We start from the raw sequence: 41,201 nt of genomic DNA, 5'->3' as shown, positions 1-41,201 counted from the left end.
GCACCAGGCCCTGCGTGATCAACAATAGCGGGATGCCGATGGGCAGCATCGTGGTCCGACTGGCGACGCCGACACCAGGCCCGACCCTTGCCAGCTACTGTCAGCGGCAAGCCGCTGATGCATAAAGATCACGATCTACAGCCGGAGTACTAGGCCTTACGTGATCACAAACCGGGGTCGTGTCCCGCCGCGTGTGTATCCCGTGGGCATCTTGCGGGGGTCCGGTACAGCACACGCTGGCGAAGCGGCCTTCGGGCACGCTCGGATCCTCGAAGTCGTCGGCCGGGTCACGGGTCATTCCGATCCGGCGCATCACTGCCTGGGAACGAAGGTTGTTGACGGTCGTCGACGCAACGACCTCCGGCAGCCCGAGGGCTCCGAGGCCGAGGGCCAGGCAGGCCAGGCAGGCCAGGGCCGCCTCGGTGGCGTAACCGTGGCCCCACGCCGAACGCATCAACCGCCACCCGATATCCACCCCCGTGAACGGCGTGCCCTCGTCCACCTCGTCCAAGCCGGCGCGGCCGATGAACTCACCACTCTCCCGTACTTCCAGCGCCCACCACCCAAAACCTCGCTCGTCGAACCCGGCCTGCATGAGTGCCACCGCGCCATCGCTCTGCTCCCGCGTCAGCAGTTCCCCCAAATATTCTCGGACTTCGGGATCGGTGTTCACCGCCGCCCACGGTTCGAGGTCGGACTCTCGCCACCGGCGCAGCGGGAGACGATCGGTACGCAGTTCTGGCATACCAGCCAGCTAAGAGCTCGTAACACGATCATGAGTCGGGCTTGTTGAGACGTCGCCAGCAGATGAGGCTGCAGGCGAGGGAGACGAAGGCGTCGTGGAGTTCGGTGCGGCGTTCCCATCGGACGGCGAGTCGTTTGAACTGGTGGAGCAGGGCGAAAGTCTGCTCGACGACGTAGCGGAGCTTGCCCATGCCCTTGATGTTCGGGGCTCCTTTGCGGGAGATGACGGGCAGGATCCGGCGCTTACGCAGCTCATCGCGGTTGGGGTTGGAGTCGTAGCCCTTGTCTCCGAGCAGGGCCTCGGGCCTCCGGCGGGGCCGGCCGGGACGACCTGCCACTGGTGGGATGCCGTCGACCAGGGTGAGGGTCTGGGTGACGTCGTTGACGTTCGCCGCGGTCTTGATGACGTTCAGCGGGGTGCCGCGTCCGTCGCAGATCAGATGGTGTTTGCTGCCCGTCTTCCTCCGGTCGACCGGCGACGGACCGGTGTCGGCTCCCTCTTTTTCGCCCGGATGTGGGAGCCGTCCACGCAGGCCCTGGACCAGTCGAGGCGGCCGGCCGTGTTCAGTTCGGCGAGCAGGATCCGGTGCAGCTGGTCGAAGACCCCGGCCTGCTGCCACCGCTCCAGTCTTCGCCAGCAGGTCTGCCCCGAGCCGAAGCCCAGCTCAGGAGGCAGGAGTTGCCAGGCGATGTCGTTGCAGAGCACGTACAGGATGCCCTGCAGACACAACCGGTCTGCCACCGGCCGCGGCCCTGGCGACCTCGTCGGCCAGGGCGGCAGCAGCGGCTCGATCAGTACCCACAAGTCGTCGTCCACGATCCACGGCCGAGTGCTCACGCACTCACGAACGGCCGAATCATCACACTGGTTACGCCCGACCAGGGCCCATCTCAACAAGATCCTGTTACGAGCTCCTAGCGATGGCCACCTGGCGCAACCTCGCCATCGGAGCCCTCCGCACGGCCGGAGTAAGGAACATCGCGGCCTGCCTCCGCCGCAACGCCCGCGACCCTCGCCGCCCCCTCGCACTCCTCGGCCTCGGATGATCACGAATCGGACGTCATTGCGACTACGCCGAAGCCCTGACCTGCATACCTACGAGATCACTGCGACTTTGCAATCGCCCTGCCCCCGCACCACCCCAAGGACTTACCGCTCTTCCAGAACGCGAAACTCCTCGCGATCACCGTCCCTCAAACAGAGCCGCACCCAACTGAGAACCCATCAGCCCTGGGCTCTTGCAGGCCTGTTGTTGCTGTGCAAAGATCTCGCTGCGGGTCGACGGTAAGCATTAACCGCAGTTTTCGCACATGCGCGTAGACCTAGTTCGCAGAATGCCCAGGGAAGGGAAACGTGAAGATAACGAAAAGGAAGACGTGCAGGGGCCTGATTGGCGTGGCAGCTGCGGCGGTTAGCACAGTAGTGCTGGCTGCCTCGCCCGCCTTCGCGTACTACGCCTATTCGTACCTCCCTTACGGTGCTGGGTATGGCCACATCGACGGAGGTTACCTTTCGGCTTGTGACACCAAGGCGGACAATCGGGGTGTCGTCACCCTGTACGAGTATGTCGGCGGCGGTACAGGCAGTGTCTCAGACACCAACGGAAGTTCGAGCGGGTGTGGGACAATGTCGACAAGCTTGACCATTGCCTGGTTTCAGGTCTGCCTGCGATACCCCGGCTCGTCAACTATCGAGTTCTGCGAACCCCGAGTGATAACGGCATAGCCAGACGCTCTCAATCTTTCAGCAATGAGTCTTTTCCCAACCTATTTCTGAGGTACGGAAGTTGGGCTGACAACGCGGTGAAGCCCCTGGTAGATGAGTTTTCGACCAAGAGAACCGTCTCAACCAGAGGCTTCACGTGCTTGTTTACCGTCGGGCGTCGACGTGTCCAGCTCTGCCCTCCGCTTCCCCACGCAGCAGTTGCGGCGGCACCACCATACGATCGGCTCCCGCTGGCGGCGCCTGAGCGCCGGCCGCCAGGCCCTGCTCACACTCGCCCATCTGCGGATGGGACACACGTACGCCCAGCTCGCGGCCGGGTTCGGCGTCGGAACCACGACGGCCTACCGCTACGTCACCGAGGCTGTCGAACTCCTGGACACTCTCGCAGGCTCAGGGTCAGGGCTTCGGCGTAGTCGCAATGACGTCCGATTCGTGATCATCCGAGGCCGAGGAGTGCGAGGGGGCGGCGAGGGTCGCGGGCGTTGCGGCGGAGGCAGGCCGCGATGTTCTTTACTCCGGCCGTGCGGAGGGCTCCGATGGCGAGGTTGCGCCAGGTGACCATCGCGCGGGGCGCGTTGCCGGTCCGCATCTGGGAGGCGTCCTCGGCGAAGGTGGTGTCGCGGACATGGTGCAGGGCCTCGATTTTCCAGTGGTCGCGGACGAGTTCGGCGAGCTGGGCTGCGGTGGCCTGTTCGGCGGTCAGGCTGGTGACGGCGTAGACCGTCTTGACGGTGGTCTTGCCGGACTTTCGGTCGGTGTGCCGGCGCTTGATCTGGACAGCCTGGCGGGCTCCGGGGAAGAGGAGGCTGTTCACGGTGGCGACCTTGATCCGGCGGATCTCCGAGCGGCCGTGGCCGATGCCCCGGGTGCGTCCCTGAAGCGGGATGTCCTTCCAGGGGAGGGACTTGAGCTGCCGGCGCAGCTTCTTCTGGTTACCCTTGACGATCACGATGTAGTGGGCGCCCCGGCCGAGGAGGTAGTCGGCGTGCTCGCGCTGGGTGTGCATCGCGTCGCTGGTGACGACGACGCCTGCCAGGTCGGCGACGGTGTCCAGCAGCGGCTGGAAGCAGGTAATCTCGTTTGTCTTCTCGCCGACGTCCAGCTGGGCCAGGACCAGGCCGGTGGTGTGATCCAGTGCGGCAAGCAGGTGGATCTTGCGGCCCTTCGCTCTGGCCGCGCCGCGCAGGCTTTTGCCGTCCACTGCGAGGTCGCGCAGCCCGATCGCCTCCGGGCGTCGGTCGGCGAGCCAGCGTCCGACCGCCCGGTCCAGCGCGTCGCCGTCGATGCGGGCCAGCAGCCGCCGGACCGTCGTTTCCGCAGGCACGAACCGCTTCGGGAACAATGGGTCGAGGCGTATGCCGAGGCGTTCCAGGATGTGCGGCGGGGCGTCGGCGATCCACTCGCTGACTGCCAGCACAGAGGTCGCCCCCGCAAGAACCGCGCACGCGGTCAGCGCGAGCACGGCAACCAGAGCGTGCCGTAAGCCGCGCGGGTCTCGCGGGTCGGGCACCTCGGCCAGCCGCTCCAGCAGGCGCGGGACCTCGGCGGATTCGACTTCGGGATGCTCGCGGAGCTGGTCAAGGGCAGGCGGGATCAGCAATGATGCGTCGGCAGGCACGGTCTTCCACTCGGATCACGGGGCGTCGAGAACTCCATGATCTTGGAAGCCGTGCCTGTCGCGCTCCGGGGCACCGCCGAACTGGCAGATCGCCACGAACCGGGCGTCACGCGACTACGCCGAAGCCCTGCCCAGCGGAGGTGGTGGGCCGAATCCTCTGGGCGGCGCGCCCCGCTCCGGTGGTGGTAGTGGTGGTGGAACTGCCGTTCCCACAAGTGCCGCAGCACTGGAAATCGCCGTTGATCTCGTCCGCCTCTATCCGCCAGAGAGCCCTAATGCAACGCTAGTGGTGAGGAGCTTTGATGAGTGGGTGGAGCGGCGCCCACTCTATCGCGGCCTGGCCGATGCCATCCGGCCGGCGATTCAAGGAGTTATCGACGGCGTCAATCACACGGAAGACTCCAGGGAGGATTCTGTCGAATTTCATGCTGCGCTTGACCTGTGGAAGTCGCTAGACGATCCCGGAAAGCGCCTTTTGGCAGCGTCATTTACCCTGGCTCAGATGTTGCATCTACCGGCTTCTTTTCTGCCTTTCCCGCTGCGCCGCCTGGCCGTTGCTCTGAAGATCGAACTCTCCGAATCACTGCCGGATCGTTCCTGGGTCATCGGGGAATGGCAGGCCCAGGCGCAGGCCAAAGCGCCACTAGAAATGGAAGCAGGGGTAGAAGCGGATGAATGGAAATGATCAGGCGCCGCATGCGCAGTCTGCTGCACCAATGATCGTCATGCCGGGCGGCTGGCCGGTGGAATTTGACAGCAACTGGGACCGATGGCAAATCGGCATCCCTGAGGCCACTCTGCGCAGACGACAGGCCCAGGATTACATGGATACCGTGGGAGAGTACCCGCCGGCCGGGTGGGATGGAGAGAACTCTCGTACCTACGCAAAAATAGGATTTAAAAGCGGACGCAGAGTGAAGCGCGTGGTACTGCAGGTGAAAACTGTCAAAGGAGGAGAATTTGACGGGGTTAGAGTCTCCCTGATCATTAGCAATGGGAGGGTGCTCTCCAGCGTTGAACTGGAACACGGAACTACGAGAGGATTTTAATTCTCGAGATTTCGTGCGCATGCGACGATGATTCGCCTGGTCGCTGTGGTGATGACTGTAATGGCCGCCTTCATCGCTGCCGCTTTCGGTGTGGGGAAGTTTCTCGTGCTCTACCATGTTTCAGGCGCTGAGGCGGCAGCTTGGCTCCTCGTTGCCTTCGCCCTTGGGGCCATAGGCTCTATTCTCAACCTGATCGCTGGCAACTTCTTCAAGGACGCCCCCCTTGAGCGGGTCGGACTGGACTCCTGATGGCCATGCGGAGGACCGTAGTTACTGACCGCAGTCAGTGCCCACGGAACCGCTAAATTGCCCACCTGGCGCCCATCTCGCAGGTAATTTGCCCAGCAAAACGCGGAACCTACAACGGGGCGGGCACCGGACGTCAGCCACGTGGTCACCGCCTGCATTCGCGCCTGCATCCCCGCCGTGGTGATGATCTGACGAATGGACTTCTCCGCGTTCCGCATGTCTCATGAGACAGCCAGCCCCTCACAGATCGCTTGTCATTGCGGTCTTGAGGATGCCTGGACGACCCGCTCCGATGGACGTTGAGACAGGACGCACCCGAAAGTGGTGGGGCGCGAGGATCACTCGGACGGGGCGGGGGCTGAAGGCAAAGCTCGGCCACGAGATGGAGGACTACCTGATCCTGGGCGCCTGCAACCCGTCGCTGGCCCACCAAGCCCTGGAGGCGGACCGGAACATCGGTCCGTCCCCTCGGCGCAACCAGCATCACCCCGTGCCCTCTCGCGCCGCCGCCGGCCGACGGCGCGGTGATCGAAGTCCCGCAGGTCTGTCGCGCGAATGCTCACCGCCCTGTCGCCGTGAAGTTTTGCCCGACTGCAGGGGCCGGACCTCCCCCAGGCGGCCCGGCCGCGGTCAGCCGGTTAACGCGGCGAGTGCGGCGGCGAGCCGGGGCGAGACCACACCGGTGCCGCACACGAACGGACCACCGGACCGAACGAGGCCGCCGCGGGGAAGACCGGTGAAGATGGCGGCGGATCGGCCACCAGCTGCGGGCTTATCCAGCGCCGGAGCCCACCAGTCCGGCTCGATGGGCGGTGGTGGTCGACAGGGAGCGGTCAGCTGTCGCTGGCGGGGAGGCGGACGAGGAGGCGGACGCCAGGGGTGTTGTCCTCGATGTGGGTGGTGCCGTGGTGGGCGGCCACGATGTCGCGGACGATGGCGAGGCCCAGGCCGCTTCCGCCAGCGTCCCGGGCGCGTGCGTCGTCCAGGCGGGTGAAACGGTCGAAGACACGTTGCCGGTCGGGGGCGGGGATGCCGGGGCCGTCGTCGGCGATGACCAGGTGGGCGGCGCCGTCGATGACGGCCAGCTGTATGTCGATGCGGCTGGTGGCGTACCGGGCGGCGTTGTCGAGCAGGTTGCGTACAACGCGGGAGAGGGCGTCGGCGTCGCCGTCGATGCGGGCGGCGCTGACCGCCCGTTCGTCGATGGCGAGAGGCGACTGCTGCCGGACGCGGCGGACTTCTGCGAAGACGATCTCGTCCAGGTCCACGGGTCGGCGCCGGAGTTGAGGGCGGGCGTCGAGGCGTGCGAGTTGGACGAGGTCGTCGACGAGCCGGGAGAGGCGTTCGCCTTCTTCGAAGAGGTCGGGGGCCAGGGTGTGCCATTGCGCGGTGTCGGGGCGGCGCACGGCTACCTCGAGCTGGGTGAGCAGGCTGCTCAGGGGGCTGCGCAGTTCGTGGGCGGCGTCCGCGATGAACTGGCGTTGCTGGCGGGTGGCGGCGTCGAGGCGGCCGAGCAGGTCGTTGAGGGTGCGTGCGAGACGGCCCAGTTCGTCGTGCGTGGCCGGGACGTCGAGGCGCCGGCTGAGGTCGGAGGCGGTGATGGCGGCGGCTTGGGCGCGCAGGGTGTCCACAGGCCGGAGCGCGCGCCCGGTGAGGAGCCAGGCCACCGCGGTGAGCAGGGCGACGATCACGGGCACGGCGGTGGCCAAGGCGGCGGTTAGCTGTCCCAGGCTGCGGTCCACGGTGGCGGTGGGCACGGCGACGTACACGGAGAGGGGGTCGGGTGGTTGGCCGGCGGGGATGGCGACGGTGCGCCAGGCTCCATTGTCGCCGAGGGGCAGGCCGTTCACGGTGCGGGCCCGGGGGTCGCCGGTGGCGCTGGCGCTGAAGGTGAACAGGCGCTGCTCGCGTTCCAGGTTGGTGGAGCTGGCCCGTACTGCGCCTTTGCTGTCGATGACTTGTACGGCGGCGTCGCCTTCGGCGGACGCGGGGAGGGAGGTGGTGAGTTTGCCGGTGTCGATGGCGGCGGCGATGACCTGGGCGCGTTGCAGGGCGGTCTGGTCGAGGCCGCCGATGAGGCTGCCGTGGAGCCAGGTGACCAGCAGTACGGCCGCTGCGGTCAGTCCGGCCGCGGTCACCGCGGCCGCGGCGGCGGTCAGGCGCAGCCGCAGCGACCGCCGGGCCCACCACCTGGTGATGCGGGTACTCACGGGTCACCCTGGGTGCCGCGCAGCCGGTAGCCGGCGCCGCGGACGGTCTCGATCGTCCGGCATCCGAACGGCGTGTCGATCTTGCGCCGCAGGTAGCCGATGTACACCTCGACGATATTGGTGTCGCCGTCGAAGTTCTCGTCCCACACGTGGGTGAGGATGTCGGTCTTGCTGACCACCGCATCGGGGCGGCGCAGCAGGAATTCCAGAAGGGCGAACTCCCGTGCAGTCAGGGGGATCTCCCGCCCGGCGCGGTGGCACTGTCTGCGGGAGGGGTCGAGGGTGAGGTCTGCCGCGGCGAGTACGGCGGGGCGCTCCGGCGCCCCGCGCCGTAGCAGGGCCCGCAGGTGCGCGACGAGCACGACGTAGGAGAAGGGTTTGCTGAGGTAGTCGTCGGCTCCGAGGTCCAGCGCGTCCGCTTCGTCGTACTCGCCGTCCTTCGCCGTCAGCATGAGCACAGGCGTCCAGACCTTTGCCGCCCGGAGCCGTTTGAGGACCTCGTATCCGGACAGTCCGGGCAGCATGATGTCGAGGATGATGACGTCGTGCGGCTCGTGGGTGGCGCTCCACAGTCCGTCCACGCCGTTGTGGGCCGCGTCGACCGTAAAGCCCTCCTCGGCGAGCCCGCGGGCGATCGCCGCCGCGAGGCCGCGTTCGTCCTCGATCACCAGCACGCGCATGGCCGCCTCTTCTCCTACGGTACGCCGCACCGTAGGAGCCGTCTGCTGAGAGGAGGCTGAGAGCCCGCTCTCTCAGTGTCCTCTCAGCGGCCCGGTCGCAGGTTGGGGTTTGTCCACCCGGACCTACCAATCCGAGCCAAGGGGAAAGCACCATGACCATCATCCGACGCAGGATCGCCCTGATCGCGGGAGCGGCACTGCTGGCGGGCGGAGCGGCGAGCGGAATCGCGATGGCGAGTTCCACCACCGCCGCGCCTGTCGCCACGCCGTCCGTCTCCGCAAACGCCCATACCCCCGACCCGGACGAGAACGCCACCGGGCCGGACCGGGACAACATCCAGCAGGGCGACCAGACCACGCCCGACACCAACAAGTCCGGCGATGCCGTCGACCGTGAGGGCGCCGGCGACGCCAAGGAGCAGGAGCGGGCCGGCGAGGCGCCTGAGAACGCGGTCTCCGACGGCCCCGGCGGGCACGCCGACGCCAACAGCTCCGTCGACCACCAGTTCACCGGGAAGGAGTGACCGGCCGGGCGGTGGTGCCGTTCCGTGCGGCTGGGCCAGAGCGGGAACGGCACCACCGTCCGTCGCCTCGGTTTCTCACGCCGGCCTCTGCGTTCAGGGCTGGCCCGTAATCCGTCCCGCCGGCTCGGCGCCGGGCGGATGCGAGCGGGCCGAGCGGTGAAAGGGGCAACCGTAGAAGGACACAGCCACCCACACCTCATCGAGACTAAGGCAGTACGACAGACAACCCGACGGCCACCAGCCGGGTGGGGACCTGAAACAGCAGCTACGTCCCGCGAACCCTCCCGGACAGCCGGAGCCACTGCGAAACACCACCCTCATCGCGAAAGCGATCCCGTGACCGGCGGGGGCCGCATCGCCCATCCCGGCCCTGTCGCAACAGTCGTGAAAGCCATGGCCGTCATGGCCGCCATCCGACTCACCAACGCCCCTGCCACCACTGCCGCCGCCGAGCCGGTCAGCTGGTGTGCCGCCGGGCAGCACTTCTGGCGCTGAAGAAGCCATCGCATCCACCGAGGTACGGGGAGAACCGCTGCCACGGTCGACGCCGATCGGATTGCCGCAGACGCAGTGGCTGCCGGCCGTGGCCCCGCGGCGCCGCGGCTGAGGACACCGGGGGCCCTCGGCCGCCGCGGGCCGTCCAGCGGCGCCGGGTGAGCCACAGGGCCGCGAAGATGCCCGCGATGATGCACAGCGCGTAAGCGCGCAAGGGGACCGGCCCCAGGTACCAGACCCCTTGGGAGGGGCTGGGCAGCCAGGGGCATCGAGGTGGCCTTTCAGCGTGGGCGGGATCCGGCACCCGCCGGAGGACTTCGGGTCGAGGCTATCCAGCGGGGCGAGGGGGCCTGCGGCCGCGGTCGCCCAGAGGGGCCGGGAGTGCGGGGCGGGTGTGGAGGAGGCGGTGGTCCAGGTGGCCGGCCGGGGCCGGCCTGGTCAAGCCCGGCCGCGGCGACAACACCAGCAGGCTCGGGGCAGGTCGGGGACGGTCAGTGGTCCGTGACAGGTGGGGCCCGTACCCGCGGGCGGGGGCTCGGTCGAGACGACGGAAGAGCGGGGAATCGACTGGGCTGAGGCCGGGGTGAGCATGAGCGGCAAGGCCCACGATGCGACCCGGCCACCCTTGCCCCGGCATCACCCATCCGGCAATTCTGCGCCTGCAAGATGGGTGTCGCCACTGCCCCTGTCGCGGTAGTCGAGGTAGCGGAGAGGAATCTTCTTCCATCCGCGGGGATCTCGGCGTGCTTTTGCGCCGGAGTGCGCGTGCGGGAGTGTTCGCGTAGTAGTGGTGCTGTCGCCTGTCGCCTGTCGCTTCCGCCGCCGTTCCGTCGCGCGTAGCGCCGCTCCTGGCCCCGGCCCGTCGGCAGCCGGGGCAAAGCCGCCCGTGTTCCTTGGCTGGGCGGCCAGTAAGTGCACGGAGGAGGAGGGACCGGTGGAGAACATGATCAGGCGAGGCAGGACGGGCCTGGCGCTGGCGGCCGCCTCGCTCCTGACCATCTGTGTGGCTCTGGGCTCGTGGAACCCTCCCCCTGCCGCCCCTGGCGATGCCGGGCAGGCGTCGCGGCCGAAGAGCGGAACAGCGGGCCAGCAGACGGCCTGTAGGCGCACCCTCGTGGGCGTGGCACACCCCGACGATGATCTGCTTTTCATCAATCCGGAAATCATGAACACTATCCGGGCCGGATGCTCCGTCACCGCGGTGTACCTCACCGCCGGGGACGGCGATGAAGAGATCCCGCAAGAAGTGAAGAATTATGTGGTGAACAGGGAGAACGGGGTCCGCAAGGCGTATGCGGAAATGGCAGGCGTCGAGAACAAGTGGATGCTGGAGCAAGTGACTGCAGACGGCCGCAGACTCCGCTCGTTCCGGCTTGCCGGCCGGGGGGCGGGCTCGGATGTGCGGCTGACTTTCGTGGGGCTGTATGACGGCAGGCCTCACGGGCTGGAGCCGGAGAGTCTGCTCCGGCTGTTCGACGGAAATAGGAAAGCGATCACCCCGGCTCAGGGCGGCAGGAGTTACAGCGAGGAGCAGCTGCTGTCGGTGCTGTCTTCCCTGGCCCGACTGGCCCAAGCGGAGAGGATCCTCACCCTGGACCATGACAATGCTTCGTTCGCGGCGGGAATGGGCGGGCGGGTGGACCACAGCGACCACGGCATCACGGCACGCTATTTCAGGCAGGTCGCCTATCGTACCGGAATTCCCTTGACGTCCTACCTCGGGTACACCATGGCGCGACTGAAGAGAAATCTGACGCCGGCGCAGGAATCCGGGAAGGAGAACATCGTCCGATGGTACATCGCATACAGCGAGTGCCCTCGCGAGAACGTGTGCGGACCCAAGGGGATCTATAAAGGGGCGTTCCCGGGCACGTACCGGCACTGGGTGCAAAGGCAGTACACGCAAACGCACAGAGCCCCGCGGCCGGGTGAGATCATGGGAGATATCGGCCGGACGACGATGTTCGGGACCAGGGCGCCGGAACAGTGTCTCGATGTGAAGGGTGCTTCATGGACGGCGGGCCTGGTGCAGATCGCCGACTGCAATGGCTCGGACACGCAGAAATGGGATGCGGGAAATGACGGGACCATCAGGACCCGGCTGAACGGGAACTACTGCCTCACCGCATCGGGCCGCGATGTCAAGGTGGAGGCCTGCCAGGTTGCGCGGGCGGAGCAGAAATGGCAGCGCGTGCCGTGGGAGAGCGCGACATGGAAGCGTACCGCCTGGAAGATCGTCGGGGCCAGGAACAGGTGCCTCTACCAGAATGACCGGTCCCTGCCCCGGTGGAACAGGAATGAGTGGAAGAATCCTCGGCTGGGCCTGGCCGGTTGCGACAGACCGGTTCAGCCCGAGTTGTACTGGCAATGGGGTCTCTGACGTTGATCTCGCGCGGTGCCCGGGCCGAATGCCGCGGGATGGGCTCATGTCCGGCAGCGCGGCCGGGCAGCCGGGCCGGGTGGGTGCCTGCGCCTGCGAGGCGTCGATTTGCATCGCGCAAACGCCGTCGCCGGCGCGGTGATGGTTGCCACCTGCTCCTCTGGACTGTGCTTGGCCCTCGCCGTGCGGTCGGGCGGCGCTGCGGCTGGAAGGCCTTGGTGCACTCGCCTGCATACGGCCCCGGGGATGTCACGTGTCGCTGCCGGCTCCTGGCGACGGTTGGGGTGGGCTGGTCTCCAGGCGGTAGCCATGGCCGCGCAGGGTGGTGATCTGGGGCAGGTTCAGGGGGTTGGGTGAGGTGGCGGCGGCTTGGTGCAGGCGGCGGCGCAGTGAGGCCAGGGTGACGTCGAGTGTTTTGGTGGGGCCGAACCAGTTCTCGTCCCAGACCTGGGCCATGAGGGTTTCGCGGGACACGGAGGCGCCGGCGTGTTCGGCGAGGGCGGCGAGCAGGTCGAATTCCTTGGGCCGCAGCGTGATCTCGGTTTCGGCCAGATGGCAGCGTCGTGCGGTGGTGTCCAACACGGTGAGGTCGCCGATGCGGAGGGGGCCTTCTTGCTGTGTGGGGGCTTGCGTCCGGCGGCGCAGGTGGGCGCGGAGGCGGGCCAGGAGCACGGTGAGGGTGAAGGGTTTGATGAGGTAGTCGTCGGCTCCGGCGTCGAGGCCGGCGATGACGTCGATCTCATTGCCGCGGGCGGTGAGGATGACGATGAGCAGGCCGGGGAATTGCCCGCGCAGGGTTCGTGCGATGTCGATGCCGTCGGCGTCGGGCAGGCCGAGGTCCAGGACGACGACGTCGTAGCCGCCGGTGCGGGCTTCGGCAGTGCGCTGAGGCCGGTGCGGCACCAGGTGGTGCGGTAGCCGTTGCCGCGCAGTCCGGCATCGAGGTGGCGGCCGATTGTGTCGTCGTCCTCGACGACCAGGTCGTGGGTCCCCTCCCGGGGTGCGGGCGTGCGCATGGCTCGTAGCGTAGGGGCCGTCCGGTGCGAGGGCGGCTGACGCCACTGGTGGCGGCGCGGAGGGACCGGGGCGGGCGCCGCTGGGGGGGATAGCGGAGCCCGCCCCGGCCGTTTGGGGGCCGGTCGTCACAGTTCGCGGAGTTCTTCGACGGCCGGACGGGAGGAGCTGCGGGCGGAGTTCAGGGCCGCGGCGGCGATCGCGACGACGGCTGCCAGGACGGTGAGGGCCAGGTAGGTCCAGGGTACGGCGATGGCCGCCGGGGGTGGGTCGAAAACGCCGGTGAGGACCTTGACGAGCATCTGGGACAGGGCCCAGCCGATGAGCGCGCCGCCCGCCAGGCCGCCGGCGGTCATGACGGCCGCTTCGCTGAGGACCAGTCCGCGCAGCTGGCGGCGGGTGGCGCCCAGGACGGTGGTGATGGCGAAGGTCCGCCGGCGCTCCGCCAGGCCCAGGGCCAGGACGATGCCGCCGGAGGCGGCGGCCAGCACGACGGCGAAGCCCAATTCGATGCGAGTGAGCCCGGCGAGGTCGACCGAGGTGAGGCTGGAGCCGACCTTGGAGCGGCTCTGGGTGACGTCGGTGACCGTTGCCGCGGTGCCCACCTGTCCGCGCAGTGTCGTGGCCACGCTCTTCTGGTGGGTACCGCCGGTGTCGATCAGGAACGCGCCGACCGCGTTGCTTCCGGTGCTCTTGGCGATGTAGTCGGCGTTGGCGACGAAGAAGCTGTCCTTGGGGGCGGTGGGGAACTCCTTGACGATGCCCGCGTAGTGGAACGGAACGCTGGTCAAAGCCTTGGTGCGGCTGTCCTGCAGGCGCAGGTTCACGGTGTCGCCGAGGGCGAGCTGGAAGTCCTTGACGGTTTCCTGGCTGACCAGGAGGGAGTCGGGGCGGGCGGCCAGCTTGTTCATGAGGCTCTTGGCCGTGCCGCCGGCGAAGTAGGCGTCCTGCAGGGAGGTGGCGGAGGTGATGGTGGCGGGCTGGACTCCGTACAGGTCCTGGAGGTCGGCGCCGACGTAGGCGAAGCGGTGCTGGAGGGGCTCCACGTGCCGTACGCCGGCCACCTTGAGGGCGCTTCCGGCGTCGGGGCCGACGCTGACTCCCGGGGACTGGGTGACCGTGACGTCGGCGCCGTTGGTGAGCTGGGCGTCGACTTCGGCCTGCTGCTTGTAGGTGGCGTTGAAGGTGGCGGTGGAGGCGGCGAAGGACACGGCGAGTGCGAGGAGCACGATGGCGCGGGCCAGCGGGCGGCGCTGGCGAGACATGCTCGCCGCCGTGGTGGCGGCGAGTGTCCCGGTCAGGGGGCGGGCCAGGCGCGCCAGGGGCCTGCGTCCGTGGGCCAGGACCAGGGTGGCGAGGCGCCATAGCAGCAGGGCTGCGCCGATCCAGAGCAGCGCCGGTCCGAGGAAAGCCCAGTACGACACGGAGATGCTCGCCACCCCTTCCGGGGCCAGGACCAGCGCGTACTGATTGCCGCTGGAGGCGCGGAAGACCAGGAGGGAGGCGGCGAGGAGGATGAAGTCCACGCCGAAGCGCATCCACCACGGGGAGCGGGCTCGGCCGACGACCTTGCGGGCGGCGGCGACCGTGCCGGTGCGCAAGTCGCGCAGCGCGGGCACCAGGACCGCGGCGGCGGCGACGACCAGGCCCAGGATGAGGGCGAGGGCGAACCAGAGCGCGGCCGAAGTGGTGCTCGCGCCGAACGAGGCGGTTCCGAACGCGGCTTGGCCGGCCAGGGCGGCGATGCCCACCCCGAGGAGACCGCCTGCGACGCCGACCACGGCCGCTTCCGCGCCGGCCATCGCGGTGACCTGGCCGGGCCGCAGCCCCCGGGTACGGAGCAGGGCCTGCTCGCGGCGCCTGCGGTCGGCGCCCGCTCCGGCCACGGCAGCGGTCAGGAGGGCTGCGAGCACAGCGCCGGGGACGCCGAGGAACAGGAACAGGATCTGGGCGTACAGGGCGTCCTTGCGGGCGGCGTCGAGGGCGGCGCCGAGGTTGTCGCCGACGACCGCTCCGCCGGAGGTGCGGGCCTCCAGGTTGCGGGCTGCGGCGGTGACGGAGGTGTAGGCGGCCGCGGGGTCGGCGGGAAGGGGTGCGTTTCGGGCGGTGTGGATCTGGGTGGTGACGGCGGCCGGGTCGACGGCCGCCACCGGTGCGGCCAGCGTGTTGAACAGGTCCGAGGGGAGCAGGATGACGTTGTCGGGCGGGGCGGCGGGCTGGGACTGGGGCGGCGCGCCGACCTTCTGGAACAGGGAGTCGGCCTGCGGAAGGTCGACCACCCCGGCCACCGTCACCTTCGCCGACCCGGTGCCGGTGCCGGTGCCGGTGCCGGGCAGGGTGATGGTGACCGTGTCCCCGGCCGCGACGTGCAGGTTCGCGGCGGTCTGCTGGGCGATCAGGACACCGGAGGAGGCGCCGGTCAGCTGCCGGATCTCGCGGGGAAACGTCGCCCGGTAGGTGTCGGGCAGGCCGAGGACGACGCCGGGGCCGGTGCTCTGGGTGCTGCCGGCGACGGTGGCCTGGAAGCCGGTGCTGCGGGCGAAGCCGACGCTCTCGGCGCTCTTGGTGCCGCTCGCGGCCCGCACGGCGCTCAGGACTGCGGCGGGGTCGGCGCCCGGCTGGACCTGGACCTGCCAGTCCACAGCGACCGAGTGCACCGCACGACCGGTCATGGTCGACTTCGACGCGGTCAGGAACGAGCCGAGGGATGCCACGAGGGCGACGGCGAGGGCGATGCCGAACGCGGTGGCGATCAGCCGTCCGGTGCGCCGGCGGAGCAGTCCGCCGATCCAGGTGATGATCATGACATGTCTCCCTGGGGTGCCGGCGCGCTCCGCCGGCGGGTGCCGGGTGCGGGTTGCAGGCGGCCTTCGTGCATGGCCCACTGCTCGGCGAGGCGGCGGGCGACGGTGGGGTCGTGGGTGGTGACCACCAGGGCGGCGCCGATCGAGTCGGCGGTCGCCAGGAGGACGTCGATGATGTGCTGGCCGGTGGCGCGGTCGAGCTGTCCGGTGGGTTCATCCGCCAGGACCAGGCGGGGAGCCAGGGCCAGCACGCGGGCGATGGCCACACGCTGGGCCTGGCCACCGGAGAGCTCCTCGGGCAGCTTGTCCGCCAGATCCGCGGCATCGACCAGGGCGAGGGCATCCAGGGCCCGGCGGCGGGCCCGCTCCTCCGGGATACCGGCCAGGACCAGGGGCAGTGCCGCGTTCTCCGCGACGTCCAGCGCCGGGATGAGACTGGGCCCCTGGAAGACGACCCCGACCTGTGCCGCCACCGGCCCCTCGGCCAGACCGGGCCAGGTCACCTCGCCGGTGGTGGGCTCCTCGAGTGCGGCCATCAGGTGCAGCAGGGTCGACTTCCCGGAACCCGACGGTCCGGTGATCGCGATCCGGTCACCGGTGCGGACGTGGCAGGTCGCACCGTGCACCGCGACGACCGCGCCGGGCCCCTGCCCGTAGGTGCGGGCGACGTCCTCGCAGCGGACGAGCACCTCCTGAGGGGTGGTCATGACCCGATCCTTCCGTCACGCAACGTGATGACCCGGTCGGCGATCTTGACGGCCTCGGGACTGTGCGTGACGAGCAGCACCCCGCCGCCCGCCTGCGCGCGCTCGCGCAGCAGGGCCAGGATCCGCTGCTCGGTGACGCCGTCCAGTTCACCGGTCGGCTCATCCGCGAGGAGGATGTCCGGGTCGTTGGCCAGAGCGACGGCCAGGCCCGCGCGGGCCAGTTCACCTCCGGCGAGCTCCTGGGGCAGGGCGCGGGCCCGGTGCCCGAGCCCGACCTGCTCCAGCAGCTCCGCGATGGACTGCTTGCCCGCGCCGGGGGCGGCGGTCCGGGCCAGGCGGATGTTGGCGCCGATGTCCAGGTGGGCGATGAGGTTCCCGGACTGCAGCAGAACACCGATACGGCGGGCGCGGACGCGGGCCCGCTCGGCCTCCGGGCGGTGGCTGATGCGCTCCCCGCCGACGTGGACGGTGCCGCCATCGGGTTCGTCCAGCCCGGCCAGGCAGGCCAGCAGAGTGGACTTGCCCGACCCGGACGGCCCGATCACCGCGACACTCTCGCCGCGCCGCACCTCAAGGGCGACCCCGCGCAGGGCGAGAGTCTCCTCCTCGCCCGCCCGGTAGAACCTGTACAGATCCCGCGCTCTCAGCGCGGCAGTGTCCGCGGACTGCTGGGTGGGTGTTGCGGTGGTGGTCATCACTGCCACCTGAAGGACTCGGTGACGATGCGCCACGGGTCCACGTTGTCTGCGCCGACCGGCCCGGACAGCGTCAGATCGACCTGCCGGCCGCCCTGGAAGAAGCTGTACCGCTCGAACGCGGAGTGAACGACCTTGCCGGTCACCGCATCGGGCGCGCTGTCACCCCGGTAGGTGAGCAGGACGGCCTGCCCGGCCGGCCGGGAAACGACAGTCGCCTTGCCCATCGCGAACTTGGGCACCTGCTGTTGCAGGACAGGGACCACGGTGGAGTTCACCGACTGCACGGTGGGGGCACTCGTGGCGCTGGCGGAGGCGATCTCGATCCGGTTCAGCTTGTCGGTGAAGATGACCGCGTTGCCGCTCTCGGAGCGTGCCCATCCCTCGGGCACCTTGACCGTGAACCCGCCCTGGGCGGGCTGGTAGGCGACATAAGCCTGGTTGTCGGGGATGTCACCGGCAGGGTTGGATTCCGCGGGCACCGGCTTCGTACTGGTGGTCGTGGCGCCGCTAGGCGGTGCGGAGGTACTGCCGCTGCCGCATCCCGCCACCACGCCTGCGGTCAGCGCGAGACCGGCAAGGGAGAGAACAAGTGTGCGTCGCATGATCATGGCGCCCTTCAGGAGTAAGGCGAACTGCCCTACCTGCGACGCTAGGCAGCAGCAGGTAAGAGCCCGAGCCGAGCACGGTTAGACGACGGCAAAACCGCACCCCCGACATCCGCCGCGGCCCCTCCCGCAGGCAATGCGCCTTCATGATGGGCGCATGAGACAGCGTGTGGTCCGCGTGGCCCTGGTCGCCGCCCTGGTGGCCCTTGTCCTGCTCGCCGTGCCGCTCGCCGTGGTGATCCGGGCCTCCTTCTTCGCCGACGAACGCGGCGAACTGCAACGTGACGCCTTGGCCGCCGCCGCCCGCGTCAGCACCGACTTCACCGCCGGCGACCCGTCGAACTACCACCCCCGGGGCAATCCGAGGGACAGCTGGGCGGCTACGACCTGCAACTGAGCCTGCGCGCCGGCACCGGCCCCAGCACCGGCGACGGGGCCACCCGCCGCGCCACCGCCGACACCGTGGTGCAGGAGCACACCGCCTCCGACGGCTGCGATACCCGCAAGGAGGTGATTCTCTCCGAGGCGGTCGAGGCTCCGCAGGTCGCGGCCGGCTGCAAGCTGACCGGCGGGGTGTGGCGCAGCGCTTACGACGACGTGGTCGTCACCGACGCCGCCCGCCTGGACGCCGACCACTTCGTCCCGTTGGCCGAGGTCCACGACTCGGGTGGTTTCGGCTGGGATGCGGCGCGGCGTGAGGCGTACGCGAACGACCAGGCCTCCCCGGACACTCTGATCGCGGTCTCCGCCGCCTCCAACCGGTCCAAGGCGGACAAGGATCCGGCGCAGTGGATGCCGACGGACGGCTCGTATCACTGCACCTATGCCAAGACCTGGGTGGGCACGAAGCTGCGCTGGGGCCTGGCGGTGGACGAGACCGAGCGCCAGGCGCTCCTGGGCATTGCGGAGGACTGCCCCACGACCACCGTCGTCTACGAGCCGGCCGCGTGATGGCCGTGGCGGGCGGACCGGGCCCGCACCTGACCCACGCCCCGCTCCCGGCGGGTGGCCCGCCGGTCAGGTGATGGTGCCGTACTTGGTCGATGCGGGAGTGGTCATGAGCCTTTCAGCAGCGCCCCGGGAGTTCCCCTTCACCCTTCCCCACGGGTACACCGATCCGGCTGGTGTCACCCACCGGGAGGGTGTGATGCGCCTGGCCACCGAGAACGACGAGCTGGCCCCGCTGGTAGACCAGCGGGTACGGGAGAACCCGTCGTATCGGGGTGTCGTGCTCCTCAGCCTGGTGATCACACGCCTGGGCACGAAGGACCAGCCCGACCCGCAGGTGATCGAATCCCTCTTCCCGGCTGACCTCGCCCACCTGCAGAAACTGTACCGGGAGATCAACGGGACAGAACTGCCCGGCGGACTGCCGGACACCGTCTGACAGCCGACACCGCTCATGCCGGCAAGGACGATGCCCTGTGGAATGCGGCGAGGCTGCGCTGGAGCCTCGCCGCGGACGACGCCGAGCGCCAGGCCCGCTCAGGGTCGCGGAGGACTGCCCGAACACCACCGCCGTTGCCGAGGCGGAGCGGGACCGGCTCCGCCTCGGTGTCTGCAGGACCCACTTCGAAGCAGGAGGCCAACCCCGAGTGGTCCTGACCCCGTCCCTTCGAGCCGATGCTCGCCCAGGCCGCCGAGTCCGTACCCGGCCCCGGCGTCCTGGCGGGCGGCTGGCCCTGGAGCAGAAGTTATGGACAGAGTTGGCAAGTGTCCGTTGTCCGGTTGGAGTTGCTTGCAGCGGGCCCCGAGGCGTGGTGCGGAACTGGGCTCGTGCTGGCCCACCCTTGAGCCTGATGCGGCCGGGCTCTCTGGCCGAATCCACGAGCGGGGGCCGTCTTGCCGGGGGAGGCTGTGCGAGCCAGGCTCGGACCGGCGGGCGCTGTCACCGCTGTTCTGGACGTGCTTGAACCCCTACGGCCGTTCGAGTTGGACATGAACGGCCGCCTCGACCTGGACCTGACCGCCCGGCTGGCGACGGTGCCCGGACCCTGGCCGGCAGGGTCCGCCGGCCGCTGTCCTCACCTGAGTGACATTCATCGGTGGGAAGGTGCCGCCGGGCGGCACGACCCGGTTCTGCGGGCCGCGCCGGTGCGGGTTGTCAGTGGCTGTGGCCGTCGTTGTGGGCCGGTGCAGGGGTGGCTGGCCTCGGCGGGGCGGAGGTGGCCGGCGCGGGAGTGGCTGCGATGGAGGGGCTGGTGGCGGGAGCCTGATCGTCCGCCGCGGGCTCTTCGGCGGCTCCGTGGCTGTGACCGCCGCCGGGCGCCGTCTGTATCGACGCCGCGACCTCGCGCAGGCCGAAGAAGGCGAGGGCCGCCACTGCCAGGACGGTCAGGCCCAGCAGGCTGAAGACACGCTGCCAAGGCGTGTCGGCGTCCTTGATGACGTACGCGATGAACGAGACGACGATCCCGGCGGGTACGAGGACGGCGCCGCGGTCGGGGAAGTCGTCGAAGTGCTGGAGGCCGCCGCTGAGCATGCCGATGCCGAACGACAGCAGCAGGGAGGAGCCGATCACCACGAGCATCCGCGCGGGTCCCGGACGCTCGCGGGTGAGGAGGAACTCGTTGAGGACGGTCGCGGCGAGGAAGACGAGCGCGCCGTAGCCGGCGATGCGGGTGTAGCGGTCGGGGTCGAGGGGGTGGTGGACGACGGCGCCGCTGATGAGGCCGGCGCCGACGAAGTAGCCGACGTATCCGAGGTAGCGGGCGGCCAGCGAACGCTTGCGGGACGAGTGGGCCTTGCGCCGGGCGGCCCGCCCCATGGCGGGGGCCTGCGGTGCGGTCTGGGGGGTGTGGGCGTCGAGGCGCTGAGCGGAGGTCATGCGAAGTCCTTGGGTGGCGCGGGTATGGCTCATCACCCGGCGCGTCACCGTGGCAGGGGCCGGGGTGGGCGATGAGAGTCAGGGCAGATCGGGGCAAAGGGCCCGGATCTATACCTGCTGCACCACTGAGGTGAGGGAACTTCGCAAGGGAGGAAGTCGGCGGTGCGGGGTCCGGGTCCAGGGCTGCGGAGTCGGCGCGGCGACGGCGTCAGTCCGCTCGCGGAGGGAAACCAGGGTCGGGCCGGGCAGGTCGCAGCCCTGATGCGGGTGGCCGGAGGCGCATTCCTGCGCGGGGTGGGAGTGAGCGCCGCCGTCGTCGCGGCGTTCGTGCCGCGAGCCGTCGTGGTGTTCGGCGCTGTCGGTGCCGGTGGGCGTCAGGTGGGGCACGGTGACGGCGCCGCCCGTGACGTGGGCGGAGGCGCTGTCGGCTCCGGCGGCGTGGGTGTAGAGGAAGGCGAGCAGCAGGGCGGCCAGCCACAGCAACTGGAGCGGGCCCGCCATTCGGCGGGTCCGCGGCGTGCCGAGTGCAGCCCTGACCGTGATCACTCCGTGACCCTATCCGGCGGCCGGAAGGCGCTGTCCGGCGACCCCGTTGTCGATCACACGAAGTGGCGGTCTTGGCGGATTCAGGGAACCGGGCGCATGCCGTCGAGGGTGACGGCGACCAGGCGGGCCACTGCGCTCTCGGAGGTCAGGGCGGCTGCGGCGGTCAGGGCGTGCAGGCAGTACTGGGCGAGCTCGGCGGGCGGGACGTCGCCGCGCAGGTCACCGGCTTCGGCGGCCTCGGCGAGAAGGTGCTGGAGCATGCCGTGCAGGTGCCGTTCGGCGTCGGAGAGATGCTCCCCCTGGTGCAGGAGAGCGGCGAGTTCGCCGCCGTGGCGCTGGCGGGCGATGCCCGCGTAGGTCTCCAGCACCGAGGTCAGGCGCTGGACGGCGGTGCCGCCCTGGTCGCGGGTGCCCGCGAGCTGCTGGAGGTGGCCGGCGATCTGACGCTCGTGCCAGGCCAGCAGCACGGCTTCGACGTCGGAGAAGTACTTGTAGAGCGTGGCGCGGCCGATACCGGTCCGCTCCGCGATCTGCGACATGGTCACCGACCGCAGGCCGCCCTCGGCAATCAGCGTGGCAGTGGTGTCCAGGATGGCCTCCCGGACTGCGGCGCGGTGCGCGTCGATCGTCTCGTTCCACAGCTTCGGCACCCAGCAAGAATACAGGCGTCCACGAGGGATACACTCAGTTCCAGGTAGAGACGGTGTGTCTCGAAAAATTGGTGGAGTTCCCTCCCGCACGTTTCCTGGAGGTCGTTATGGCCGGCTCATCGGATCGCAGAGACGACGACGGCGAGGGGGCTCCGCGCTGGGTGAAGGTGTCCGCGGCGGTCGCGATCGTCCTGGTCGCGGTGTTTGTGATCGTGCACTTGGCCGGTGGCGGCATGGTGGGGCACACGCCGTGATGGCGCCGTTCCCGCTGCGGCTGCGCAAGCTGACTGCCCGGGCGGCCGCATCGGCCAGGTGCCCGACCGGCTGCATGTGGACCAGCAGCAGAAGGGTGGCGATCACAATCGCGGCCTCCGGAACTCAGCTCTGCGATGCGGCGTATTTGACCAGTTCCAGCAGGGATTCCAGGTCGTGTGCGGCTTCGGCTGCGCAAAGTGCCGTGGCGAGCAGCAGGCACGTGATCATGGCCAGCGGCAGTCCCCGGCCCCGCAGGGGCGGGGCGAGGAGAGCGGCGACCCGGCGGGGTACCGGGCCGGGGCCGGTGGAGGAGAAACGCCCCACCAGGGCCAGGGCTGCGGCGGGGATCCGGAAGCGGGTACGGGTTCGTTTCGCGGCCAGGGCGGCCTTGCCCACGGTGCGGGCGACCCGCACGCGGTCGCCGGTGCTCGTGGCGGCGCTCTCGTCCGCCCACCGTTCGATCGTGTAGGTCACGGTGGTGGCGAGCGGGCGCAGCAGCGGGTTGGCTGCGGCTGCGAGCTGGGCGGCGGCGATGAACAGGTAGTGGTGGTGCCTGAGGTGGGCACGCTCGTGGGCGAGGAGGATCTCGTGCTCGGCGGGGTCGAGGGCTGCGAGCATGCCGGTGGAGACGACGATGCGGCCGGGCAGGCCGGGGACGGCGTAGGCCTCGGCGGCGGGGTCGTCGACGATGACCAGCTGGTCCCGGCCTGGGAAGCACTTCGCCTCCGCGGCGGAGCGTGCCAGGGTGCGGATGCGGAGCCACAGCATGCGGCCGGCAGCCGTGGAGGCGGCGGCCAGGAGGACGCCTGCGAGTAGGGCGACGGACAGTGAGGCCGGGTCGTTGTGCTGGGCCGCCTCGGCCGACCAGTGTCCGTGCGCGAACCGGGCCAGGAGCGGAAATCGGAGCAGTCCGGTGATGGTGAGCATGGCCAGGACGGCGGTGCTCGCGGCGGCCAGGAGCAGGGCCGCGGTGGTCAGCAGCCAGGTGGCCAGGCGTGGCGGCAGTCGCTCGCCCAGGGGGCGGGCGGCGAGGGCTGCCAGCAGTGGGAAGAGCAGCGGCAGGTAGACGACGTAGCGCATGCGGGCCGCGCCTACTGCCCGGAGTCCAGGAGTTTGCGCAGCAGTTCCTCGTCGTCGGCGGAGAGGTCGTCGACGAAACGGGTCAGGACGGCTTCGCGGTCGGGGCGGCCGTCCAGCACGCGGCGCATCTCGCGGGCGGCCAGGCCGGATTCGTCGGCGACCGGGAGGTAGGCAAAAGCCCGTCCACGCGCGGTGCGTGTCAGCAGGTTCTTGGCGTAGAGGCGGGACAGGGCGGTGACCACCGTGCTGTAGGCCAGGCCGGCGCCGATCCGGTCCTTGACCTCGCCGGCCGTCAGAGCCTGGGGCGCTGCGTCCTGGAGTGCCGCCAGGACCTCGGCCTCCAGCTCACCCTTGGCCCGGCCCCCGGGGGCGTTGGGTTCGGACACGGCCGGTCACCTCCTGCGCTATCTTCTACGTCCATGTAGAACTTCTACGTCTTCGTAGAAGTTACTCGTGTCCCGAGTCTGCCATGCCCGTGCACCCGCTCACCAGCAGCACCGGGCCCGGTGCTCATGGAGCGGACGGTCGGGCCGAGAACCCAGGAGGATGTGCGTGAGTACAGCAGCACCGGTCACCGCCGCGCAGGGGACCGGCCATGCGCCGGCCGCCCGCGCGCAGGGCCTGACCAAGGCGTACGGCTCTGGCGACACCCGAGTGGTGGCGCTGGACGCGGTCGACGTGTCCGTGACCGGCGGTGAGTTCGTCGCGATCATGGGCCCGTCCGGGTCGGGCAAGTCGACGCTGATGCACTGCATGGCCGGCCTGGACACCGCCTCTGCCGGTCAGATCTGGATCGGCGGCAGCGAGATCACCGCCCTCAAGGACAAGCACCTGACCCAGCTGCGCCGGGACAAGATCGGGTTCGTCTTCCAGGCGTTCAACCTGCTGCCGACGCTCACCGCGCTGGAGAACATCACCCTGCCGATGGACATCGCCGGCGCCAGGGCGGACCAGGACTGGCTGGACCAGGTCATTGACACCGTGGGCCTGCGGGAACGCCTGTCCCACCGGCCTGGTGAGCTGTCCGGTGGCCAGCAGCAGCGAGTCGCGTGCGCGCGGGCGCTGGCGAGCTGTCCGGAGATCATCTTCGCGGACGAGCCCACCGGAAACCTGGACTCCCGCGCTGGCGCCGAGGTGCTGGCGTTCCTGCGCCGCTCGGTGAGTGAGATGGGGCAGACCATCGTGATGGTCACCCACGATCCGGTCGCCGCCTCTTACGCGGACCGCGTCGTCTTCCTCGCCGACGGCCGTGTCGTGGATGAGCTGACCGGGCCGACGGCCGGATCGGTGCTCGACCGGATGGGCCAGTTCGACGGCGCCGGACGCAGGAGCTGACAGATCGTGTTCAAGGCAAGTCTGCGCAACTTCCTCGCCCACAAGGGCCGCATGGCGCTCTCCACCCTGGCCGTGATGCTGGGCGTGGCGTTCATTTCCGGCACCCTGGTCTTCTCCGACACCATCAACAGCGCCTTCACCGGTCTGTCCACCTCGACCGCCGCCGATGTGACGATCAAGCCCAAGCAGGCCTTCATCCCCGAGGTCGAGGACCGGGGCCTGTCCGGCGAGACGCCCGTCCTGCCCGCCGCCGTCGTCGCCCAGGTCGCCCGTGTCCAAGGTGTGGCAGCGGCCCACGGGCAGGTGAGCCTGCAGAACCTCACTGTGGTCGGCAAGGACAACAAGCCGGTCGGGGCGACCACCGGTGCTCCGACGATCGGCCAGAACTGGTACGACGACCCGCAGGTGCGCATTGCCCAGGGCCGCGCACCACAGAGGGCCGGCGAGCTGGTCATCGACCAGGCCAGCGCCCGGCACAAGAACATCCACGTGGGCGACGCGCTGCACGTACTGGCCCCCTCCGGGTCGACACCGGCCACTGTGGTCGGCCTCGCCGCGTTCTCCAGCCCCAACCCGGGCGTGACCATGGTCTACGTCGACACCGCGGCCGCCCAGCAGCAGCTGCTCGGCAAGCCGGACGCTTTCACGACCGTCACCGTGGAGGTTGCCCCCGGGACCACGCACGCGGCGGCGCAGCAGCGGATCAAGGCCGCCCTCGGTGACGGCTACTCGGTCGCCACCAAGGAAGAACAGGGGCAGTCCGCGTCGCAGCAGATCACCGCGTTCCTCGGTGTGGTCACGTACGCGCTTCTGGGCTTCGCGGGGATCGCGGTGCTGGTCGGGATCTTCCTGATCCTGAACACCTTCTCCATGCTGGTCGCCCAGCGCACCCGGGAACTGGGCCTGCTGCGCGCGCTCGGCGCCGGCCGCGGCCAGGTCACCCGCTCCGTGCTGACCGAGGCTCTGCTGCTCGGCATCACAGGATCGACCCTCGGCCTGGGTGTCGGTATCGGCCTGGCGGCCGGGCTGAAGTCCCTGATCGGCCGGTTCGGCGTGGATCTGTCCCACACCGCGCTGGTCGTCAACTGGCCCGCCCCGATCGCCGCGTACGCGGTCGGCGTTCTCATCACCCTCGTCGCCGCCTACCTGCCGGCCCGTCGCGCGGCCCGCATCTCACCGATGGCCGCGCTGCGCGAGGCAGGCACGCCGACCGTCAAGCCGCTCGGTCGGCGCACCGCCGTCGGAGCGGTCGTCCTGCTGGCGGGTCTAGCGGCCCTGTACGGTGCCGCGACCCGCCACGACACCCTGGTGGCGGCCGTCGCCCTGCTGGGCGGCGGGATCGTCGCCACCCTCGTCGCCCTGGTCATCCTCGGCCCGGCCCTCTCCCGTGTCGTCGTGCACAGCCTCGGCGCGATCTACCCGGTGCTGTTCGGCACGGTCGGGCGGATGAGCCGCCTCAACGCCGTGCGCAACCCGCGCCGTACCGGCGCCACCGCCGGCGCGCTGATGATCAGCCTGTCCCTCGTCGGCGCGGTCGCGGTGCTGGCCGCCTCGATCACCACCTCCGTCAACCGGGATGTCGACCGCACCTTCGGCGCTGACTACATCCTGACCGGCAACGGACAGCAGCCCATCGGGCAGGAAATCACCGCCAAGGTCCGAGCCGTGCCCGGCGTCGCGGCCGTCACCCGCCAGCGATACTCCCTGGCTCACGTGAACGGTTTCCAGGTCGTGGTCTCGGGCGTGGACACCGCCACCGTCGACCAGGCCCTCAGGCCGCAGTACGTCGCGGGCTCCACCGCCGAGGTCGCGGCGGGAAAGCTGATGGTCGACCAGACCACCGCCACTGCCGACAAGCTCACCATCCGCTCCCCCGTCGAGCTGCACTTCCAGAACGGCACCACCGCCACCATCCCGGTCGGCGCGATCAGCAAACCCCCGGCCGGCGCAGGCAAGGACGGCGGCAGCTTCGAAGTCTCCCTCGACACCCTCACCACCTACGCCCCCGACGCGAAGGACTTCACCCTCTACGTCAACGCCGCCCCCGGCACAGTCAAGCAGCTCGGGGCAGCGCTCGACAGCACGCTGGCCGGATACCCGCAGGTGAGCGTGGAGAGCCAGGCCGACTACAAGAAGCAGATCACCGGCCAGGTCGACAGCATCCTCTACCTGATCTACGGCCTCCTCGCGCTCGCCATCGCCATCGCCGTCCTCGGCGTGATCAACACCCTCGCCCTCTCCGTGGTCGAACGCACCCGCGAGATCGGCCTGCTCCGCGCCATCGGCGCCTCACGCCGCCAGATCGGGCGCCTCATCCGCCTCGAATCAGTCCTGATCGCCGTCCACGGCGCACTCCTCGGCCTCGGCCTCGGGCTGGCCTGGGGCATCGCCGGACAAAAGGTCCTGACCCTGTACGGGATCACCGCCCTGACCATCCCCTGGACGACCATCCTCGCCGTCCTGGCCGGCGCAGCCATGGCCGGCCTGCTCGCGGCGGCACTGCCCGCAGTCAAGGCGGCCAGGACCAAGGTCCTCACCGCCATCACCACCACCTGACACCCTCCGCCCCCGGCGGGTCCACGGGTTCCCCTAAACCCGCGGACCCGCCGCGGACTACAAGCCGGGCCGGCATCAGCGCAGAGGATGATGCAACTGCTGTTCGCCGTGCTGGAGGCCGACGATGCGGCACTCCCGCCGCAGTGCGCGGCGGCCTGCGAGAACTGCGCGGAGCGCGTCTCTGCCGCACCGCACCGGAGTGAAGCGGAGGACAGCCGATGACCGGCTCGACCACCCCTGCGGTACCAAGGCGGCAGATGTGGCCGCTGTACGGGGCCGCCTTCACCACCGCGTTCGGCGCGCACGCCATCGCCGCCAACCTTGGCCGGTTCTCCGAGGACGCGGTCACCTCGCTGCTGGTGCTGGGTGGGCTGCTCGCCCTGTACGACGGGGCCGAAGTCCTGCTCAAGCCCGTCTTCGGCATCCTCGCCGACCGCATCGGCGCCCGCCCGGTGATGATCGGCGGGCTCATCGCCTTCGCCGCGGCCTCGGCACTGTACGCGGTCGCGGACAGTCCCGGCTGGCTGTGGGCAGCCCGCCTCGGCCAGGGCTCGGGCGCCTCCGCCTTCTCGCCCTCGGCCTCTGCGCTGGTGGCCCGGCTCAACCCGGCCGCCAAACACGGCCGGGCGTTCGGCAGTTACGGCTTCTACAAGTCCATCGGCTACACCGCCGGCCCGCTCCTCGGCGGCGTGATCGTCTGGGCCGGCGGCCTGCGACTGCTGTTCACCGTGATGGCGGCGCTCGGCGCGGCCGTCGCGGTGTGGGCCGCGCTCGCCGTCCCCCGCGTGCCTCCGCTGCCGCGCAGCCGGCAGACACTGCTGGACCTGGCCAGGCGGCTGGCCGATCCGGCGTTCCTGCAGCCGACCGCAGCCCTGGCGGGAGCGACCGCCGCCCTGTCCGTCGGCGTCGGATTCCTGCCAGTCTCCGGCGCGGCCGCCGGTCTTGGCACGGTGGCCACCGGCGCCGCCGTTTCGACACTGGCCCTGTGCGCCGCCATCATCCAGCCACGAGCCGGACGGGCCCTGGACGACGGGCGTATCACCGCGCCCACCGGAATCGGGATCGGACTGGCCCTCACGGCCGCGGGCCTGGTCTGCGCAATGCTGCCCGGCCTGGCCGGCGTACTGACCGCAGCGGCGCTGATCGGTACCGGTACAGGGCTGATCACCCCGCTCGGCTTCGCCGCCCTGGCGTCCTCCACCCCCAAGGAGCGGCTCGGTCAGACCATGGGATCCGCCGAACTCGGACGCGAACTCGGCGACGCGGGCGGCCCGCTGCTCGTGGCAGGGGTCGCCACACTCTCCACCCTCACCTACGGTTTCGCGGCGCTCGCCGTGCTCCTCGCGACAGGCTCGGCCATCGCACTCGCCACACACCGCCGCACACCACCCGCAAACGCAAGCCAGTTCGAGGGGTAGCCACACCATCAGGCGCCCCACCAACCATCGAGGCGGCGCAGCAGACGGCGGAGGCAAGACCCTCTGCCTTCGAGATCACCTACGCCCTGGGTAACCCCGCTGCCCAGGACCCTGCAGCGGCACGGTCGGACACTCACGCAGAGTATTGAGCCGCGTTTCGTGCAAGTCCCGTCTGGTGCGCGGCGTGGTCATGCGTGGTGCTGGTTTGGTGTGCGCTGTGGTCCATGGCCGTCATCCCCGTTCCCGTCCAGTGTGACCCCGCTCCCGCGGACCCCCCACTCCACAAAACATATACCCACCAGGGGTATTCTGCGGGTGGAAACCCCTGAAAAGCGAAGGGGGTGTGCCGGGCCTTCGCGGCCCGGAACACCCCCTTCGCAGGGTGGTCAGCTCTTGCCGAGCAGGCTGTTCATCCGGGCGATCTCGGCAGTCTGGGAGGTGACGATGGCGTCAGCCATCGTCTTGGCGTCGGGGAAGGCGCCGTCGGCCTTCTCCGTCTTGGCCATCGCGACCGCGCCCTCGTGATGCTTGATCATCATCTCCATGAAGGCGGTGTCGAAGGCCTCCTTGCCGGAGGCCTTCTTCAGGTCGTCCATCTCCTCGGCGGTCATCATGCCGCCCGCGGCGTGCATGGAGTGGTCCATGGCGCCCTCGGCGGGCACCTGCTCACCCCAGGAGGTCAGCCAGTCCGAGAGGGTCTTGATCTCCGGGTCCTGGGCCTTCTTGATCTCGGCGGCGAGCGTCTTGACGTCTGCGGACTCCGCGCGGGTGGGGGCGAGGTCGGCCATCTCCACGGCCTGGCGGTGGTGGGGAATCATCCCCTTGGCGAACGCGACGTCGGCGGCGTCGTGCTGGCCCTGCGAGGCCGAAGGGGACGAGGCGGCCGACGTCGTCGAGCCGTGGCCGTCATGCCCGGTGGAGGTGTCGTCGTTCGACCCGCACGCGGCAAGGACGACCGAGGCCGCGCCCGCGGCAACGGCGATGGCGGTACGGCGGATGAAGTGCTTGTTCATGGTGGTGCGACTCCTTGATGCGCAGCCCTGAAATGGGCATGCGCCGAGACGGAAGAGGTCAGAGCGGAGCGCGGCACTACTTCACCCGGCAGGGCGGGGTAAGGGGGTGCCGTGCGGGCCGCTCTATATCCGCAGGAGTTGCAGCTCGGCCAGGTCGGGCGGGGCCCGCCCGCTCTCCGGAGCCCCGGCCGCGCTGGCCGGCAGCGCCACAACCGCAGGCGTGACGCCAAGGGCAGAAGCCAGCGCGGGCGGCGCGTATGAGACGCCGACGCCGGCCGCCGCACACACCGCATCCGCGTGATTGGCATGACCGGTTCCGCCGGCGGTGTGAGAACAGTCCCCGGCCGCAGCGTGGCCGGCCCCGTCCGGGGACATCACCATGACGTGCGAGGCGGCACTCGCCGACGCCTTCGCAGACACCGGCCCAGGGCCCAGGCCGTGCATCGCCAGCACACCGGCCAGCACCGCCAGCACCAGCAGCACAAGACCGCGCCCGGTAGGGCGGCGGCTCGGCGACTGGACGGCGGCGGTCATGCGGTCATCCTACGAGTCGGCCACTGGGGGCCGCTTCTTCAACCGCCAGGGCTTCTCACAAACGGGGGGGCGCTGTCCCACACTGCTCGTGACGTGGGCGGCGTGCTCGACGGTCCTGACCCCAACGGGCCGCCTCATCCCGCGCTCGGCGCTGCCCGAGGAGCGGACCTCCGCCTTCGCCGCCCAGTTCTCCCTCTCGCCCGCCTGCTGGCTGCTGACGTACGTCCAGCCCCGAAACGGCTTGCTCCGGAAGACGCCAGTAATGGAGCGCGACACCGTTAGGGCCGAGAGCTGGGTCGAGAGCCCTGGGCGTGTAGGGGGATGATGCGGGCGTCCGTGCGGAGGGCGTCGTTTTCGAGGGTGAGTCGGCGGATGGCCTCTTCGTACAGGTGCAGGGTCTGGCGCAGGTCGGCGTTCTCCTGTCGCAGGCGCCTCAGGTTGTCCAGGACCCGTTCGCCGGTGGCCGGAGACGGGCCTTCCTGCTGGCGGGCGGGCGTTGCGCGGGGTTGGTAGTAGCTGGTGATCAGGTCCTGGTGGTGGCGATAGAAGGTGGCGTGGGTGACGCCGAGGCGTCGCTCGACCGCGGTGACCGTGGCGCGGCGGCCGACGGCAGCTTCGGTGAGGACGGCGTTCATGGCGCTGCGGACGCTGTCGGCGTCCGGGATCGGGGGTTTCACGCTGGCTCCGGGGCGTGTCGGGTCAGGAAGTCGCTCGTGTCCTGGCGCTGCTGCTGGAGGCGGTGGCGGATGTAGGGGGCGAGGCGGTCGCCTTGGGCCAGAGCGCTGTCGAGGTCGGCGACGTGCCGGGCGTGGGCGTCGCGGTTGTCCGGGGTGAGGGCGGTGTTGCGGCAGGCGAGCGGCCGGCAGTCCCCGAGCTCTGGTTGTTCGGACGTGTCGGCGGGAGGTCGGCACACGGCGCGGTCGGGATTGTAGACGCAGGTGACAAAGGTGCCGGGGTCGTGGCGTTTCATGATCCTTAGTAGGCGGGCTTGATCGGTGACGACCTGGCCCTCGAAGAGGGCGTGGCGGGCGAACGCGGCCAGGCGCTGTTCGGCTTCCGCGCCGGCGGGCCGGTGAGCCGGGGCCGGTCGGGGTCGGTGGCGCTGTCGGCGAGGAGCTGGCCTCGGGTGAGGGCTTCTTCCGCTTCGACCTCGGCGCGGAACCCCGAGTCGCTGGTTCCGGCGTAGCCCTCGAACATCTGGATCCGTTGGTGGCGGAACTGCAGGGCGCCGGCGATGGCACCCGCGGGGTGGCGGGCGATGAACCAGGCCAGGGTGCGGCGGAACTGCCGTGTGGTCAGGTGCGGTGGTCGGCCGTTCACATCGGGGATCCGGTCGGTGCGGCCGGTCGTGGCGCAGTAGTCGTTGACCCATACGGTGAAGGCGGCCAGCTTGGTGACGGTGGTGGTGCTACCAGCGACCCGGCCTGCGGCGGGGAGCCGGGAGACGGTGAGGGCACGGCCGCCGGCCGGGGTGAACAGGAAGGCCTGGGTGTCGGGCTGTAGACGTTCGAGGACAGCCACCGCGCGGGCGACAGGGGCGGTCACGATCCACCTCGCCGTCACGCCGCGGGGGTCGGCCTCGCCCTTGAAGGCGAGACTCGTCAGCTCGTGCCGGTAGACCTTGCCGCCCGGGTCCTGGAGGGCGGTGCCGCATCCGCGCTTGAGGTGCTTGATCTCGGAGTCGCGCATGCCGGAGAGGTAGGCGATCACGACCCAGCAGGCCGTCTGGAGCAGGGAAAGATGGCGGGGGACGTCGTAGTACGAGAACTCCGCGAGCCACGGGCGGCCGTCCAGCCGACCCCGGACCCGATGATCGAGGTAGCTGTCCTCGGCAATGCCCAGGTCGACGGCGGCCTCCTCGATCAGCCGCGCGGCGGCCGTGCTCTTCTCCAGTCCACGGCCGCAGCCCATCAGACGGCCCAGATGCGTGATGTTGGCCGTCGCGGGGATCCTCTGTCCACCGCGTCCCCTGGGTGTGGCGGGCAGAGGGGTACCCCGCTCACGGAACTCGGCCAGCAGGCGGGCCAGGGCGGGCAGCGGATCCAGGCAAGGCGCCGGCCGCGCATCGAGGGCGGCCCGGACGGTGCGGACGCCGAGCACGTCGTCGGCGAAGTCGTCCACCCAGCGCAGGGCCCACGTCAGCAGCGGCCCCATAACCTGCTCAGGGATCCGCTCAGTGAGGTTCTCCCCGCCTCGGTGGGTCTGGGTGCGGGCCCACGCCTGCCAGTCCGGAATCCGGACCGGATCGCACACCAGCCGCTGGGAAACTGGCAACCGGGTGCGGTAGGCCCACAGCATCCGCACCGCCCGCCGGTGGCGCCTAGTAGACCCCGGAACCTGCCGCAGGCCCCCCACCTCGTGGTGGTAAGCGGCGAGGTCCTGCGCCGTGAGTTCGGCCAGCGACTCGGCGCGAGGCTGGGCCCAGAGGAAGAACCGACGCGTGCAGCTGAAGTAGCTGTGGATGCTGGCGATCGTGATGGGCCTCTCGCCCGGCGGCGTGTCCTGGGTGAGCAGCGCGTAGAACAGGTGCTTCGCCACCGTCACGTGCGCGGCGGGGAGCCCGGCGAATTTGAGGCTGGTCGGCCGGCGGTCCGCGCGCAGCAAGGCGGAGTCCAGGATCCACACGTCGTCGGCGAAGACCGAGGTCTCCTCCGGCACGGCGTCCTCGCGCAGCGGACGTTCGGCCAGCACGAGTGCCTTCGCCGGTACCGGCTGCCAGGCCACGACGGCGGAGGTCAGAGTGGTCATGGCATCTCCTGGGGGCCGTCGAGGAGGTCGAGCGGCAGCACGGGCGGCGTTCGCATGCTGGGCCGCAGTGAACCTGGGCAAGATCCCGGCGGTGATGATCTGCCACGTCCGGCCGTGACGGCGCACCCACTGCTCGGCGTCTCGCCGTTCCAGGTCGGCCCGCAGCATGTCCGCCAGGGCGAGAAGAGTCGGCAGGTGCCGCTCCAGCACCATCGCGTTCGGGCAGTCCAGGCAGGCCAGGAACGACTCGCGGCAGCGCCCTCCATGAACGGGGTGGTGGTCGATGTCCAGGCACGAGGCGGCCAAGGTGTCCAGCTCGCCGGCGCCAGCCCTCAGCTGGTCCGCCTCGGACCCTTCGCGTCGGGACGGCGCGACGACAGCGAGGGTCTGGTCGTGGGCGTCAGTGATCGCCTCGGTAAGGATCTCGGCCGCCCACTCCCTGACGAAGGGGTCCTTGCGCAGGTAGCGCATCCGCGTCAGCCTCAGGTTCAACGGCCGGCCGTCATCGCCCAGCAGCCCGTGGCGCAAAGCCCACCGGCCGAGGTGCAGTTTGCGGGCAAGCTCGGCGTCGAAGGGGCCGACGTGTCCGCCGGTCGCGGCGTTGGTGGTCCGGCCGCTTCCGTTGCCCGCCCAGATCGACCACAGGCTCGCCGTCTTCGACAGGGCACGGCTGCGGGCCATCATCTCGTGCAGCAGCAGGTAGAAGCCGCCCACCGTCCGCAGCCGGCGGGCCGGATCCGCATCGGTGCTCCAGTGCACGGTCGTCCGGGAGTTGGCCTTGCCCCGCCGGCGCTTCGTCAGCGTCACCACTACCGCCCGGTCCTCCAGGATCCGGTGTGCGGCGGGCAGCTCCTTGAGCGTCTCGGGATTGCGGCCGCGCAGCCCCGCCGCGTAGATCATCAGCGGGGCCAGATCGGTGTCCACGACTAACAGCTGGCGCGCCTGTTCCGTAGCGGCCGCGGCGTACTGGCCGATGCCCAGCCCCCGGTAGTCCACCTCCGGTCGTCCGGTCCGCGCCAGCTCCACCAGCGTCCGACGGCGTTCCCGCTCCTGGCCATCCAGGGAATCCGGGCTGTCGAGGTACCGGTCGAGCAGCGCCTCGCCGGCGGCGAGCCGGTCGCGGATCGCGACCACATCCGTGCGGGCCGCGGCCATCACGGCAGCGAAGGTGATGGTTCAGGCGCGGGTCATCCAGCAGAGGGATGCAGGCGGTGACGGCCGCTTCACGCACGTGCGGGTCGTGGTCGTCGAGGAAGGGTGCGACTGCGGAGTAGGGGTGAAGAACGCTGTCACCGATCCTGCTGGCCTATTCGGTCACGCGGCGATGGAGAGGTCGAGGCGGACGAGGTGGCTGACGCGAGTGCGGTCGAGCGGGTGGCCGTTCCACCAGTCGTCGAGGCGGATGAGGTTGAGCGTGACCGCCGCGTACGCGTGTTCCAGATGAGTCTTCTGCAGGCCGCCCGCCGCGCCATACCGCCCACGTGCGATCGCAATCAGGCGATCACAAGAGGGCAGACGGGACAGGCCCTTACGATTGGCAGTCATGACATGGAAGCGGCACGCCCGGAACGTCGAGCAGTTTCTCCAATGTGCTCTCGACGCTCTCAGGGGTGATCTGGATGGGATTCTGGATGCGGAGCAGATCCTGGCTACAGCCCTGCAGGACCCGGCCGATGAGCAGGGGATCGTCTCGTGGGTGATCACATTCGGTTGGGCGGAACGCGCGGTCGACGGGGCCGACGGTAGCTCCCCCATGATCCGGCTGACTCCGCTAGGAGTGGCCAGGGCTCAAGAGTTGCGGGACCACCCTCATTCCCGGGCCGATCGTGAAACGTACCTGCACTACGTCCTGCCTCGCTGGGCATATCAGAGCGCACGCTCGGGGGACTGGGCCAGTCTTCAGACGTTCGCCGCGTGCGACCAGTGGTGGTTCCGCGGCGCCGCGATGACCTGGGGCGAAGTGGATGCCGCTGTCAGCTATCTCGAAGACAAAGGCATCCTGAAGGTCCAACGGGCTCCGGGAGTCAATGCCACGCATATTGCACCGACCGCCGCGGGAATCGATTTCGTGCTCTCCAAAAAGATGCTGAGGACCTTCATGACCAACCAGCGACCGGATTTCCGGGCCGATCGTGAAACGTACCTGCACAACGTCCTGCCTCGCTGGGCATATCAGAGCGCACGCTCGGGGGACTGGGCCAGTCTTCAGACGTTCGCCGCGTGCGACCAGTGGTGGTTCCGCGGCGCCGCGATGACCTGGGGCGAAGTGGATGCCGCTGTCAGCTATCTCGAAGACAAAGGCATCCTGAAGGTCCAACGGGCTCCGGGAGCCAATGCCACGCATATTGCACCGACCGCCGAGGGCATCGACTTCGTGCTCTCCAAAAAGATGCTGAGGACCTTCATGACCAACCAGCGACCGGCGACCCAGAGGGTTACCAACTACTACGGCAACAACAGCAATTACGTACACGGGGATGCCCCCGGCTCCAACCTGGCCACCGGAGGCGGCAACACCCAGACCGTAAACCAAGGCATTGACGCTCAAGGTCTCGCTGCGCTCGTTGCCCAGCTCCGGGCGATTGCACCGAACCTCGGGCTCTCCCCTCAGGACGCTGAGGACTTCAACCAGGACATTGACGAACTGGAGCGGGATGGAGCCGATCCGCAGAGCGGGGGGAGGATCTTCCGGAGGCTTCTCCGAATGGTGCCGCCCGAGCTGGTTGCAGCGGGCACGGACCAGGGCCTCGCAGCCACCATCGCGTTCGGTACCTCCCTCTTCGGCGGCTGACCGAAGGAAATACAACATTCCGCGTGTCCCATCATGCGCTAAGAGCTCGTAACGCGATCATGAGTTGGGCTTGTTGAGGCGTCGCCAGCAGATGAGGCTGCAGGCGAGGGAGACGAAGGCGTCGTGGAGTTCGGTGCGGCGTTCCCATCGGACGGCGAGTCGTTTGAACTGGTGGAGCAGGGCGAAGGTCTGCTCGAAGACGTAGCGGAGCTTGCCCATGCCCTTGATGTTCGGGGCACCTCTGCGGGAGATGATGGGCAGAATCCGGCGTTTACGCAGCTCTTCCCGGTTGGGGTTGGAGTCGTATCCCTTGTCTCCCAGCAGGGCGTCCGGGGATCTGCGGGGACGGCCGGGGCGGCCTGCCACTGGCGGGATGCCGTCGACCAGGGTGAGGGTCTGGGTGACGTCGTTGACGTTCGCCGCGGTCGTGATGACTTTCAGCGGGGTGCCGCGTCCGTCGCAGATCAGGTGGTGTTTGCTGCCCGTCTTCCTCCGGTCGACCGGCGACAGACCGGTGTCGGCTCCCCCTTTTTCGCCCGGATGTGGGAGCCGTCCACGCACGCCCTCGACCAGTCGAGCCGACCGGCCGTGTTCAGCTCGGAGAGCAGGATCCGGTGCAGCTGGTCGAAGACCCCGGCCTGCTGCCAACGCTCCAGGCGGCGCCAGCAGGTCTGCCCCGAGCCGAAGCCCAGCTCAGGTGGCAGGAGTTGCCAGGCAATGTCGTTGCAGAGCACGTAGAGGATGCCCTGCAGACACAACCGGTCAGCCACCGGCCGCGGCCCCGGTGACCTCGTCGGCCAGGGCGGCAGCAGCGGCTCGATATGTGCCCACAAGTCGTCGTCCACGATCCACGGCCGAGTACTCACACCATCCCGAACGGCCGAATCGTCACACCAGTCACGGCTGACCAGGACATCTCATCAAGATCCTGTTACGAGCTCTAACGACAATCAGCCGCGGCGTCGCAAGTTGCCGCTGGTGGGCGTGAACTCCGTCTGAGGGGCCGAGGCAGCCCTGTCGCTCATGGTGCGGGTGCCCGGGTTCTCCCCACCGCTGCCGACCGGTACGCTCCCGCCCGTGAACGATCTTCGGGTGGGAGCGTCCGTAGTTGCGGGCGGACTGGTCTTCGGCACACTCACCGTCATGGGTGGCTGGTGGTCCCTCAACGGCGGGATCTACGGCTGCACCGCCGCGGACGCGGCACTGCAGGAGCCGATGGCCGCCCAGGTCCGGACGCTCGGCACCCCGCAAGGAGCACAGGCCGACGACGGGTCTTACTCCGGCTGCGACGACGACGACCGCTTCGCGTACTTCGGCCGGGGGTACACCGAGCCCGCCCGCCGAGCGGACGTCGCCGCCTACTACAGGGCGGCCGCCGCCCGCAACGGCTGGCTGCCGGCACCGCCCGAGCCGGACGAGCCCGCCTGGCGCCACGACCCTGCCGGCGAACGGATCGGCCTCTGCTTCACCAAGCAGATCGACGGCGCCACCTCCCATCTCGCCGTGTCCTGGGCATCCGACGGGGAGCACGGCTACACGGTGGAGGCCAGGGCGAGCCGGAGCGGCGGCTCCTGGTGTCCGTGAGCCCGGCCCCGGGCGACGGCGGTGGTTTGCCCGCCGGGTGTCCGCCCACCTCATGCCGAACAGCCAGGACCGTGCTCGAAAGGCCGTCGATCGGCTTTTTCCTACCGGGCGAACCGACCGACTGACGGCTGTCTCGGACCAGTGAAACTGCGCAGTGCCCAACCAACCTGCGCAACCGGACCCGAAGCTAGGAACTCCGCGGGTCAGACGACTGGCGCGCGCCGTACTCTGCGCAGATTGAGTGAGCCAGCACAGCCGCCAGCCCGCTCAGCCAACCTGCACAACCCCAGGTCACAAGCGTGACGACTGCTCACTTTCACTGACCGGCGACACAAACGACTGCAGCGCCTCGGCGCGGAGGCCGAAGCTCACGCGCAGTGCTCACCCAACCTGGCCTGAACCACCCTCAGGATCCCTTTGACTTGCGGATTTCTCAGGACTTTTCAGTGACGCCGATCACTGACGACAGGTGACGCAACCACCTCCAGGATGTCGCGTCCCGCCAACACTCCCCGCCGCGACCGCAACCACCTGCCACCGCAGCCGATCCGTGGGAATCCGCACCACCCTGTCCAGCAAGAACAGGACACCAGCGTGGTTGGCTCGGCCGACCTTCTGGGCGCGGCCGCGGAGGCGTCGCCCTCAGGGCAGACCCGGGCGACGTCGGTGACGCGGCGGGCGCCGTGGACTGGGCGGCGCAGATACTCGGCCGGCTCGCTCAACTCGCCGTTGACTCCGGCTGGTCATCGACGGTGTAGATGCTCTGGACGAACCCGGCGCCGAGCGCGCGGGTCTCCCGGTGCGCGAGGTCGATGTCGCGGTCCAGGCGGCCGAACAGGGGGAAGCCTGCGCCCAGGAGGACCGGGGCGGTGGTGATGATGAGTTCGTCGAGGATGCCTTCGCGCAGGAATGTCTGGACTATCTGTCCGCCGTCCACATAAACGTTCTTCGCGCCCTCAGTGGCCAGACCTTCCAAGAGTGCGTCCAGGCTGCGGTAGACGGTGACGTTCGCGTCATCCGTCGTCAGCTGGGTGCTCAGTACGGCCACGCGCTTGCCTTCGTAGGGCCAGAAGCCGAAGGTGAGGATCTTCTCGTAGGTGTTGCGGCCCATCACCAGCGTGTCGATGCCGGCCATGAACGCCTCGTACCCCATGTCGCCGGCCCGCGCGCCGCGCTCATTGAGCCAGTCGATGTCACCGTCCGGGCGGGCGATGAACCCGTCCAGGCTCGTGCCGATGTAGACCAGGGTACGGAAAGCACGCTCAGGGGCTTCGGGAGTGGAGGAGGTAGTCATGATGGTCTGGCTCCTTGCCGGAGAAAGGGAAACGCAGGTCACGGGGCGGGGCAATGGGGGGCGAGAACGGCGTCCAGGGCGGCCCGCTGCCGCTCGGCGAGGGAGCCCCGTCGGTCGACCGCCCAGAGCAGAGCGACCCCCAACGTCGCGGCCTGCACCGTCGCGGCCAGGGCAGTGGTGTCCGTGTCCGGCGCCAGTTCGCGCGCGTCCTTGGCGTGATCCAGCAACTCTCCGATCCAGTGGGACTGCGCCTGCTGGGAGACGAGGGCGCAGTCACGGAACTGCGTGTCCTCCAGATCCGCGCACAGGAACGCGAGATGGTTGGCGAACGCCGCGGGGCTGGCGGCGGCCGCCCAGGTCTCGACGACCAGTGCCGCGAGCGCAGCCAGCGGCGAGTCATGTTCGGCGCGTACACCCTCGTACAACGCGCATGCATCCTTCGCCGTGTGCTCAGCCAGCGCCAGCAGCAGACCGCGCTTGGAACCGAACCGCTGCACCAACGTGCCCGGCACCAACCCGACCTCCCGCGCCAGCAGGGCCAGTGTCAGCTTTGCCGGGCCCGTCCGGCCCATGACGCCCACCGCCGCCCGCAAGATCGTCGCGTCATCGATACCCCTTGGACGCCCTGCCACCACCCACACCCCTGATTAATAAATGTCTGTTCATTTATTAAAGCGGGGCGGCGCACGCACGGCAAGCCATTGGCGGTCCGTCGGCGTCCGGAACATGGGTGCCGGCGAACGCGTCCACGAGGCGTTCGAGCCCCGTCACGGAAGGCCTGATGGGCTTCGGAGAGCCCTGAAGCGGACACAGTTCCCCCGCAAGGCATCCGCCGGGACAGCGTGGTGAGGCAATCAGCGGTCCCAAGGGACCGCTTCGAGGACCCGGCCCGCCTTGCCTCGGTCAGACTCGGCTTCCGTCATCGTGCTCCCTACCCTGCGGGCCCCGCGAACGACGGCGTTGAGCGCCCCCGTCCACGGCCCTTGCCGTGCTGCTCGAACGCTACGGCGTCCACGGAGGCAACAGCCTCTGAGGCTGCACCAACGCGCGTTGGGCGGACCGGTGGTACTGCCCCCGAAGGTCCCGGCGCCGGGCCTCACCCGCGCACGCCAATTCGCGCGGCAGTGAAACCGCACAGCCTCAACGCGGAGGCCTGAGCTCGCGCAGGCCATAGTCCGGTGGCAGCCATCCCTTCTTCCGCCTGTCGATGGTCTTTCGAGTGTGCGGAGGCGGGTACGGGCAGCCCTGCATCAGATCGGGTTCAGTCCTGGCCCACAAGAGCCCGTAATGGGCGGTACACACAGGCCAGATGGTCTTCACAGGCTCCTTCACGCTCGGAGTCGGCCCACACCGGCCCCGGCGCAGCTTGGGACGCAGCGTCTGGGGCGGGCGCAGCCTGCACTCCTCAGCGAAGGCCGTCAGGGACGGTAGTCCCCCGCAACCCAGCGGATCGCTGAAAAGTGGGCCCGCTCGGCGGGGCCTTCCACCGTGGGCACGCCTGCCCGCAGGGTCGGGGAGTGGAGCAGCTGTCCGGCGAGCCACACCAGGAGGTGGTGGCATTCTTCGAACAGCTGCGCTCCAGGAGTACGACCAGCGCACCCCGTGCCACCACCGAATGGGCCACTCGCGTCGCGGACCGGCTCGGTTCGGCTTCGCATGGAGGGGAGCCGCGCGCCACCGCCGCGGGAGCCCCCCTCCGACAGGACGAGCCATGCAAACCTGGTACGTGCGCACCACCTACGCCACCGGCGACCCGGCCAAGCTCGAGGGTGTGCTCGACGCGCTCCGCAGCGAGGCGCCCGGACTGCTCATCCAGAACCCCGGCTACCACCGCTTCGGGCTGTTCGCGGACGGGGAGATCGGCAAGATCCTCATGGGCTCGTGGTGGGAGAGCGAGAGCGCCCGGGCGGAGAGCGATACGCGGCTGCGCGAGCGCCGTCTCGAGCTGCTGGCGCCCTTCGCAGACACCGTGACCGTCGACGACTGGGAGGCCGTGTCGTACACGCCCGCGCCCAAGGTGGCGCCGGGCATGTGGATGCGGACCGGGTACGTGGAGTTCGACCCGTCCGACGCGCCCGCGTACCGGCAGACGTTCGAGGAGCTAGGCCGTCCCCAGCTGGAGGCCCTGGACGGTGCGGTCAGCGCGACGCTCTTCCTGAACGCAGCGGCGGGGCGCGCGCACGTCGGCGCGCTGTTCCGCGACAAGGCCGCGCTAGTCGCGACGCGGGGGCCACAGTCGGCGATCCGCGGCGCGTCCCTCAAGAAGCTGAACGCCAGGTTGCTGAGCCTGGAGGAGTTCGAGCTGATCATGGCGCACCGACCGCAGGGGTAAGGAGCGCCGTCGATGGCCCATCTGGCCAACTGCACGCTCGCTTGCTTACTTCGGCACCTAGCCTAGGCCCCGGCGACCTACTCGAATTCCTACGGCGGGCTGGCCTGGACCCTGACGACGTCCACCTGGACGACGCGCTGCTGATCGAGTGGCGCGGCGGCGGGCCGGCCGTCTGGAGCCCCGACCCCAGGGAGTCCTGAAGTACCTGTCTCTCAACCGCTGTCCACCTCCGACATCCACCAGAATGACGACTCAGCAGTTACTCCTGACCAGAGTGGCCGTTGATCCGTGATGCGAGCGCTGCTCATCGCACGGTCGAAGCCGACCAGCTAGGAACACGGATGAGGGATGGCAAATGTTGAGGAACCTCGGTCGGGCTGGATCGATCGGCGCAGTGGCCGTCTTGGCCATCATGACTTCGAGCGCAGTGGCCAGCGCAGATTCGACGCCGAACGCAGCTGCGGTGTCAGCTGCACCGAGTGGAGCTTCAGACCAGATCGACCTGTTTCACTTTGCTCTGATTCAGGAGAAGCTTCTGTACAACCTGAAGCGCACGATCTTCGGCTAGACGTAGGCCCTCGGCATCGGTAAAGAGCAGCAGTGCGGGGCGCCCCCCCCGCGCGGGGGGGGGGCGCCCCCCCGGGGGGGGGGGGGCGCCGCCCATGGCGCCCGAACGGGGGCCCAGGCCCCCCCGTGAAACGCCCGGACGAACGGGGGCCCCGGCGCGCCCCCGGG

The 41,201-nt window shown here is 69.5% G+C and carries 37 protein-coding genes and 4 pseudogenes; 17 read left to right on the top strand and 24 right to left on the bottom strand.

All coding sequences use genetic code 11. From position 1 onward, the window contains the following. Positions 1-164: 164 nt before the first annotated feature. Positions 165-745: pseudogene (locus ACIQU4_RS41140) on the bottom strand (GNAT family N-acetyltransferase). Positions 746-773: 28 nt separating this feature from the next. Next, a protein-coding gene (locus ACIQU4_RS41135; RefSeq protein WP_403742669.1) for an IS5 family transposase occupies positions 774-1,582 on the bottom strand; the annotation gives its coding sequence in 2 pieces (ribosomal slippage) (positions 774-1,262 and positions 1,265-1,582; 807 coding nt in all). 981 nt (positions 1,583-2,563) lie between these two features. Here ACIQU4_RS41135 and ACIQU4_RS41130 point away from each other — a divergent pair. Then, positions 2,564-2,852 (top strand): annotated as a pseudogene (locus ACIQU4_RS41130) (transposase family protein); the annotation flags it as partial. 213 nt (positions 2,853-3,065) lie between these two features. Here the strand turns inward: ACIQU4_RS41130 and ACIQU4_RS41125 are convergent. Continuing rightward, positions 3,066-3,980, bottom strand: a pseudogene (locus ACIQU4_RS41125) (ISAs1 family transposase); the annotation flags it as partial. A 397-nt stretch (positions 3,981-4,377) separates the two neighbouring features. Between ACIQU4_RS41125 and ACIQU4_RS41120 the strand changes: the two are divergent. From ACIQU4_RS41120 to ACIQU4_RS41110, 3 genes and pseudogenes are all read left to right on the top strand, one after another. After that, positions 4,378-4,773, top strand: coding sequence for a hypothetical protein (locus ACIQU4_RS41120; protein ID WP_403742667.1), 396 nt, complete (start codon positions 4,378-4,380; stop codon positions 4,771-4,773). Positions 4,774-5,164: 391 nt separating this feature from the next. Beyond that, a complete protein-coding gene (locus tag ACIQU4_RS41115) occupies positions 5,165-5,386 on the top strand; it encodes a hypothetical protein (protein ID WP_403742665.1) in 222 nt (73 codons plus the stop codon). Positions 5,387-5,744: 358 nt separating this feature from the next. Continuing rightward, positions 5,745-5,846, top strand: a pseudogene (locus tag ACIQU4_RS41110) (DUF302 domain-containing protein); the annotation flags it as partial. Between the two features lie 373 nt (positions 5,847-6,219). Here the strand turns inward: ACIQU4_RS41110 and ACIQU4_RS41105 are convergent. Both ACIQU4_RS41105 and ACIQU4_RS41100 read right to left on the bottom strand, forming a co-directional pair. Next, the gene (locus tag ACIQU4_RS41105; RefSeq protein WP_403742663.1) at positions 6,220-7,596 is read right to left on the bottom strand and encodes an ATP-binding protein; all 1,377 of its coding nucleotides are present in this window, start codon (positions 7,594-7,596) and stop codon (positions 6,220-6,222) included. Further along, positions 7,593-8,276 carry a response regulator transcription factor gene (locus ACIQU4_RS41100; RefSeq protein ID WP_403742660.1) on the bottom strand — a complete coding sequence of 228 codons (684 nt, stop codon included), beginning with the start codon at positions 8,274-8,276 and terminating at the stop codon, positions 7,593-7,595. The genes ACIQU4_RS41105 and ACIQU4_RS41100 overlap by 4 nt, the downstream gene beginning before the upstream one ends. A 152-nt stretch (positions 8,277-8,428) precedes the next feature. Here ACIQU4_RS41100 and ACIQU4_RS41095 point away from each other — a divergent pair, with 152 nt between their 5' ends. Together ACIQU4_RS41095 and ACIQU4_RS41090 are read left to right on the top strand one after the other, a co-directional pair. Continuing rightward, positions 8,429-8,800: a hypothetical protein gene (locus ACIQU4_RS41095; protein WP_403742657.1), complete on the top strand. Its 372-nt coding sequence runs from the start codon at positions 8,429-8,431 to the stop codon at positions 8,798-8,800. A gap of 1,438 nt (positions 8,801-10,238) precedes the next feature. After that, complete coding sequence (locus tag ACIQU4_RS41090) at positions 10,239-11,675, top strand: ricin-type beta-trefoil lectin domain protein (protein ID WP_403742676.1); 1,437 nt, start codon at positions 10,239-10,241, stop codon at positions 11,673-11,675. Between the two features lie 249 nt (positions 11,676-11,924). Here the strand turns inward: ACIQU4_RS41090 and ACIQU4_RS41085 are convergent, their stop codons facing one another. From ACIQU4_RS41085 to ACIQU4_RS41065, 5 genes are all read right to left on the bottom strand, one after another. Continuing rightward, entirely contained in the window at positions 11,925-12,578 is a 654-nt protein-coding gene (locus ACIQU4_RS41085; protein ID WP_403742654.1) for a response regulator transcription factor, read from the bottom strand. A gap of 239 nt (positions 12,579-12,817) precedes the next feature. Then, positions 12,818-15,493: an FtsX-like permease family protein gene (locus tag ACIQU4_RS41080; protein ID WP_403742651.1), complete on the bottom strand. Its 2,676-nt coding sequence runs from the start codon at positions 15,491-15,493 to the stop codon at positions 12,818-12,820. Then, entirely contained in the window at positions 15,490-16,200 is a 711-nt protein-coding gene (locus tag ACIQU4_RS41075; protein WP_403742648.1) for an ABC transporter ATP-binding protein, read from the bottom strand. Before ACIQU4_RS41075 ends, ACIQU4_RS41080 begins: the two co-directional genes overlap by 4 nt. Further along, positions 16,197-16,895, bottom strand: coding sequence for an ABC transporter ATP-binding protein (locus ACIQU4_RS41070; RefSeq protein ID WP_403742645.1), 699 nt, complete (start codon positions 16,893-16,895; stop codon positions 16,197-16,199). Before ACIQU4_RS41070 ends, ACIQU4_RS41075 begins: the two co-directional genes overlap by 4 nt. After that, positions 16,895-17,500 carry a hypothetical protein gene (locus ACIQU4_RS41065; RefSeq protein WP_403742642.1) on the bottom strand — a complete coding sequence of 202 codons (606 nt, stop codon included), beginning with the start codon at positions 17,498-17,500 and terminating at the stop codon, positions 16,895-16,897. Before ACIQU4_RS41065 ends, ACIQU4_RS41070 begins: the two co-directional genes overlap by 1 nt. Before the next feature lie 160 nt (positions 17,501-17,660). On the opposite strand from ACIQU4_RS41065, the gene ACIQU4_RS41060 reads away from it, so the two are divergent. The 3 genes from ACIQU4_RS41060 (at position 17,661) to ACIQU4_RS41050 (ending at position 18,890) form a co-directional block, all read left to right on the top strand. Beyond that, the gene (locus tag ACIQU4_RS41060; RefSeq protein WP_403742639.1) at positions 17,661-17,900 is read left to right on the top strand and encodes a hypothetical protein; all 240 of its coding nucleotides are present in this window, start codon (positions 17,661-17,663) and stop codon (positions 17,898-17,900) included. Positions 17,901-17,965: 65 nt separating this feature from the next. Continuing rightward, positions 17,966-18,454: an HNH endonuclease family protein gene (locus tag ACIQU4_RS41055; protein ID WP_403742636.1), complete on the top strand. Its 489-nt coding sequence runs from the start codon at positions 17,966-17,968 to the stop codon at positions 18,452-18,454. 106 nt (positions 18,455-18,560) lie between these two features. Further along, positions 18,561-18,890 carry a hypothetical protein gene (locus tag ACIQU4_RS41050; protein WP_403742633.1) on the top strand — a complete coding sequence of 110 codons (330 nt, stop codon included), beginning with the start codon at positions 18,561-18,563 and terminating at the stop codon, positions 18,888-18,890. Between the two features lie 717 nt (positions 18,891-19,607). Here ACIQU4_RS41050 and ACIQU4_RS41045 read toward each other — a convergent pair. The 3 genes from ACIQU4_RS41045 to ACIQU4_RS41035 all read right to left on the bottom strand — a co-directional run bounded on the left by ACIQU4_RS41045 (position 19,608) and on the right by ACIQU4_RS41035 (position 21,526). Further along, positions 19,608-20,330 (bottom strand): hypothetical protein, encoded by a 723-nt coding sequence (locus ACIQU4_RS41045; RefSeq protein WP_403742631.1) that lies wholly within the window; start codon positions 20,328-20,330, stop codon positions 19,608-19,610. Between the two features lie 108 nt (positions 20,331-20,438). Beyond that, positions 20,439-20,876 carry a hypothetical protein gene (locus ACIQU4_RS41040; RefSeq protein WP_403742628.1) on the bottom strand — a complete coding sequence of 146 codons (438 nt, stop codon included), beginning with the start codon at positions 20,874-20,876 and terminating at the stop codon, positions 20,439-20,441. An 80-nt stretch (positions 20,877-20,956) separates the two neighbouring features. Next, complete coding sequence (locus tag ACIQU4_RS41035; protein WP_403742625.1) at positions 20,957-21,526, bottom strand: TetR/AcrR family transcriptional regulator; 570 nt, start codon at positions 21,524-21,526, stop codon at positions 20,957-20,959. A 107-nt stretch (positions 21,527-21,633) separates the two neighbouring features. On the opposite strand from ACIQU4_RS41035, the gene ACIQU4_RS41030 reads away from it, so the two are divergent. Beyond that, the gene (locus ACIQU4_RS41030; protein WP_403742622.1) at positions 21,634-21,780 is read left to right on the top strand and encodes a hypothetical protein; all 147 of its coding nucleotides are present in this window, start codon (positions 21,634-21,636) and stop codon (positions 21,778-21,780) included. 124 nt (positions 21,781-21,904) lie between these two features. On the opposite strand, the gene ACIQU4_RS41025 is transcribed toward ACIQU4_RS41030, so the two are convergent. Both ACIQU4_RS41025 and ACIQU4_RS41020 read right to left on the bottom strand, forming a co-directional pair. Beyond that, on the bottom strand, positions 21,905-22,861 hold the full coding sequence (locus tag ACIQU4_RS41025; protein WP_403742619.1) for a M56 family metallopeptidase: 957 nt from the start codon (positions 22,859-22,861) through the stop codon (positions 21,905-21,907). An 11-nt stretch (positions 22,862-22,872) separates the two neighbouring features. After that, the gene (locus ACIQU4_RS41020; protein WP_403742616.1) at positions 22,873-23,247 is read right to left on the bottom strand and encodes a BlaI/MecI/CopY family transcriptional regulator; all 375 of its coding nucleotides are present in this window, start codon (positions 23,245-23,247) and stop codon (positions 22,873-22,875) included. A gap of 160 nt (positions 23,248-23,407) precedes the next feature. Between ACIQU4_RS41020 and ACIQU4_RS41015 the strand changes: the two genes are divergently transcribed. From ACIQU4_RS41015 to ACIQU4_RS41005, 3 genes are all read left to right on the top strand, one after another. Beyond that, positions 23,408-24,196: an ABC transporter ATP-binding protein gene (locus tag ACIQU4_RS41015; RefSeq protein ID WP_403742613.1), complete on the top strand. Its 789-nt coding sequence runs from the start codon at positions 23,408-23,410 to the stop codon at positions 24,194-24,196. 6 nt (positions 24,197-24,202) lie between these two features. Next, the gene (locus ACIQU4_RS41010) at positions 24,203-26,752 is read left to right on the top strand and encodes an ABC transporter permease (protein ID WP_403742610.1); all 2,550 of its coding nucleotides are present in this window, start codon (positions 24,203-24,205) and stop codon (positions 26,750-26,752) included. 218 nt (positions 26,753-26,970) lie between these two features. Then, positions 26,971-28,170, top strand: coding sequence for an MFS transporter (locus ACIQU4_RS41005; RefSeq protein WP_403742607.1), 1,200 nt, complete (start codon positions 26,971-26,973; stop codon positions 28,168-28,170). Positions 28,171-28,556: 386 nt separating this feature from the next. On the opposite strand, the gene ACIQU4_RS41000 is transcribed toward ACIQU4_RS41005, so the two are convergent. The 6 genes from ACIQU4_RS41000 to ACIQU4_RS40975 form a co-directional block, all read right to left on the bottom strand. Continuing rightward, positions 28,557-29,183 carry a DUF305 domain-containing protein gene (locus ACIQU4_RS41000; protein ID WP_403742604.1) on the bottom strand — a complete coding sequence of 209 codons (627 nt, stop codon included), beginning with the start codon at positions 29,181-29,183 and terminating at the stop codon, positions 28,557-28,559. 123 nt (positions 29,184-29,306) lie between these two features. Continuing rightward, entirely contained in the window at positions 29,307-29,717 is a 411-nt protein-coding gene (locus ACIQU4_RS40995) for a DUF6153 family protein (RefSeq protein WP_403742602.1), read from the bottom strand. A gap of 278 nt (positions 29,718-29,995) precedes the next feature. Further along, on the bottom strand, positions 29,996-30,394 hold the full coding sequence (locus tag ACIQU4_RS40990; protein WP_403742600.1) for a hypothetical protein: 399 nt from the start codon (positions 30,392-30,394) through the stop codon (positions 29,996-29,998). Then, positions 30,391-30,687 (bottom strand): hypothetical protein, encoded by a 297-nt coding sequence (locus tag ACIQU4_RS40985; protein ID WP_403742598.1) that lies wholly within the window; start codon positions 30,685-30,687, stop codon positions 30,391-30,393. The genes ACIQU4_RS40990 and ACIQU4_RS40985 overlap by 4 nt, the downstream gene beginning before the upstream one ends. 5 nt (positions 30,688-30,692) lie before the next feature. After that, the gene (locus tag ACIQU4_RS40980) at positions 30,693-33,620 is read right to left on the bottom strand and encodes a hypothetical protein (RefSeq protein WP_403742595.1); all 2,928 of its coding nucleotides are present in this window, start codon (positions 33,618-33,620) and stop codon (positions 30,693-30,695) included. A gap of 159 nt (positions 33,621-33,779) precedes the next feature. Then, on the bottom strand, positions 33,780-34,010 hold the full coding sequence (locus tag ACIQU4_RS40975; RefSeq protein WP_403742592.1) for a hypothetical protein: 231 nt from the start codon (positions 34,008-34,010) through the stop codon (positions 33,780-33,782). Between ACIQU4_RS40975 and ACIQU4_RS40970 the strand changes: the two genes are divergently transcribed. Next, positions 34,009-35,256, top strand: coding sequence for a hypothetical protein (locus ACIQU4_RS40970; RefSeq protein ID WP_403742590.1), 1,248 nt, complete (start codon positions 34,009-34,011; stop codon positions 35,254-35,256). The two genes, ACIQU4_RS40975 and ACIQU4_RS40970, sit on opposite strands and share 2 nt — an antisense overlap. Positions 35,257-35,313: 57 nt before the next feature. Here the strand turns inward: ACIQU4_RS40970 and ACIQU4_RS40965 are convergent. Continuing rightward, positions 35,314-36,122 (bottom strand): IS5 family transposase gene (locus tag ACIQU4_RS40965; protein WP_403742587.1). Its coding sequence is split into 2 segments (ribosomal slippage): positions 35,314-35,802 and positions 35,805-36,122, totalling 807 coding nucleotides; the frame shifts between segments, so codons are not numbered across the junction. 211 nt (positions 36,123-36,333) lie between these two features. Between ACIQU4_RS40965 and ACIQU4_RS40960 the strand changes: the two genes are divergently transcribed. After that, the gene (locus ACIQU4_RS40960; protein ID WP_403742584.1) at positions 36,334-36,840 is read left to right on the top strand and encodes a hypothetical protein; all 507 of its coding nucleotides are present in this window, start codon (positions 36,334-36,336) and stop codon (positions 36,838-36,840) included. Positions 36,841-37,558: 718 nt separating this feature from the next. On the opposite strand, the gene ACIQU4_RS40955 is transcribed toward ACIQU4_RS40960, so the two are convergent. Both ACIQU4_RS40955 and ACIQU4_RS40950 read right to left on the bottom strand, forming a co-directional pair. Then, positions 37,559-38,134, bottom strand: coding sequence for a dihydrofolate reductase family protein (locus ACIQU4_RS40955; RefSeq protein WP_403742581.1), 576 nt, complete (start codon positions 38,132-38,134; stop codon positions 37,559-37,561). A gap of 38 nt (positions 38,135-38,172) precedes the next feature. Next, positions 38,173-38,766: a TetR/AcrR family transcriptional regulator gene (locus ACIQU4_RS40950; protein WP_403742674.1), complete on the bottom strand. Its 594-nt coding sequence runs from the start codon at positions 38,764-38,766 to the stop codon at positions 38,173-38,175. A 1,079-nt stretch (positions 38,767-39,845) separates the two neighbouring features. Between ACIQU4_RS40950 and ACIQU4_RS40945 the strand changes: the two genes are divergently transcribed. Continuing rightward, positions 39,846-40,466, top strand: a complete 621-nt coding sequence (locus ACIQU4_RS40945; protein ID WP_403742578.1) for a hypothetical protein — start codon at positions 39,846-39,848, stop codon at positions 40,464-40,466. Between the two features lie 355 nt (positions 40,467-40,821). Then, on the top strand, positions 40,822-41,034 hold the full coding sequence (locus ACIQU4_RS40940) for a hypothetical protein (RefSeq protein ID WP_403742576.1): 213 nt from the start codon (positions 40,822-40,824) through the stop codon (positions 41,032-41,034). Positions 41,035-41,201: the final 167 nt, after the last annotated feature.

Origin of the sequence: Streptomyces sp. NPDC090741 (assembly GCF_044769045.1) — a bacterium.
Classification (GTDB): Bacteria; Actinomycetota; Actinomycetes; order Streptomycetales; family Streptomycetaceae; genus Streptomyces.
The sequence above is the reverse complement of the archived record's forward strand: the minus strand, read 5'-3'. Positions and strand labels throughout refer to the sequence as shown.

Bases quoted from the DNA above. Each gene is read 5' to 3' on its own strand.
- ACIQU4_RS41115 (WP_403742665.1), top strand. From the start codon at position 5,165: ATGATTCGCCTGGTCGCTGTGGTGATGACTGTAATGGCCGCCTTCATC.
- ACIQU4_RS41100 (WP_403742660.1), bottom strand. From the start codon at position 8,276: ATGCGCGTGCTGGTGATCGAGGACGAACGCGGCCTCGCGGCGGCGATC.
- ACIQU4_RS41095 (WP_403742657.1), top strand. From the start codon at position 8,429: ATGACCATCATCCGACGCAGGATCGCCCTGATCGCGGGAGCGGCACTG.
- ACIQU4_RS41090 (WP_403742676.1), top strand. From the start codon at position 10,239: ATGATCAGGCGAGGCAGGACGGGCCTGGCGCTGGCGGCCGCCTCGCTC.
- ACIQU4_RS41080 (WP_403742651.1), bottom strand. From the start codon at position 15,493: ATGATCATCACCTGGATCGGCGGACTGCTCCGCCGGCGCACCGGACGG.
- ACIQU4_RS41075 (WP_403742648.1), bottom strand. From the start codon at position 16,200: ATGACCACCCCTCAGGAGGTGCTCGTCCGCTGCGAGGACGTCGCCCGC.
- ACIQU4_RS41070 (WP_403742645.1), bottom strand. From the start codon at position 16,895: ATGACCACCACCGCAACACCCACCCAGCAGTCCGCGGACACTGCCGCG.
- ACIQU4_RS41065 (WP_403742642.1), bottom strand. From the start codon at position 17,500: ATGCGACGCACACTTGTTCTCTCCCTTGCCGGTCTCGCGCTGACCGCA.
- ACIQU4_RS41060 (WP_403742639.1), top strand. From the start codon at position 17,661: ATGAGACAGCGTGTGGTCCGCGTGGCCCTGGTCGCCGCCCTGGTGGCC.
- ACIQU4_RS41050 (WP_403742633.1), top strand. From the start codon at position 18,561: ATGAGCCTTTCAGCAGCGCCCCGGGAGTTCCCCTTCACCCTTCCCCAC.
- ACIQU4_RS41045 (WP_403742631.1), bottom strand. From the start codon at position 20,330: ATGACCTCCGCTCAGCGCCTCGACGCCCACACCCCCCAGACCGCACCG.
- ACIQU4_RS41030 (WP_403742622.1), top strand. From the start codon at position 21,634: ATGGCCGGCTCATCGGATCGCAGAGACGACGACGGCGAGGGGGCTCCG.
- ACIQU4_RS41025 (WP_403742619.1), bottom strand. From the start codon at position 22,861: ATGCGCTACGTCGTCTACCTGCCGCTGCTCTTCCCACTGCTGGCAGCC.
- ACIQU4_RS41015 (WP_403742613.1), top strand. From the start codon at position 23,408: ATGTGCGTGAGTACAGCAGCACCGGTCACCGCCGCGCAGGGGACCGGC.
- ACIQU4_RS41005 (WP_403742607.1), top strand. From the start codon at position 26,971: ATGACCGGCTCGACCACCCCTGCGGTACCAAGGCGGCAGATGTGGCCG.
- ACIQU4_RS41000 (WP_403742604.1), bottom strand. From the start codon at position 29,183: ATGAACAAGCACTTCATCCGCCGTACCGCCATCGCCGTTGCCGCGGGC.
- ACIQU4_RS40995 (WP_403742602.1), bottom strand. From the start codon at position 29,717: ATGACCGCCGCCGTCCAGTCGCCGAGCCGCCGCCCTACCGGGCGCGGT.
- ACIQU4_RS40985 (WP_403742598.1), bottom strand. From the start codon at position 30,687: ATGAAACGCCACGACCCCGGCACCTTTGTCACCTGCGTCTACAATCCC.
- ACIQU4_RS40980 (WP_403742595.1), bottom strand. From the start codon at position 33,620: ATGGCCGCGGCCCGCACGGATGTGGTCGCGATCCGCGACCGGCTCGCC.
- ACIQU4_RS40970 (WP_403742590.1), top strand. From the start codon at position 34,009: ATGACATGGAAGCGGCACGCCCGGAACGTCGAGCAGTTTCTCCAATGT.
- ACIQU4_RS40975 (WP_403742592.1), bottom strand. From the start codon at position 34,010: ATGACTGCCAATCGTAAGGGCCTGTCCCGTCTGCCCTCTTGTGATCGC.
- ACIQU4_RS40955 (WP_403742581.1), bottom strand. From the start codon at position 38,134: ATGACTACCTCCTCCACTCCCGAAGCCCCTGAGCGTGCTTTCCGTACC.
- ACIQU4_RS40945 (WP_403742578.1), top strand. From the start codon at position 39,846: ATGCAAACCTGGTACGTGCGCACCACCTACGCCACCGGCGACCCGGCC.
- ACIQU4_RS40940 (WP_403742576.1), top strand. From the start codon at position 40,822: ATGTTGAGGAACCTCGGTCGGGCTGGATCGATCGGCGCAGTGGCCGTC.